This window comes from Bifidobacterium eulemuris, assembly GCF_014898155.1.
Classification (GTDB): Bacteria; Actinomycetota; Actinomycetes; order Actinomycetales; family Bifidobacteriaceae; genus Bifidobacterium; species Bifidobacterium eulemuris.
This window is the reverse complement of record NZ_CP062938.1, coordinates 2,825,905-2,883,575: the sequence shown is the minus strand read 5'-3', so window position 1 is coordinate 2,883,575 and position 57,671 is coordinate 2,825,905. Positions and strand designations below refer to the sequence as shown.

49 protein-coding genes and 2 pseudogenes (2 of these 51 only partly in view) are annotated in these 57,671 nt (G+C 64.3%); 9 read left to right on the top strand and 42 right to left on the bottom strand.

Annotated elements, in window-relative coordinates; all coding sequences use genetic code 11:
• From BE0216_RS11730 to BE0216_RS11715, 4 genes are all read right to left on the bottom strand, one after another.
• On the bottom strand, positions 1-43 hold the beginning of the coding sequence (locus BE0216_RS11730; RefSeq protein WP_094637104.1) for a helix-turn-helix domain-containing protein. 467 nt of this gene lie to the left of the window's left edge; 43 of the gene's 510 nt are visible here — the first part of the coding sequence; it begins with the start codon at positions 41-43; the stop codon falls past the left edge of the window.
• A gap of 63 nt (positions 44-106) precedes the next feature.
• Complete coding sequence (locus BE0216_RS11725; RefSeq protein ID WP_094637201.1) at positions 107-703, bottom strand: CinA family protein; 597 nt, start codon at positions 701-703, stop codon at positions 107-109.
• A 64-nt stretch (positions 704-767) separates the two neighbouring features.
• The gene (gene pgsA, locus BE0216_RS11720; RefSeq protein WP_169714275.1) at positions 768-1,427 is read right to left on the bottom strand and encodes a CDP-diacylglycerol--glycerol-3-phosphate 3-phosphatidyltransferase; all 660 of its coding nucleotides are present in this window, start codon (positions 1,425-1,427) and stop codon (positions 768-770) included.
• A gap of 66 nt (positions 1,428-1,493) precedes the next feature.
• Positions 1,494-4,298: an FtsK/SpoIIIE family DNA translocase gene (locus BE0216_RS11715; RefSeq protein WP_094637102.1), complete on the bottom strand. Its 2,805-nt coding sequence runs from the start codon at positions 4,296-4,298 to the stop codon at positions 1,494-1,496.
• A gap of 220 nt (positions 4,299-4,518) precedes the next feature.
• Between BE0216_RS11715 and BE0216_RS11710 the strand changes: the two genes are divergently transcribed.
• Positions 4,519-5,313 (top strand): Fic family protein, encoded by a 795-nt coding sequence (locus BE0216_RS11710; protein WP_094637101.1) that lies wholly within the window; start codon positions 4,519-4,521, stop codon positions 5,311-5,313.
• A gap of 12 nt (positions 5,314-5,325) precedes the next feature.
• On the opposite strand, the gene miaA is transcribed toward BE0216_RS11710, so the two are convergent.
• Together miaA and miaB are read right to left on the bottom strand one after the other, a co-directional pair.
• Positions 5,326-6,324 carry a tRNA (adenosine(37)-N6)-dimethylallyltransferase MiaA gene (gene miaA, locus BE0216_RS11705; protein WP_094637100.1) on the bottom strand — a complete coding sequence of 333 codons (999 nt, stop codon included), beginning with the start codon at positions 6,322-6,324 and terminating at the stop codon, positions 5,326-5,328.
• Entirely contained in the window at positions 6,311-7,765 is a 1,455-nt protein-coding gene (miaB, locus tag BE0216_RS11700) for a tRNA (N6-isopentenyl adenosine(37)-C2)-methylthiotransferase MiaB (protein ID WP_169714274.1), read from the bottom strand. The genes miaA and miaB overlap by 14 nt, the downstream gene beginning before the upstream one ends.
• Positions 7,766-7,904: 139 nt before the next feature.
• Between miaB and BE0216_RS11695 the strand changes: the two genes are divergently transcribed.
• Positions 7,905-8,642: a GTP pyrophosphokinase gene (locus BE0216_RS11695; protein ID WP_094637099.1), complete on the top strand. Its 738-nt coding sequence runs from the start codon at positions 7,905-7,907 to the stop codon at positions 8,640-8,642.
• Here BE0216_RS11695 and BE0216_RS11690 read toward each other — a convergent pair whose 3' ends face one another.
• The 3 genes from BE0216_RS11690 to BE0216_RS11680 form a co-directional block, all read right to left on the bottom strand.
• On the bottom strand, positions 8,643-9,608 hold the full coding sequence (locus BE0216_RS11690) for a DMT family transporter (RefSeq protein ID WP_094637098.1): 966 nt from the start codon (positions 9,606-9,608) through the stop codon (positions 8,643-8,645). It lies immediately after the preceding gene.
• A gap of 180 nt (positions 9,609-9,788) precedes the next feature.
• Positions 9,789-10,655, bottom strand: coding sequence for a Bax inhibitor-1/YccA family protein (locus BE0216_RS11685; RefSeq protein WP_094637097.1), 867 nt, complete (start codon positions 10,653-10,655; stop codon positions 9,789-9,791).
• A gap of 204 nt (positions 10,656-10,859) precedes the next feature.
• The gene (locus BE0216_RS11680) at positions 10,860-11,654 is read right to left on the bottom strand and encodes a DUF5067 domain-containing protein (protein WP_169714280.1); all 795 of its coding nucleotides are present in this window, start codon (positions 11,652-11,654) and stop codon (positions 10,860-10,862) included.
• Between the two features lie 379 nt (positions 11,655-12,033).
• Between BE0216_RS11680 and BE0216_RS11675 the strand changes: the two genes are divergently transcribed.
• Together BE0216_RS11675 and BE0216_RS11670 are read left to right on the top strand one after the other, a co-directional pair.
• Positions 12,034-13,401 (top strand): sensor histidine kinase, encoded by a 1,368-nt coding sequence (locus BE0216_RS11675; protein WP_094637199.1) that lies wholly within the window; start codon positions 12,034-12,036, stop codon positions 13,399-13,401.
• A gap of 11 nt (positions 13,402-13,412) precedes the next feature.
• Positions 13,413-14,099 carry a response regulator transcription factor gene (locus tag BE0216_RS11670; RefSeq protein ID WP_169714273.1) on the top strand — a complete coding sequence of 229 codons (687 nt, stop codon included), beginning with the start codon at positions 13,413-13,415 and terminating at the stop codon, positions 14,097-14,099.
• A 44-nt stretch (positions 14,100-14,143) separates the two neighbouring features.
• Here the strand turns inward: BE0216_RS11670 and BE0216_RS11665 are convergent, their stop codons facing one another.
• From BE0216_RS11665 to BE0216_RS11655, 3 genes are all read right to left on the bottom strand, one after another.
• The gene (locus BE0216_RS11665) at positions 14,144-14,491 is read right to left on the bottom strand and encodes a nucleotidyltransferase family protein (RefSeq protein ID WP_158217222.1); all 348 of its coding nucleotides are present in this window, start codon (positions 14,489-14,491) and stop codon (positions 14,144-14,146) included.
• Positions 14,466-15,080 carry an isochorismatase family protein gene (locus BE0216_RS11660; RefSeq protein WP_094637094.1) on the bottom strand — a complete coding sequence of 205 codons (615 nt, stop codon included), beginning with the start codon at positions 15,078-15,080 and terminating at the stop codon, positions 14,466-14,468. Before BE0216_RS11660 ends, BE0216_RS11665 begins: the two co-directional genes overlap by 26 nt.
• Positions 15,081-15,143: 63 nt before the next feature.
• Positions 15,144-15,326, bottom strand: a complete 183-nt coding sequence (locus tag BE0216_RS11655; RefSeq protein WP_094637093.1) for a hypothetical protein — start codon at positions 15,324-15,326, stop codon at positions 15,144-15,146.
• A gap of 83 nt (positions 15,327-15,409) precedes the next feature.
• On the opposite strand from BE0216_RS11655, the gene BE0216_RS11650 reads away from it, so the two are divergent.
• Positions 15,410-16,432, top strand: a complete 1,023-nt coding sequence (locus BE0216_RS11650) for a formate/nitrite transporter family protein (RefSeq protein ID WP_226805795.1) — start codon at positions 15,410-15,412, stop codon at positions 16,430-16,432.
• Between the two features lie 132 nt (positions 16,433-16,564).
• Here the strand turns inward: BE0216_RS11650 and BE0216_RS11645 are convergent, their stop codons facing one another.
• Positions 16,565-17,815 carry an MFS transporter gene (locus BE0216_RS11645; RefSeq protein ID WP_094637092.1) on the bottom strand — a complete coding sequence of 417 codons (1,251 nt, stop codon included), beginning with the start codon at positions 17,813-17,815 and terminating at the stop codon, positions 16,565-16,567.
• Between the two features lie 589 nt (positions 17,816-18,404).
• On the opposite strand from BE0216_RS11645, the gene BE0216_RS11640 reads away from it, so the two are divergent.
• Positions 18,405-19,061: a hypothetical protein gene (locus BE0216_RS11640; RefSeq protein WP_143249314.1), complete on the top strand. Its 657-nt coding sequence runs from the start codon at positions 18,405-18,407 to the stop codon at positions 19,059-19,061.
• A 50-nt stretch (positions 19,062-19,111) separates the two neighbouring features.
• On the opposite strand, the gene BE0216_RS11635 is transcribed toward BE0216_RS11640, so the two are convergent.
• The gene (locus BE0216_RS11635) at positions 19,112-20,479 is read right to left on the bottom strand and encodes an MATE family efflux transporter (RefSeq protein ID WP_094637196.1); all 1,368 of its coding nucleotides are present in this window, start codon (positions 20,477-20,479) and stop codon (positions 19,112-19,114) included.
• 137 nt (positions 20,480-20,616) lie between these two features.
• Here BE0216_RS11635 and BE0216_RS11630 point away from each other — a divergent pair, with 137 nt between their 5' ends.
• The gene (locus BE0216_RS11630) at positions 20,617-21,639 is read left to right on the top strand and encodes an AraC family transcriptional regulator (RefSeq protein ID WP_226805794.1); all 1,023 of its coding nucleotides are present in this window, start codon (positions 20,617-20,619) and stop codon (positions 21,637-21,639) included.
• On the opposite strand, the gene BE0216_RS11625 is transcribed toward BE0216_RS11630, so the two are convergent.
• From BE0216_RS11625 to BE0216_RS11570, 12 genes and pseudogenes are all read right to left on the bottom strand, one after another.
• The gene (locus BE0216_RS11625) at positions 21,591-22,259 is read right to left on the bottom strand and encodes a sugar O-acetyltransferase (protein ID WP_094637090.1); all 669 of its coding nucleotides are present in this window, start codon (positions 22,257-22,259) and stop codon (positions 21,591-21,593) included. The two genes, BE0216_RS11630 and BE0216_RS11625, sit on opposite strands and share 49 nt — an antisense overlap.
• A gap of 224 nt (positions 22,260-22,483) precedes the next feature.
• Positions 22,484-25,192, bottom strand: coding sequence for an aconitate hydratase AcnA (acnA, locus tag BE0216_RS11620; protein ID WP_094637089.1), 2,709 nt, complete (start codon positions 25,190-25,192; stop codon positions 22,484-22,486).
• A gap of 94 nt (positions 25,193-25,286) precedes the next feature.
• Positions 25,287-27,845, bottom strand: coding sequence for an HAD-IC family P-type ATPase (locus BE0216_RS11615; protein WP_094637088.1), 2,559 nt, complete (start codon positions 27,843-27,845; stop codon positions 25,287-25,289).
• A 67-nt stretch (positions 27,846-27,912) separates the two neighbouring features.
• Positions 27,913-28,500 carry a hypothetical protein gene (locus tag BE0216_RS11610; protein WP_094637087.1) on the bottom strand — a complete coding sequence of 196 codons (588 nt, stop codon included), beginning with the start codon at positions 28,498-28,500 and terminating at the stop codon, positions 27,913-27,915.
• Between the two features lie 2 nt (positions 28,501-28,502).
• Positions 28,503-29,762 carry a class I SAM-dependent RNA methyltransferase gene (locus BE0216_RS11605; protein WP_094637086.1) on the bottom strand — a complete coding sequence of 420 codons (1,260 nt, stop codon included), beginning with the start codon at positions 29,760-29,762 and terminating at the stop codon, positions 28,503-28,505.
• A gap of 63 nt (positions 29,763-29,825) precedes the next feature.
• A complete protein-coding gene (locus BE0216_RS11600) occupies positions 29,826-30,554 on the bottom strand; it encodes a DUF3159 domain-containing protein (protein ID WP_094637194.1) in 729 nt (242 codons plus the stop codon).
• Between the two features lie 165 nt (positions 30,555-30,719).
• On the bottom strand, positions 30,720-31,577 hold the full coding sequence (locus BE0216_RS11595) for a DUF3710 domain-containing protein (RefSeq protein ID WP_094637085.1): 858 nt from the start codon (positions 31,575-31,577) through the stop codon (positions 30,720-30,722).
• Positions 31,578-31,755: 178 nt separating this feature from the next.
• On the bottom strand, positions 31,756-32,613 hold the full coding sequence (locus BE0216_RS11590) for an exodeoxyribonuclease III (protein ID WP_094637084.1): 858 nt from the start codon (positions 32,611-32,613) through the stop codon (positions 31,756-31,758).
• Between the two features lie 108 nt (positions 32,614-32,721).
• A complete protein-coding gene (locus BE0216_RS11585; RefSeq protein WP_094637083.1) occupies positions 32,722-34,746 on the bottom strand; it encodes a dipeptide ABC transporter ATP-binding protein in 2,025 nt (674 codons plus the stop codon).
• Between the two features lie 12 nt (positions 34,747-34,758).
• Complete coding sequence (locus tag BE0216_RS11580; protein WP_094637082.1) at positions 34,759-35,691, bottom strand: ABC transporter permease; 933 nt, start codon at positions 35,689-35,691, stop codon at positions 34,759-34,761.
• A gap of 67 nt (positions 35,692-35,758) precedes the next feature.
• Positions 35,759-36,685: an ABC transporter permease gene (locus BE0216_RS11575; protein ID WP_094637081.1), complete on the bottom strand. Its 927-nt coding sequence runs from the start codon at positions 36,683-36,685 to the stop codon at positions 35,759-35,761.
• Positions 36,686-36,937: 252 nt separating this feature from the next.
• Positions 36,938-38,532 (bottom strand): annotated as a pseudogene (locus tag BE0216_RS11570) (peptide ABC transporter substrate-binding protein).
• 374 nt (positions 38,533-38,906) lie between these two features.
• Here BE0216_RS11570 and BE0216_RS11565 point away from each other — a divergent pair.
• Positions 38,907-41,519 carry a transglutaminase-like domain-containing protein gene (locus BE0216_RS11565; RefSeq protein WP_094637080.1) on the top strand — a complete coding sequence of 871 codons (2,613 nt, stop codon included), beginning with the start codon at positions 38,907-38,909 and terminating at the stop codon, positions 41,517-41,519.
• Positions 41,520-41,583: 64 nt separating this feature from the next.
• On the opposite strand, the gene BE0216_RS11560 is transcribed toward BE0216_RS11565, so the two are convergent.
• Positions 41,584-42,555: a tyrosine recombinase XerC gene (locus BE0216_RS11560; protein WP_094637079.1), complete on the bottom strand. Its 972-nt coding sequence runs from the start codon at positions 42,553-42,555 to the stop codon at positions 41,584-41,586.
• A 97-nt stretch (positions 42,556-42,652) separates the two neighbouring features.
• On the opposite strand from BE0216_RS11560, the gene BE0216_RS11555 reads away from it, so the two are divergent.
• Positions 42,653-42,904, top strand: a complete 252-nt coding sequence (locus BE0216_RS11555; RefSeq protein WP_094637078.1) for a DUF6725 family protein — start codon at positions 42,653-42,655, stop codon at positions 42,902-42,904.
• A gap of 25 nt (positions 42,905-42,929) precedes the next feature.
• Here the strand turns inward: BE0216_RS11555 and BE0216_RS11550 are convergent.
• The 15 genes and pseudogenes from BE0216_RS11550 to BE0216_RS11480 form a co-directional block, all read right to left on the bottom strand.
• Positions 42,930-44,006: pseudogene (locus tag BE0216_RS11550) on the bottom strand (prephenate dehydrogenase); the annotation flags it as partial.
• Complete coding sequence (locus BE0216_RS11545; RefSeq protein WP_094637077.1) at positions 44,000-45,094, bottom strand: prephenate dehydratase; 1,095 nt, start codon at positions 45,092-45,094, stop codon at positions 44,000-44,002. The pseudogene BE0216_RS11550 and the gene BE0216_RS11545, both read right to left, overlap by 7 nt.
• 144 nt (positions 45,095-45,238) lie before the next feature.
• Entirely contained in the window at positions 45,239-45,739 is a 501-nt protein-coding gene (locus BE0216_RS11540; RefSeq protein ID WP_094637076.1) for an alcohol dehydrogenase, read from the bottom strand.
• A 188-nt stretch (positions 45,740-45,927) separates the two neighbouring features.
• The gene (gene typA / locus BE0216_RS11535; RefSeq protein WP_072725241.1) at positions 45,928-47,853 is read right to left on the bottom strand and encodes a translational GTPase TypA; all 1,926 of its coding nucleotides are present in this window, start codon (positions 47,851-47,853) and stop codon (positions 45,928-45,930) included.
• A gap of 198 nt (positions 47,854-48,051) precedes the next feature.
• The gene (locus BE0216_RS11530; protein ID WP_226805793.1) at positions 48,052-49,428 is read right to left on the bottom strand and encodes an MFS transporter; all 1,377 of its coding nucleotides are present in this window, start codon (positions 49,426-49,428) and stop codon (positions 48,052-48,054) included.
• Between the two features lie 70 nt (positions 49,429-49,498).
• The gene (locus BE0216_RS11525) at positions 49,499-50,317 is read right to left on the bottom strand and encodes an NUDIX hydrolase (RefSeq protein ID WP_143249312.1); all 819 of its coding nucleotides are present in this window, start codon (positions 50,315-50,317) and stop codon (positions 49,499-49,501) included.
• 97 nt (positions 50,318-50,414) lie between these two features.
• Positions 50,415-51,026, bottom strand: a complete 612-nt coding sequence (gene scpB, locus BE0216_RS11520) for an SMC-Scp complex subunit ScpB (RefSeq protein ID WP_094637075.1) — start codon at positions 51,024-51,026, stop codon at positions 50,415-50,417.
• 1 nt (position 51,027) lies between these two features.
• Positions 51,028-51,876 (bottom strand): segregation and condensation protein A, encoded by an 849-nt coding sequence (locus BE0216_RS11515; RefSeq protein WP_094637074.1) that lies wholly within the window; start codon positions 51,874-51,876, stop codon positions 51,028-51,030.
• A 106-nt stretch (positions 51,877-51,982) separates the two neighbouring features.
• Positions 51,983-52,822 (bottom strand): ParA family protein, encoded by an 840-nt coding sequence (locus BE0216_RS11510; protein WP_094637073.1) that lies wholly within the window; start codon positions 52,820-52,822, stop codon positions 51,983-51,985.
• Between the two features lie 343 nt (positions 52,823-53,165).
• The gene (gene xerD, locus BE0216_RS11505) at positions 53,166-54,110 is read right to left on the bottom strand and encodes a site-specific tyrosine recombinase XerD (protein WP_094637072.1); all 945 of its coding nucleotides are present in this window, start codon (positions 54,108-54,110) and stop codon (positions 53,166-53,168) included.
• A gap of 101 nt (positions 54,111-54,211) precedes the next feature.
• A complete protein-coding gene (rplT, locus tag BE0216_RS11500; RefSeq protein WP_094637071.1) occupies positions 54,212-54,595 on the bottom strand; it encodes a 50S ribosomal protein L20 in 384 nt (127 codons plus the stop codon).
• Between the two features lie 45 nt (positions 54,596-54,640).
• Positions 54,641-54,835 (bottom strand): 50S ribosomal protein L35, encoded by a 195-nt coding sequence (rpmI, locus tag BE0216_RS11495; protein WP_072725224.1) that lies wholly within the window; start codon positions 54,833-54,835, stop codon positions 54,641-54,643.
• Positions 54,816-55,544 (bottom strand): translation initiation factor IF-3, encoded by a 729-nt coding sequence (infC, locus tag BE0216_RS11490; RefSeq protein WP_094637070.1) that lies wholly within the window; start codon positions 55,542-55,544, stop codon positions 54,816-54,818. The genes rpmI and infC overlap by 20 nt, the downstream gene beginning before the upstream one ends.
• A gap of 307 nt (positions 55,545-55,851) precedes the next feature.
• The gene (locus BE0216_RS11485) at positions 55,852-56,820 is read right to left on the bottom strand and encodes an ABC transporter substrate-binding protein (protein ID WP_094637069.1); all 969 of its coding nucleotides are present in this window, start codon (positions 56,818-56,820) and stop codon (positions 55,852-55,854) included.
• Positions 56,821-56,892: 72 nt separating this feature from the next.
• A protein-coding gene (locus BE0216_RS11480) for a phosphotransferase enzyme family protein (protein WP_094637068.1) crosses the window boundary here: on the bottom strand, positions 56,893-57,671 show its 3' portion. It continues 376 nt past the right edge of the window; only the last 779 of its 1,155 coding nucleotides appear in the window; the start codon falls outside the window, past its right edge; the stop codon is at positions 56,893-56,895.

The following is a 57,671-nucleotide window of genomic DNA, read 5'->3' as shown; positions in this document are numbered from 1 at the left end:
CGTGAATTTCCATTTGCTGTTCGTTGCGGGTCAGCGTCTCCATAATTCCATCCCTTGCGTCGTGTATCGGAACATCTACTCTTGTCAACACGACATCACCGGGGTTTTATTCCTGAAAAATTGCTAAGAGTTGGCTCAAGTTTTCCAAAACGCATGCGACAGTAAGGCGTCGAACCTCACTTCGAGTGCCATGCAACCGCAATTCGACGGACTCGGTTCGGCGCATGGCGCGACCGGCGGCCACGCAAGGCGGCAGCGAAACGCCGACATACACCAGTCCGGCCGGCTTGTCACCGTCCGGACCGGGACCCGCGACGCCGGTGGTGGACAGGCCGATCACTTTGTCGCCGTATTGCGGCTGCTCATACAGCCGCGCCGCGCCCTCGGCCATCTGCTCCGCCACTTCGGGATGGACGGCGCCCTCACGCCCGAGCAAGGCACCATCCACACCGAGTATGGAGGCTTTGGCGTTGATGTCGTAGGTGACCGCCGATCCCAGCAGCACATTCGAAGCCCCGGGAATCCGCACGAACGCGTCGGCCAGCAATCCTCCGGTAAGTGATTCGGCGCAGGCGATTTTCAGTCCGCGCGCCTCGCAATACGCCAGCACACGGGCCGCAAGCGCGTCGCATCGCTCCTGCGTCGCATTCGCCGCATTCGAGGACGAACGGCCCTCCTCACCGGCGCACGCCGATTCGGCCATGGCCTGACCGGCCCCGCCATCGGATGAGGGGGCCGCGCACGCGTCGTTCCGTTGCGTCATCGCGTCAGGCTTCGGCGTCGCCGGCGGACTGCTGCTTCTTGCCGCCGGCAAAGGTGTTGTACAGGTAGATGCCGCCCGAGTACAGGCACAGCACCAACGCCACATAAATCATCGCGTAGGTGAGGAAGTAGTAGACGCTCATCCACATCGGAGTCGTCTGCCCGGCGTCCAGCGACCACATCGGCAGCAGCAGCATCGACAGGCCGACGCACTGGAACACGGTTTTCAACTTGCCGGGCCATTCGGCGGCGATCACCTTGCCGCCGGTGTCGATGACGAAGAAACGCATCACGGTGATGCCGATCTCGCGTATGAGGAACAGGATGGTCACCCACCAGCCGAGTTCGCCGAATATGGAGGCGAGAATCAGAGCGCCGCAGGTGAGCAGTTTGTCGGCGATCGGATCCATCAGTTTGCCCAGCTCGGTGACCATATGGTATTTGCGGGCCATCCAGCCGTCGATCTTATCGGTGGAGGCGGCGATGATGAACAGCACGGCGGCGACCCAACGCATCGTCAGATTGTCCGCGCCCCACGGGCCGGCGAGCGCCGCCAGCACAAGAAACACCACCACCAGCACGATGCGCGAGTAGGTGACCAGATTCGGAGGGGCGTTCCATCCGTCCAGCAACGACGATTTCTTGGATGTTTGGGTCTCAGTCATACAGCACACGTTACCGCACATGCTCTACCGAAGAGGTGGACGCCGGCTGGAGGAACGCTGGCAATGTCATGATTCAAGCGTGCCCTGCTGGGCCGCGGACGATTCCAAGGAGTCGGTTTCGCCGCGGATGAAGGCGAGCACGGCCGGCAGGTCATTGGGCTGAACCAGCACCTGGCGGGCTTTGGACCCTTCGGAGGGGCCGACCACGCCGCGTGATTCCAACAGGTCCATCAGACGCCCGGCTTTGGCGAATCCGACGCGCAGCTTACGCTGCAGCATCGAGGTGGAACCGAACTGCGTGGTGACGACCAGTTCGGCCGCCTGCAGCAGCACGTCCATATCGTCGCCGATCTCCTCGTCGGGTTCGACGGCCTTCTTCTCGGCCTCCTGCGCCATCTGTTCGATGTCGTCGCGATAGCGCGGCTTGCGTTGGGTGCGCACGAATTCCACGGCCTTGCGGATCTCCGATTCGGACACCCATGAGCCCTGCACGCGGATCGGCTTGGCCGAGCCCATCGGCAGGAACAACGCGTCGCCCTGGCCGATCAGCGCCTCGGCGCCGACCGTGTCGAGGATGACTCGCGAATCGGTGGCCGAGGAGGTGGCGAAGGCCAGTCGCGAGGGGATGTTCGCCTTGATCAGGCCGGTGACCACGTCCACGGACGGGCGTTGGGTGGCGAGCACGAGGTGCACGCCGGCGGCGCGCGCCAACTGGGTGATGCGCTGGATGGAGCTTTCCACATCGTTTTTCGCGACCATCATCAAGTCGGCCATCTCGTCGACGACCACGAGGATGTACGGGTATGGGGCCACCTTGCGCTGGGATCCGAGGGGGGCGTGCACTTTGCCGGCGCGCACGGCTTCGTTGAAATCCTTGATGTGGCGGAAGCCGAAGAACTCCAGGTCGGAGTAGCGCGCGTCCATCTCCTTGACCACCCATTCCAAGGCCTGCGCGGCCTTTTTGGGATCGGTGATGATCGGCGTGAGCAGATGCGGGATGCCCGCGTAGGCGGAGAGCTCCACGCGTTTGGGGTCCACCATGATCAGCCGCACCTGCTCGGGCGTGGCGCGCATGATGATCGAGGTGAGCATGGAGTTGATGAAGCTCGACTTACCGGATCCGGTGGCGCCGGCCACCAGCAGATGCGGCATTTTGGCGAGGTCGGCGGTCACGAAGTGGCCCTCCACGTCCTTACCGACGCCGGTGACCATCGGATTGGGGTCGTTCATGGCCTTGTCGGAACGCAGCACGTCGCCCAGATGCACGATCTCGCGGTCGACGTTGGGGATTTCGATGCCGATGGCGGATTTGCCGGGGATCGGCGAGAGGATGCGCACGTCGGAGCTGGCCACCGCGTAGGCGATGTTGCGCTGCAGGTTGGTGACCTTCTCGACTTTGACGCCCGCACCGAGCTCCACCTCGTATTGGGTGACCGATGGGCCGCGCAGGAAGCCGATCACCTTCGCGTCCACATTGAACTGCTGGAAGGTGGAGGTCAACGCTGCGATCACCTTGTCGTTGGCCGGGGTGCGCATCGCATGCGGCTGGCCTTTGGACAGGATGTTGAGATTGGGCAGCTGGTAGGGCTTCAGCGCATCGTCGGAGTCGTCCTGTTCGCCGTCCGCATCGTCGCCATCGAGCTCGCCCGAAAGGGCGGAATCGGATGCGCCGAGGGCCACGGTGGAGCCTGCGCCGTCGGCGGAGACGGCCGGAATGACGCCGGTGGCGATGGGCGCCCACGGGTCGTGTTCGGGATCGGCGAGCGCGGGCATCGTCACCGTGCCGCCGTCCAGGTCGTCGCTCGGACCGGGCATCGCCGTGGTGGGAGCGTCGGTCGAGGGGAATTCCATTCCCATGACCTGCGTCGCGGAATCCACCGCCGGCATGCCGGCCGGCTCGATAAGCGAGGTTTCGGCGGCATCGCCATGCCGGGACGCCGCGGTGGCGAAGGGATCGTCGGCTTCGTAACGCTCCAGGCCACCGCCATCCACGTTTTTGGCGCGACGGAACAGGCGCGCGAACAAACCGGGTTTGCGCTCGGATTGTTCCTCGGCCGTCTCATCGCCGTCGTGCGAGGGAACGCCGTCGGCGAACGCGAGCGTGCCGTCGCCGACGCGTACCTCGTTGGGGAACTGGTCGCCCGTCTCTTCTTCCTCGCCTTCCGGTCGGTACGGCTTGTTGCGCAGTTTGGCCCATGAACGCGCCAGCACTTCGGGCAGGTCGGTCACATGCGTGCCGGTGATCATCAGCAGGGAGAACAGGCCCACCACCACAAAGATGGCGATCGCGAACGCGTTGGATAGGCCCCAGGCCAACGGCGATCCGAGGAAGAAGCCGAACAGGCCGCCGGCCTTCTGCAGCACGGCGATGTCGAATTGCGTGGATTCGGCGGCGAGCGCCACATCGATCACCGAGCAGATGGACCACAGCAGCAGCACCCAGCCGGTCACCACGCGCGGATTGTTCGACTCCCTACCGGAGTTGCGCATCAGACGCACGGCCACATAGAACAGCAATACCGGCAGCACCACGCTCATCACGCCCAACACGCCCGAGGCCACGGCGTGCAGGAACTGCCCGAAAGGGCCGTCCACACGCACCCATTCGGAGGCGCAGAACAGCACCGCCAACACCATCAGCAGGAAGCACAGGCCGTCGCGGCGGTAGGCGGGATCGTACTCCCCCACGCCGGTGATCGAACGCACGGCGGTGCCGAGGGCCCGCGGAATCGCGAGCAGGATTTTCTTCCACATCGGCTCCGCGACATCCCCGAATTCGGGCTGGATCGCGGTTTTGCCGTCGCGGGCGCCTGACCCGCCGGTGGTTTTACGGGACTTCGCTGAACTCTTCGAGGATGATGATCGTGCCATAACGGTTCCTGATTCTACGCCACGGCAGACCTAGGGGCGGCAGCGACGCCGGTTTTGCCGCGCAACGACACCCGACCCTCACACCTCGGGGTCCGAAGGGCGTCCGCCGCACGCGATATCGCGCCATACCACGCGGATTCGCGCCGCGGCGGTCGACACCGGCATTCGAAATATCGCAAGGATGCGCCTTTGCGCAAGTCAAGCCGGCTATTATCGTGATATGACTCCAGCAGAGCGTGCGAGCGCAGTCGCATTTGCATTGAAGAACTGCGCGTTGGAAGCGATGACGCCGGGCGACGCGACGATGCGTGCCGCGGCGGACTACGAGCGGGGCGACATCGACGTCGCCCGGCTGATCGAGATCGCCGACGAATCCACCGCCCGAAAGATCCAAAGCAACGGACGCCTGTCCGACGGCAGTCTGGACGACCATGCCACGGACCATGCGGATAGCGTGTTCGCCCGCACGGTGCTGCTTGCCGAACGTCGATGGCCCGCCTCCGGGGATCTGGCCGAATTGACCGCCATCCATAGGGGATTGTTCGAGGGCGTGTTCGCGGACGCGGGCGCGCTGCGCACCAGCGACACGACGCGCGAGGCGACGGACGACAAAGCCCGCGCCAGGAATCCCGAAGCGTTCTTCCCCGCCGCGCTGATCGAGACGGGCGCGTTGAACATCGCCACCGAACTGGCGGACAAACGCAATCTGCAGGTGTTGGACCGCGACGTGTTCGTGCGCGAGTTCACGAGGATCTACGACGAGTTGGGATATCTGCATCCGTTCAAGGGCGGCAACGCGATGGTGCTACGCATGTTCGGCTCGCGGCTCGCGCATGACGCCGGCTGGGACCTCGACTGGGGTTCGGTGACCCGTGAAGGATACAAATCCGCCAAACACGCGGCCTATCGGGGCGACACCGACGCGCTGGAACGCATGTTCGCGGGCATCGTCCGCCCGGCGAATCCGACCCGCGTGTTCCTGATCGCCGGCTGGGACCAGGGTCCGGCGCACTGACGGCCCACGGCTCTAGCCGATGTCGCCCAGATGATGCTGGACGTACTCGTCGGCGCGCGCGTCGATGGGATCGTAGTCGCCGGCGTCGGCGTGGGCGATAATCGCCATCGCGTTGTCCACCAGACGCGGGTTCAGCGCCTCAAGCCAGTGGATTCTGGGGTCGCGGCCGAACCAGCCCATCTGTTTGCGGGCGAGCCGCTTGGTTTTCTGCGCGATGTCGGCGAAAAGCTCCTCCTCGTCGATCAGCCCGTCCTCGAAGTCGATGACCTGCTGGTAGCCGAGCGCGCGGCCTGCGGTAGCCCCCAGCCGCGAACGCAGCCGCCGCACCTCGTCGACGAATCCCTCATCCAGCATCCGCTTGGTGCGGATGTCGATGCGGCGGTCGAGCTCCCCACGGTCCAGATCAAGGCCGATCTGCACGGAAGGAATCACATACCGGTAGCGCGGCAGCGTGGCCGAGAACGGGCGGCCCGTCAGTTCGATGACCTCCAGCGCGCGGATGGTGCGCCGGGCGTTGCGCGCGTCCATATTCGCCGCGGCGACGGGATCCTTGTCGCGCAGCTCGGCGAACAGCGCGCCCGCGCCTTCGGTCCGTTCGCGTTCCTCAAGCTTCGCGCGGATCTCCGGGTCCGTGCCGGGAAAGGAGATGTCATCGATGGCGGCGCGCGCGTACAGGCCGGAGCCTCCCACAAGAATCGGCCGGATGCCGCGCGATTTGAGATCGGCGATGGTTTCGCGGGCGAGCGTCTGGAAACGGGCCACGGTCATCGTGTCGTCGGGGTCGATGACGTCGATGAGATGGTGCGGCACGGCGGCCTGCTCCTCGGCGCTGGGCTTGGCGGTGCCGATATCCATGCCGCGGTACATCTGGTAGGCGTCCGCGTTCACGATTTCGGCCCGCTCGCCCCGCTCGGCGAGCCGGCGCGCGATGGCGATGCCCAGCCCCGTCTTGCCCGAGGCGGTGGGACCGACGATGGAGACGACGCGCAGCGTGGAGTCAGTGGCGCACATGATAGGTCTGCCCGGCCTTCGGGTCGGGGTCGGCGATGAGGTTGTGGCGGCCGGCGTGGGTGACGGTGGCGGTGACGAAATCGCCGATTCCGGGCATCGGCTCGCCTTCGGGCACGCCGATATGCACCAGGGTGCCGGTGCGCTCGCGGCCGGTCACGCGATGCGTGGCGGCGTCCTTCTTGCCCTGTGTGCCGGTGATCATCACCTCGACGTCCGTGCCTTCGAACTTCTTAAGCTCCTCCTCGGTGATGCGCTCCTGCAGGGCGACCAGACGTTCGAAACGCTCCTGCGACACGTCATGCGGCACCTGCTCCATTTCGGCGGCCGGCGTGCCAGGTCGCGGCGAATAGATGAAGGTGAACGCGGACGAGAAGCGCGCCTCCTCGACGATGCGCAGCGTGTCCTGGAAATCCTCCTCGGTCTCGCCGGGGAAGCCGACGATGATGTCGGTGGAGATCTGCGCGTCCGGCATCGCCTCACGCACCTTGCGCAGGATGTCCATGAACTTGGCCGTGCGGTAGGAGCGGCGCATGGCGCGCAGGATTTTGTCGGAACCGGACTGCAGGGGCATGTGCAGCTGGTGCATCACATTCGGGGTCTCGGCCATGGCGGCGATCACATCGTCGGTGAAGGCGGCCGGATGCGGCGAGGTGAAGCGCACGCGCTCCAGTCCTTCGATCTCGCCGCAGGCGCGCAGCAGTTTAGAGAAGGCGTAGCGGTCGCCGATGCCGTAGCCGAAGGAGTTCACGTTCTGTCCCAGCAGCGTGACCTCCTTGGCGCCCGACTGGACGCAATCGCGCACCTCGGCGAGGATGTCGCCGGGACGGCGGTCCTTCTCCTTGCCGCGCGTGGTGGGCACGATGCAGAAGGTGCAGGTGTTGTTGCAGCCCACGGAGATCGACACCCACGAGCTGACCTTCGAGGCGCGCGCCGTGGGAAGGTCGCTGGGGAAATACTCGAGCTGGTCGGCCACCTCGACCTGCGGCAGGTCGGTCACGCGGTTCTGTTCGAGCAGACGCGGCAGCGAGCCGATGTTCTTCGTGCCGAACACGGCCGCGATCCACGGCGCCTTGTCGGCGATCCGCTGGCGGTCGAGCTGGGCCATGCAGCCGCCGACCGCGATCTGCAGATTGGGCCGCTGGCGCTTCATCTCCGCCCACAGGCCCACCGTGCCGTACATGCGCTCGGCGGCGTTCTCGCGCACCGCGCAGGTGTTGAGCACGATGAGATCCACATCATGCCCGTCGATCTGCTCCTCGGTGGCCGGCACGTAGCCGTCCGCCTCGAGCACGCCGGCGATGCGCTCGGAATCATGCACGTTCATCTGGCAGCCGAGCGTGTGGATCTGGAACAATCCCTTGCCCCGCTCCCCCATGCGCGCGGTCGGCGCGTCCTGTGCGGTGGCGTTGCGTTCGGTTTCGGTCATCATGTCTTCGTTCATGACACACCATCCTATCGGCGGGGCTTGTCAGCCCTATCGGTGGGGCTTGTCAGCGCGGCCTCTTCAGCGACCGCACGGCTCATTTACAGGAAGGCGGGTATATTGGGAACGAGCGTGTTCACTCGGACGACAATCGGAGATGATCGTGATACTTGACCGCCACAACCGCATGAGCTCATCCGAACTGCAGGCCCGTCTCAGAGCCGTGGATTTGGGCGGAAGCCAGTTCGGGCTCGATGACATCACCAATTTCATCGACCAGATGCAGGTCTACGAAGGTGCGATGTACGAGATCAGCACCAAGCTGGAGATCCTCGACGGCGAATTCCAGGTGCGGTTCAGCCACGATCCGATCCACCATATGGAACGCAGACTCAAATCCATCAACTCCATCGTCGGCAAGCTGGAGCGCAAGGGACTGCCGGTGAGCGTGAACTCCATCCGCGACAACCTGTTCGATGTGGCCGGCATCCGCGTCATCTGCAACTACCGCGACGACGTGTATTCCGTGTCGAACTATCTGTCCTCGCAGTCGGACATCCAGGTGCTGCGCGTCAAGGACTACATCAAGAACCCCAAGCAGAACGGCTACCGTTCGCTGCATGTGATCTACGCGGTGCCGGTGTTCCTTTCCTCAGGCGCGCACTACACGCCGGTCGAGGTGCAGTTCCGCACCATCGCCATGGATTACTGGGCGAGCCTGGAGCACGCGCTGCGATACAAGACCGACCTGCCGGACGACAAACTCGCCGAGCATTCGCAGACGCTGCTCGACTGCGCCCGCTCCCTGCAGAACATCGAAGTGCAGATGCAGAACATCCACCGCGACATCAACGGCGCCCCGCAGGTCGAGGAGACCCCGAAAACCACCGAGTGATTAATCGCTTGCGTCCTTGCGCAGGAACGCGGGCAGGCGCGCCGGCATCTGCGCCAGCATGGTGCCGAGAAAGATCAACGCACAGCCAAGATATCCCCGCGGCGACATCACCTCACCGAGCAGCAGCGCGCCTCCCAACGCCGAGAAGAACGATTCCAGACTCATAATGAGGCTGGCGCGGGTCGGGGGCACCCACTGCTGCCCCACCACCTGCAGGGTGTAGGCCACGCCCACGGAAGCGATGCCCGCATACAGTAATGAGCCAAGGGAACCGGCCGCACCCGGCCAGTAGATGCTCCCCTCCGCCAAAGCGCCGATCCAACTCAACGCCGCGGTGGCGCAGAACTGCACGAAGGAAAGAGCGACCGCGTCAAGTGTCGATCCCAACGTGTCGATCGCCAGGATATGAACGGCGAACGACACCGCGCTCAACAGCAGCAACACGTCGGCACCCGCCAACGGGCCGAAACCATCCGTAACGCACAGCAGGTGGAAACCTGCCAGCGACAAGACGACGGCGACCACCACCGGCAGTCCCACCCTGCGGCGCATGAACAGCCATGCCAACAGCGGCACCATCACGATATACAGGGCGGTGAGGAATCCCGCGCGTCCAGCCGAGCGGTCGAGGAGAATACCGTACTGCTGCAGCGTGCTGGCCGCGAAGAGAATAGTGCCACAGAGCGTTCCCACACCAATGTGACGGCGTATGGCCGCGGCGTCGCGTCCGCCATGCGCCTCGTCCCCCGTCTTGAGCATGACGCTTGGGTCCGTGCCTTCGGAACCGCGTGTGACACGCTTCGCCCTTGCGTGCAGGCGCATGACCGCCAGCACCGGAAGCAGCGATAACGCGCCAAGCGTGAAGCGGCAGGCGTTGAAGAACATTGGGGACATCGAGTCCATGCCCCGCACCTGCGCAACGAAGGACGAGCCCCAAATCAATGCCGTCAGCAGCAGGCACATCATGCCGACGAGCTCTTGTTTTCTCATGGCCTCCCACGCTAACCCGTCTCACTGACAGAATCCCAATGCCGGTTCGGCCATGTCCACTCGCCGGTTGCTCCGAAACATGCCCTATACGCGCAAATCGGCCCGCCGGAAAGGACCGACGGGCCGATAACATTGTGGCATGGCGGCTGCCGCGAACTAGTCGCGGTTGCCCAGCAGCTGCAGAATGTAGAGGAACATGTTCACGAAGTCGAGATAGAGGTTCAACGCGCAGAGGATCGAGATCTTCTTGATCATCTCCGGACCTTGCGACTCATAGGCCGCGAACAGCGCGCGCGTCTTCTGCGCGTCGTAGATGGTCATGCCGGCGAACAGCACCAGGCCGAGCGCGCACACGATCTGGGTCATACCGTCGACCTGCAGGAACATGAGCACCACCTGCGAGATGATGAGCACGATCAGACCGACCATCAGGATCGGTCCGGCCTTGAGCATGTCGAACTTGGTGGTCATGCCGAACATCGTCAGCGCGAAGAAGAACGCGGCGGTGATGCCGAGCGCGATGCCGATCGAACCGAGGTCGTACACCATGAAGATGGAGGTCAGGGTGAAACCCATCAAAGCGGCGTACACATAGAACATGACGCGGGCCGTGCTCGACTTCATCTTCATGATGCGCGCGCCGAGAACCACCGCCAGGGCGATCTGCGCGACGCACAGGCCGATGATGCCGATCAGACCGGTGGCCATGACGAAGGAATAGTACGCGCCGGTCATCTGGCCGAGCACCGCGACCACCGCGGTGACGATCAGGCCGATGGTCATCTCTCCGTAGGCCTTGGTGACGGAGACGCGGCGGGCCTCCTCATAGGAGTAGGCCATCTGCGCGTCCATAGTGGCTGTGCCGCCCATGCCGTTCGCTGCGTAGGCGTACTGGCCCTGGTTTTGCGCGTATTGCGGCGCCTGCTGGTAATACTGCTGCCCGTATTGGGGCTGGCCATACTGCTGGCCGTTGAACTGCTGCGGCTGGTTGCCGTTGCGCTGGGGCTGCTGACCGAATGTCATAATCGCTCCTTTTGTCGACTTAGCCTCAATCGTAGTGGACGCCGCCTTACAATTCCATGAAAACTCTCGGCTCGGGGCGAACACGCACGGTTTCATCACGCGCCCGGATCTCCCTCGTCGCGCGCAAGGCGCGTCCCGGGCCGATGGATCCGAGTCCTCTGCCGGGAACGCGCCTCAACGGTCAGACTGCCGTCTAACTTACGTCTAACTTAGGGAGAAGGTGCGGGTCACCTTGGAATCGTCGGTGATGGAGAAAAGCGCGGTGACGTCGACGGTGACCGGCGAATCGTCCTGCAGCACGTATCCGAGCGTGACCCTCGCGGTGGCGTTCGGCTGCGCTTCGGCCAGATAGGAGTCGGAATCGTAGCCTTCCGGATTGTCCATGTAGATGGCGGTGCTCAATTCGGTGCCGTTCTGGAACACCTTCGGATTGGCCAACGCCGCGAAGGAGTTGTTCTTCTCGGTGGTGTTGGTCCACTCGTAGGTGACCAGTACGGTGGCGTTGCCTTCATAGTCGTTGCCGCTTCGCGCGGCGGAGACGATGCTCACATGGGCGCCTTCGATATCGCCTTCCCCGTCCTGTTCGTCGTTGGCCGCCGCGGAATCGTCGGCTCCATCATCGGAGGACGTGGCGGCACCGTCGTCGGTACCATTGTCGGCGTCGGATCCGGCGTCCTGCGAGGTGTCGATGCCTTTGGCCTCCTTGGCGGCGTCGTCGATGGCGCTGACGGTCGCCGACTGGATGGCCAGCGTCACCACCACGGACAGCACGCACACCACCGCGGCCGCGATGGCCAGACCCTTGCCGTGTCTCTTGCCGCGGAAGGTGCCCACGAGGGCCACGATGGCGAACACCGCGCCGATCACACCCAGGATGGCGGCCAGATTGTTGATGATGGGGATGAAGCTCAGTATCAGCGCGATGACGCCCAATACCAGTGCGACGATGCCGGCCGCGGTGGTGCGGCGCGGTTGGACGGGCGCGGGGTCGTCGGGCATGCCCGCGGCGGGTTGGACGGGCGCGGTGGGAGAGGTCATCTTATCCTTCTTTCTCGTGTCGAACGAGGCGAATCTCGTACGATACCGACGCTATCGACCCGCGCGTGTGCGCGTCAGTGTACGAACGGCCATTTGCGATTGCCTGTTCGGGCAACGACGGTCCGCCGATTTTGACCGCATGTCCAATGGCGTCGAGGGTGCGCATGGCAATACAGTGGACCTCATGACCCCATCAGCACCACTCCCCCGCCCGCCGGCAGCGCCGACGCGGACTTCGCCGAACCGCCGCCTGTGGCATTCCATGCCGTGGATCTCCGGCCTGTCGCAAGACGCGGACGACGAGGTACCGGTGCGCACGCGACTGTGGTGCACCGTCGTGATGATTCCCGCCGCCGCGTTCTGCTGCCTGATGCAATGCGCGTTCGCCGCCCAGCAATACATGGACGAACCCCAAAACGGTATGTACGTGTGGATGATCGTCAGCACGCTGTTGGCGTTCGTATTCCCCTTTCTGCTGACCGCCCGATCGCGCTATCCGGAGCTGGTGTTTTGGCTGTGCTGCGCCGTCGTGCTGATATTCCCCTATGATCCGATGCTGCTGTTGATGGCGTTGACCGCGCTGATCGCCCGTCGCAGCTCCATGAAACGCACGGTGCGGGTGGTTGGAGTGGCGACCGTCATCGTCGTTGGGGCGCATCTGCGCGACGCCCTCAACACGCCGGAGTCCTCGCTCTGGCACATGATCTTTGCCAAACCGCACACCGGTCAAAACGGCGTGCCGCTGGAGATGCTCACCGGAGAGACACCGGTGGTCGTCACCGCGGTGAGCGTGGCGCTGATCGAAGTGGTGATCGCCACGTTGATCGGGCTGCATATCCGATCGAGAGCCAATCTGCAAACCGTCAAAGCGCGCGCCGACGCGGCCACGAGCCATGCGGCCACGCTGCAAAGCGATCTGAACAACCAGCAGCTGGCCGACGCCATCGCCGCGGAGGCGCACGACACGCTGGCCCATTCGCTGTCGTTGTTGGCGTTGAACGCGAGCGCGCTGCAGGCGGAAGCCGGCAAGTTGGAGCCGTCCGCGCAGGCGCAGGCGCTGGTGCGCCAGTGCGAGGATATCCGTAGGCAGGCCGCCGGCGCGTTGGATGAGGCGCATGCGATCATCGATATGCTGAGGCATCCGCAGCAGGCTTGGGAGCAGCTGATTCCCTCCGACGAGACGGCATTGACGCGTGAGTCCTTGGACTCGCTGGTCGGCGACGCCCGCAACGCAGGCATGCGGCTCAACACTTGGATCGACATCCAACAGCTCAGCGCGTTGGATGAGGGCATCGGCAAAATCGCCTATCGCGCCATCCAGGAGGGGTTGACCAACGCGCGCCGTCATGCGCCGGACGCTCCGGTCTCATTGGAGGTGACCGCGAACCCCACACATGGCGTGCATGTGCATGTCAGCAATCCCGCACCGCCGACGACCACCGCGAAAATCGACGCGACGGATTCCCCTACACGGGCGACCTCGCCTTCGGCATCGCAGGCGACGCCCGCCCAATCTCCCGTCATTCAGGGCTCCGCCCGGCCGGCTCCCACTATCACCCCGCATGACGGATCGCATTCGCATAACGGGCTCGCCGGACTGACGGCCCGCATCGCCTCAGCGCATGGCGCATGTCGGTATGGGTTCGACGAACGGCTCGTGTTCCATCTCGATGTACGCCTGCCGTGGATTGCGTCGGCACGCCGCTAGACTGGATGCTTGTGAGCGAAGTGCAGCAAGGCGATCCCATACGCGTCAGTGTCATCGACGACGATCCGATGATCTGCCAGGCGATGAGTCTGATTCTTACCGACTATTCCTCAGGGCGCATCCATGTGGTGTCCACGTCCACCGACGGGACGGCCGCGGTGGAGCGGGCTCGCGACGAACATCCCGACGTGGTGCTGATGGACATCGCCATGCCCGGTATGGACGGCATCGATGCGACCCGCATGCTGCGATCTCTCTCCCCCGCGCCGCATGTGCTGATTCTGACGTCGCTCAGCCCATCCAACACGGTCGAACGGGCGATCGAGGCGGGCGCGGAGGGATTCGTGTCGAAAACCGACGCTCCGGAGGAGATCATCCGACGTGTGTTGGGCGTATGCGAGGGAACGCCCCAGTTCAACATCGCCAGCCAACGGCAGCTGATCGGCGATCTGACGGCGCAGCGGCCGCAGTCGCGCCGCGATGAGGCACGTGCCCTGTTGGATACGCTGCCCGCACGCGAGCGCGAGGCTGTGGTGCTTGCCGCGGAGGGCTACACCAACGCCGAAATCGCCTCCCGCATGTTCATCTCCGAGCGCACCGCCAAAGCCCACCTCTCGTCGGCCTCCGACAAGTTGAGCATGGGCCGCGTGCAGATGGCGCGTCTGGTCGAACGCGCCGACATCCCCGCCCGTCTATGAGTGAATGCCCCTCGCTATAGCAGTTTTCCGACCAACACGCCTCCTCACGCCAGCCTAATCATGTCGGTTTTGGCACCTTCATAGAACCGTCTGCTCGCACGACTGGTCAAAGCGTGTTTTTCGAGCGAATCCAGGGACAGCAGCGACACTTCGCGTCCCAACATACGCTCCAGCGTCTCCTTCATCGTCATAATGTTCGGCAGTTGTCTTTGTCTATCCTTCTTGTAACGGTACATCAGGTCGATATCGGAGTCAGAATCGGCATCGCCTCGAGCCATGGAGCCGTAGAGATACATCTCGGCAAGCCCATACTGTCGAGCGATCTGAGAGACGATTGTCCGAATCGTCTCCAGCTCATCATCACGGCTATGAATGTACGAGTTCGATGTCATTGCTGGACATCTCCTCGCGGGCGGCCTGGCCGAGTTCGGCGCTGACAGGCACGGTGAGGTCGGTGAAGACGCGCACATCGTAGCCGAGGCGTTGCGCGTCGAGCGCGGTCTCCTTGACGCAATGCGATTCGGCGATGCCGACCACGTCCACCTGGGTCACGTCGGCATCGGCGAGCGCGGTGGCGAGCGTCCTGCCCGCCTCGGCTTCGGCGGCGACCTCGTCACGCGTCTGGATGCGGTCGGTGTTGTCTTCGATGCCTTCGAAACCTGAATAGGCCGCGGAATACTGGCCTTTCTTGAAGTGGTGTTCGATATCCAGCGCCTTGACGGCCGGATGCAGTTCGGCATTCGGCGTGCCCGCTTTGCCGTGGACCGGCCAGGTGTCCACGAAGTCCGGCTGGTCGGACCAATGCTCCCCCGGTTCGATATGCCAATCCTGCGTGGTGGCGATATACGCGTATTCGTCGCGATGCGCCGTCATGTACGCGGCGATGCGCTCGGCCACCGCGTCGCCGCCTTCCACGCCAAGCTCGCCGCCCTCGCAAAAGGTCGGCTGCACATCCACCACGATCAATGCCTTGCGTACCATATCGGCCTCCTTCATTCACGCCCAATCATACTCACGGGCGCATATGCGAGCATCGTCAGCCGGTCACAAGGTAACACGGTCCCAAAGTTCCGGCTTGGGGATGCCGCGGATCGGTGAACACACCGCGATCGCAAGACCGACGATCGCGCAGGCCAACGCAAGCGCCGCCACCTGGATGAGGGTTCCCGCGCCTGTCATATCCATGGCGACCGGATTCAAGCTCGTTTGCATGGCATATTCACCCATATTCGGCACCATAACCGCGTTATGTGAGCAAACTCATAGCATTCCGCATCGTATAGGGTCGCACGGCATGACACACTGAACGTATGGAAGATCACCCCACCCCACAGCATCCAGCGGACATCGGCGGCATGCCGAACGATTACGCGACCACGTTGGGCGACACGCCTTCGCCGCCATCCAACGGCACGCCCTTCGCCGCCCCGCAGCCTATGGATCCGTTGTTCCCGGGCCGCACGTTCGTCAGCACCGTGCTGGACGCCTTGGATTCCAAGAAGACCATGACCGGCAAGATGGCCGGCAAATACATGCAGCGCGCCATCATGGCCGGCCTGTTCGTCGGCATCTTCTTCACCACCTATTTCGCCATCGTCGCCGCATTCCGCGTCGAGGGCGCGCCGGCGGGATTCCCCATACTCGGCAAGGTGCTGGCATCCCTCACCTTCGGATGGGCGCTGGTGTTGATCTTCTACACCAATTCGGAACTGCTGACATCGAATATGATGATCGTGTCCATCGGTGCCTACCATCACCGCATCAACTGGGCGCACTCGCTGCGCATTCTGGCCTTATGTCTCACGGGCAATCTCATCGGCGGATTGGTCATCGCCATATTGCTGCGGTTCTCAACCATCATAGATGGTGCCGTATTCGATCAGATGGTCGCCGCGGTTCAACTGAAAACCGGCTATCTGCACGACGGCGCGTTCGGGGTGGCCGATCTGTTCGTGCGGGCGATCCTTTGCAACTTCTGCATCAACATCGGCATGCTGATGGTGTACAACGGCAAACTCACCAATGATTTCACCAAATGCGTGATCATGGTGGTGGCGGTGTTCGTGTTCGCATTCCTCGGATTCGAACATTCCATCGCGGATTCCGTGCTGTTTCTCATCACGGGGGTGCAGGGCGTCGGCGATCCGTTGATGGAAGTGCTGACCGTCACAGTGATCCTGCTCGGCAATTTTGTAGGCGGAGGCCTGCTGATCGGATTGAATTTCGCGGTGATGAACGACCATCCGCATACGTCCGCCGGAGTTCCCGCCGCATATCACCGTTCCGCCCTGCATGGCATCGACGCCCACCAGCCGACCTCCGGCAAAGCCTGAGATCGAAGATGCCGTCGTCTGAACAACGGTCTAGGCAAGCGACGGTCGAAGCGCACAAATTCAACGTTGACCGGCATGGTGAGGTCGGCGGACGCACTCACATCGTAGCCGAAGCGACGCACCACCATCCAGTCACAACATGATGTTGCCCCAGAGTTCCGGCTTGGGGATGCCGCGAATCGGCGAACACACCGCAATCGCAAGACCGACGATCGCGCAGGCCAACGCAAGCGCCGCCACCGAGAAGAATCCGCCCCTCGTCTGCAGCAGATATCCGGCCAGAGCAGGGGTCAACGCGCCCAACAGACCGACCGTGGTCTCGAACACCGCCGAAGCGCGACCCTGCAGATCTTCAGGCGTCTTGCCGTAGATGAATCCCAACAGGGCGGCGTTCAACGCGGGGAACGCAAGTCCGGCCATCCCTTGGCTGACCAGCACCACGGGATAGGCCGTCGACACCAGCAATAGAACGAGACTGATCGTGAACAGCGATAACGCGCCGATAATGAGCTTTCCGGTCGGCACGCCGTCCACCAGACGTCCAGACAGCGCGGAACCGATCAGGGCACCCACGCCGCTCACCGTGCTCACCACTCCGATCAGCACGGGATCGACGCCCTGATCGGCAAGCGTGATCTGCAATCCCACAACGACGCCGACGCAGGCGACGTTGACCGCAGCTCCCATAACCATCGCGGCCAAGAACACACGTTGCGACATGGCCCAAACCCAACCTTCGGCGAACTGTTTCAGAAAAGAGGCCTCATTCGTCGCGGTATCGGCATGCCTATGCCGCGTCCCCGTAGATTGCGGAAGGGCCAGCGCAGTGACGGCACTGGTCAGATACAACACCGCCGAAACCAGAAAAGGGCACCATTGCGTCAGCTTGTAGAGGAATCCCGCGACGGCTCCGCCGGAAAGCTCCACGCATGCCTCACGTCCTTCGCGAATGGCCTGGGCTTTGGCGAAGTTCTCCATGGGAACGATGGACTTCAAAATCGCATCATTCGACGTTCCCAACAATCCGTTGACCACGGCGAACAATGCGATGATCAAGGCAAACGACCATGTGTTCAGCCGTTCAGCCACAAGGCATACCGTCGCCGCGATGGATAGGCCCGCGCCCAAAACTCCCAATGCGATCATCATATGCCGCCGATTCCAACGATCGGCCAAAGTGCCTCCGAACGGGAGCAGCACCATCATGATCGTGGATTCGATCGCGACGATCACTCCGGCCACGAACTGGGAGCCGGACAGTTGCAACGCCAACAGAGGAACCACGAGAGTCCGCAGACTGACCGCGCACACGTCGGACGTATCGGACACGAACCACAACCGGTATGCCGCGCTTCCCCAGAGCAAGTTTCCCTTCGTAACCATACGGGTCACGTTACCTCGTTTTTTTTTAAACGCTTTCGGCATCTCGATAGGCGGCCCAAACGGATGCATGGGATATCGCAACCTCCCATTTCAACGGCGCGGATGGGCGAAATAGCATATCCGGGCGGCACGGAACATCCCATCAACGAGGATGATCCGGCGCTTACTGCCCATTCGTCCACGCGGAGGACCTTGCCAGCGTGGACAATCTGTCAGTTGCCGCCCATCCGCCCACGTTGAGGACCTTGCCAGCGTGGACATTTCGACATAAACCGGCAATCCATCCACGCTGATGGCCATCAGCGTGGACGATCCGTCAGCTACTACCCATCCATCCACACTCAGCACCCCGTCAACGTGGACGATCCGACATACACCGACAATCCATCCACGCTACCAATCGTCATCGTGGACGATCCGTCAGCAACCAACCATCCGCCCACACTGAGAACCCCGTCAGTGTGGACAGTCCGTCAGCAGCCAACCGTTCGTTCACGCTCAGCACCTTGCCAGCGTGGATGAATGGGCACCTTCTGTTCAATCGTCCACGCCGTCACCCATCGTCGCCCTCACGGCTATGATGAACCGCATGGAACATCATGCGGACCATGCAGATCATACGGACCATACGCATAAGAGGCGAGAACTGGGCGATACGGTATGCCGGTGGCTGGTGGCCTTGCAGATCATCGTCACAGTGGCCGGCACCGCATTCGTGCTGATCGAAGGGCTCAGCGAGGACGGCGACCACACGCTGGTGCTGAACTTCTGCACCTTCTCTTCGACGGTGATCATCACCTTAATCTCCATCGTGATTCTATGGACGGAGCTGATGCGCGGCTTTTGGACCGTGCTGGCGATGCTTGTCCTGCCCAGCATCGAGTTCGTGCTCGGATGCGCCGGCGCGACCCTGATGCTGGTGCAGATGGGTATGCACGGACTGACGATGGTCGGACAGTTCGGCCTGATTCTCGCGCCGTTCCTCGGATTCCTGAACAATGCGATCCCCACCACGCATCAGGCGATGAAAGACAAGGAGCTCGCCGATCTGCGCGGCGTGCATCGGGCGAACAAGGACCGGGAGCAGCAGATCCAACAACTGGCGAAGCACGCGCCGGAACACGAGCTTTCGCCACGTCCTCAGGCACAGAGCTTCGAAGAGCCGTTCCGATGGCGGGAGATCATCAAATCCATCGCACTGGCGCTGGCCGCCTTGGCCTACATCCTCGGCTTCCTATGGCGCTGAACGGCGCAGACGGTCGCATCCCGGCATCCTCCATCGCCCACCGCCATACCCTATTCCACGGCATCCGACGAGCGCGGGGCCGAGCGTGTGACGTTGCGCAGCCAGCGATGGCGACGGTAGTGCAGTAGGGCGGGGATCATCTTGATGCATTCGTCGGTGCTGAGCAGCACATACACCCATATCACCGGCAGATGCCAGACGAACGCGGCCAGCAGGCCGATGGGCACGACGATCACCCACATCACGATGGAGTCGCAGGCCAGACCGAAGCGCACATCCCCGCCTGCGGGAAAGATGCCGCCGATGGTCAGTCCCGTCATCGACTTGCAGGCCGCGTAGTACGCGCACACCAGCAGCATCACCGATAGGTAGTCGTGGGCCTGTGGAGTCAGCGAAGCCAGTTCCAGCACCAGCGGACGGATGGCGAGGATCGCCAGCCCCGTCAGCACGCCGACGATCGCGGACAGCAGGCAAAAGCGCCGGCCGGCGAGCCTCGCTCCGGCGAAATCGTTGCGTCCGAGCATATTGCCGACCATGATGCTGCCGGCGTTGCCCATACCACTGCACATGCACACCAGCAGGTCCTTGACGATGTTGGCGATCGCGTTCGCGGCCACGGCGTCGGCACCCAAATGACCCATGATCACGGTGTACATGGTGAAGCCGCAGCCCCATACGAGCTCATTGCCCAACAGCACGATGGTGTACCGCCAGAAATCCTTGCGCAACGCCGCGTCCGGCCGTGCGATATGCCGCCAACGCAACCGGACCACGCCGATCCGCCGGATCAGCAGCAGCGACCATGCCAATTCGATGCCTCGGGAGATGACCGTGCTGACCGCGGCGCCTTCGACGCCCAGCGCGGGACATCCACCCATACCGTAGATCAGCGGCAGATTGAGCGCCACATGGATGATGACGCCCACGGTGCTAATCATCATGCTGGCCGCGGCCGCGCCGATGTTCTTCAGCAGACAGATGGCCATCTGCGATATGCCGATGAACAGGTAGGAGACCGAGGAGACGCGCAGGTACCGCGCTCCGAGCGCGACCAGTGTGGCGTCGTTGGTCATCAGCGACATCAGGAGTTCCGGCGCGAGCAGCGTCGCCGCGGCGAACAGTGCGGCCACCAGTCCCGCATACCGCACCACGAAACCGAACACGCGTTCCACCGCTCCCCTGTCCCGCGCGCCCCAATACTGCGCCACCAGCATGCTCATGCCGAGGATCAACGCGGCGAGGATGAGATTGAAGATGAATTGGAACTGGGTGGCGAGCGAGACGGCGGATAGTTCGTTCTGTCCGACGCCGCCGAGCATGAGTCCGTCCGCGCATGACGACAGCGCCAGCATGAACTGTTGAAAAGCGATGGGCAGCGCCAACGTGAACACGTGCGTGAGAAACTCCCGTCGCGGCATCGCCACCGTCGCGCCGGCGGCGGATTGCGGATCAGACATCACACAGACCCCTCCCAATAGAAGAAACGTACGTAGTGCTTCGGATACGATAGGAAAGCACTGTTGAAGAATTGGATTATCTACCGAAGGCAAATCTGATGGACCACCCGACCGACAGTTCGCCGCAGAACAAGGAATCCGCGACCCAAACCGATGGAGGAGACGTCGCCGCTGCATTGCCGTTGATTCCGGTCGCGCCCGCCGGCCGTCTGCCCACCGGTGCCGAGGTGGTGCGGTATGACGGTCCGATGTTCTTCTCGTTCACCGAACATTCGCTGCTCAGCCAGTATCCGCATATGCGCGCCGAATGTCATTGGCATGTCGATTTCGAATTCCTGCATGTGATCCGGGGAAGCATGCGGTTCTTCGTCAACGGCGACGTCGTGCGTCTCGATGAGGGGCAGGGCATCTTCGTCAATTCACGCCAGCTGCATTACGGATTCGATTTGGACGGCCGGGACTGCGAGTTCGCCTGCACGTTGCTCAATCCGCTGCGTTTCGGCGTTCTGCCGCAACTCACGCAACGGTATATCGCACCGTTGATGGAGAACCGACGACTACCGTATCTGGTGATCGAGGAGGGGCGCGAGGAGGGACGACGGATTTTGGCGACGTTGGATCAGCTGCTGAAAAGCCGCGTGTACGCCGACGAACTGTCGCCGCTGACCGTGGCCAGCGGTTTCTACGCGCTGGTCAGGGACGTGTTGGCTCTATCCCAGACGGCACGGCCGATGGACGGCGCGCACCCGCATCTGGCCGCGTTGAGCGCCATGGTCGAATTCGTGCATGGCCACTACGACCAACCCATCACCTTGGCCCAGATCGCCGAGGCTGGCTCGCTTGGTCGCACCGCCTGCACGACGGTATTCCGCCGTTATCTGGATCTCACGCCGATCGAATTCGTCACCGACGTGCGGGTCCGGGCCGCCGCGCGCCTGCTGACGACCACCGCGCTGCCGGTGAACGTCATCGCGTCGCGGACGGGATTCGCCTCAGTCAGTTTCTTCACACGCACGTTCCGCACCGTTATGGATGCCACGCCGTCGCAATACCGTCGGCAATCCCTTGACGATCAGGCCGCCGACGCGTCGGAAGGCGTGATGGTGGCCTTCCATGCGTGATATTCGGCGGCCTTGCGCTCCCAATACTCGCGGTCCGCGTCGCCGATCTCGCGCACGACCCGGCAGGGGTTGCCCACGGCCACACTGTGCGAGGGGATGTCCTTGACGACCACCGAACCGGCTCCGACCACCACGTCGTTGCCGATGGTGACGCCCGGGCAGACGGTCACGTTGCCGCCGAACCACACGTCGTCGCCGATGGTGATGGGCAGCGCGCCTTCGGGTCCGGACGAGCGCACGGCGGCGTCGATTGGATGGTACGGGGTGAGCAGGTTGACGCGCGGGCCGAAGAACACGCGGTCTCCGATGGTGATCGGGGCCACGTCGAGGAAGATGCAGTCCATATTGGCGTAGAAGTTCCTGCCGACGCTGATGTTGCAACCATAGTCGCAGTTGAACGGCGGTTCGATGAACGCGCCTTCGCCGTATGAGCCGAACAGCTCCGTGAACAGGGCTTTGCGCTCGTCGAAAGCGTCATAACCGCTCGTGTTGATGGCGTGCACCAGACGACGCTTGCGCATGTTCAACTCCTGCAGCTGCGGATCGTCGGCGACATAGAGTTCGCCGGCGAGCATGCGTTCGCGTTGGCTGGCGTATCCGGGGGTCGATTGCGTGGTCATGGCTTGTTGTACGCTCCTTTGCCGGTTGAATGTCAATCGTTTTACGTATGTCGACTCACACAACTCTACCTAGCACAATCCCCCGCCGCAACGGTCAACAGTTGCACTATCCGCCTCATTACTTGCATTATCTACCGCGTTCACTGTCATAACAACAGGCGTGGGGCCGTGGCTCCTGAAGAAGCCACGGCCCCACGTCTATCCGCCGTATGCCCGCGCGTCGCTTACTGACGCATGAGGTTGCGCAGCACGTACTGCAGGATGCCGCCGTTGCGGTAGTAGTCGGCCTCGCCGGGTGTGTCGATGCGCACCACGGCGTCGAATTCGACCACGGAGCCGTCCGTACGTGTGGCGGTGACATGAACCGTCTTCGGGGTCACGCCGCTGTTGAGCTCCTCCACGCCGGCGATGTCATAGGTTTCCGTGCCGTCCAGGCCGAGGGAGGCGTAGCTCTCCCCGGCGGGGAACTGCAGCGGCAGCACGCCCATGCCGATCAGGTTGGAGCGGTGGATGCGCTCGAAGCTTTCGGTGATCACGGCCTTGACGCCGAGCATCACCGTGCCCTTAGCGGCCCAGTCGCGCGAGGAGCCGGTGCCATACTCCTTGCCGGCGAGCACGACCAGCGGAACCTCGTTGGCGATGTAGTGCTGCGCGGCCTCGAAGATCGTGGTCGGCTTGCCGTCGAGGAAGTCGTAGGTGAAGCCGCCGGGCGTGACCTCCTCGCCCACCGAGGCGAGCAATTGGTTCCTCAGGCGGATGTTGCCGAAGGTGCCGCGCACCATGATCTCATGGTTGCCGCGACGGGAACCGTAGGAGTTGAAGTTCTTCTGCTCCACGCCACGCTCGGTCAGGTAGCGTCCGGCGGGGCTTTCCGCCTTGAACGCGCCGGCCGGGGAGATGTGGTCGGTGGTGACGGAGTCGCCGAGCAGGGCGAGCACGCGCGCGCCGTGGATGTCGGCCACCGGCTCGGGCTGGGCGCTCATGCCGTCGAAGAAGGTCTGCTTGCGCACGTAGGTGGAGGCGTCGTCCCAGGCGAAGAGCTCGCCTTCGGGCACGTCGAGGCCGCGCCAACGCTCGTCACCGTCGAATACGGAGGCGTAGTCCGCGACGAACATCTCACGGCTGACCGTGTCGGCCACGACCTGCTCGACCTCGGCGTTGGAGGGCCAGATGTCCTTGAGGAACACGTCGTTGCCGTCCTTGTCCTGGCCCAACGGCTGGGTTTCGAAGTCGAAATCCATCGTGCCGGCGAGCGCGTAGGCGATGACCAGCGGCGGGGATGCCAGATAGTTCATCTTGACGTCCGGGCTGATGCGGCCTTCGAAGTTGCGGTTGCCGGAGAGCACGGCGGTGACGGTCAGGTCGTTCTCGTTGATGGCCTTGGAGATTTCGGGCAGCAGCGGGCCGGAGTTGCCGATGCAGGTGGCGCAGCCGAAGCCGACGAGCTGGTAGCCGAGCGTGTCGAGATCGTCCTGCAGGCCGGCCTGCTTCAGATAGTCGGCCACGACCTGGGAGCCGGGGGCCAGCGAGGTTTTGACCCAAGGCTTGGGCTCAAGTCCCTTGGCGACCGCGTTGCGGGCGATCAGACCGGCGGCGATCATCACGGAGGGATTGGAGGTGTTGGTGCAGGAGGTGATGGAGGCGATGGCCACGTCGCCGTTCTTCACGTCGAAGTCGCCGCGGAAGTCGGTGGAGACGGCGACCGGATCGTTCACTGTGCGTTCGGTGGTGTAGGCGGGCAGGGTCTCTTCGAACTTGGCTTTGGATTCGGCGAGCACGATGCGGTCCTGCGGACGCTTGGGTCCGGCGATGGACGGCACCACGTCGCCCAGATCGAGCTCCAGGTATTCGGAATACCGAGGCTCCACATATCCTTCCGCCGTGGTGTCGCCCCACAGCTTGTTGGCCTTGGCGTAGGCCTCGACGAGCGCGACCTGCTCTTCGGAGCGGCCGGTCAAGCGCAGGTAGTCGAGCGTGACGTCGTCGATCGGGAAGATGCCGCAGGTGGAGCCGAATTCGGGGCCCATGTTGCCGATGGTTGCGCGGTTGGCCAGAGGCACGGAGGCGATGCCCTCGCCGTAGAACTCCACGAACTTGCCGACCACACCGTGCTGGCGCAGCATGTCGGTGATGGTGAGCACCACGTCGGTGGCGGTGACGCCCTCGGGAATGGATCCGGTGAGTTTGAATCCCACGACGCGCGGCACGAGCATGGAGATCGGCTGGCCGAGCATGGCGGCCTCGGCTTCGATGCCGCCCACACCCCAGCCGAGCACGCCCAGGCCGTTGACGGTGGTGGTGTGCGAGTCGGTGCCCACGCAGGAGTCGAGGTAGGCGAGCTTGCGGCCGTCGTTCAGGCCGGAGTCCTTGGACATGACCACGGAGGCCAGGTATTCGATGTTGACCTGGTGGATGATGCCGGTTCCCGGCGGCACGACGCGGAAGTTCTTGAACGCCTGCTGACCCCAGCGCAGGAACTGGTAGCGTTCGCCGTTGCGCTGGTATTCGATGTCCATGTTCTGTTCGAGCGCGTCGGCCACGCCGTACTTGTCGATCTGCACGGAGTGGTCGATGACCATGTCGGCCTGCACCTGCGGGTTGATCACGTCCGGGTCGCCGCCGAGGGCGGACACGGCGTCGCGCATGGTGGCCAGATCCACGACGCAGGGCACGCCGGTGAAGTCCTGCATCACCACGCGAGAGGGGGTGAACTGGATCTCGTGGCTCGGCTCGGCGCCCGGATCCCAATCGAGCAGCGCCTTGACATGCTCGTCGGTGATGTTGGCCCCGTCGATGTTGCGCACGAGGTTCTCGACGAGCACCTTCAGCGAGTAGGGCAGGTGGTCGACGCCAGGCAGGTCGTCGATGCGGTAGTAGTCGAATTCCTTGCCTGCGACCTTCAAAGTCGACAGCTGGTCGTCGCGAACGGACATGCTTCCTCCGAGCTTCAAATAACGGCTGTGATGCTGTTGATTATCCGCTTCGGATGGTACAAGAACGTTACCGACCCTCTGGCGTGTCGGCTTGTTATGTGAGATACTGCCTCGGCACCAGTCTGGCCACATGCGGGGCGACGAACAGGCAGAGGAAGAAGATGATGGCCGCGCCCACCATCGCGAGCAGCGTGGCGACCAACGTGCTGCCGGTGGGCAGATGCAGGGCGAAGAAGCTCGCCACGAAGGGGATGAACATGCCGATCACGCCGGCCGCGGCGAAGAACGCGACCAGAATCCCTCGCCAACTGTTGAGCGGCTGCGCCACCCGGGCGAGCACGAACACGCCCATCAAGAACAGGATGATCGCGCTGGTGGATCGCAGGGCCGCCAGATCGGCGTCGGAGTTGACGATGTCCCATCCCATGATGGGAGGCAGGAACCACGCCGCGCACAGCACCGACAGGCCGGTGGCCACGCCTCCCGGCAGGGCGAAATGCACGACGCGTTTGAGGAAGCCGGGAATGTAGCGGCGCGTGTTCGGCGCGAGCGCGAGGATGAACGCGGGCATGCCGATGGTCAGCGCCCCCACATAGGTGACATGCCGGGGCAGATAGGGATATGGAATCGCCGTGAGCACCACGCCGAGCGAGATCAGCGCGGAGTACACGGTTTTGACGAGGAACAGTCCGGCGACGCGTTCCATATTGGCCATCACCTGACGGCCGCGCGCCACCACGTCGGGCAGATGGGAGAATTTGGAGTCGACGAGCACCACTTGGGCCACGGCTTTGGTGGCGGGGGCGGCGTTGCCCATGGCGATGCCGAGATCGGCCTCTTTGAGCGCCAGCGAATCGTTAACGCCGTCACCGGTCATCGCCACGACGTGGTTCTGCAGGTGCAGCGCCTCGACGATGGCTTTCTTCTGGTCGGGCAGCACGCGGCCGAGCACGTCGACGTTCTCGAGCACGCGGGCGAGTTCGGCGGTGTCGGAGGGCAGTTCGCGCGCGTCCATGGCGACCGGTTCGCGTTCTCCGGTAAGGCGCACCTTGCGGGCGATCGCGCCGACCGTGACCGGATTGTCGCCGGAGATCACCCGGCATCGCACGCCCTGCTCGCGGAACCATGCAAGCGTTTCGGCGGCATCGGGGCGGACGCGTTCGGAGCACAGCACCAGCGCGACGGGCACGCCGGCGGGGTCGAGGCGCGGATCCTCCCCGAAGTCGGCGGGGACGGCCGAATCGGAGCGTACGATAAGCAGCACGCGGTTGCCGTCGTCGGCATACCCGTTGACTTGGGCGAGGATGTCGCCGTGGTCGCCGTCCAACGCGGAGAGCAGCACCTCGGGCGCGCCCATGGTCCAGGTGAGATCTTTCGACTCCGGGCTGCGCCCTCCGCTCAAGATGACGGAGGAGGCGGAGGCTGCGCCGCCCCGCGCGTCATCCTGAGCGGAGCCGGAGGCGGAGTCGAAGGATCTGACGATGGCGCTCCATTTGCGCTCCGAGGAGAACGGGATGCGTTCGGCGACCTCGCCGGCCGTGTAGCCCCGCTCCCCCAGCCCGGCCAGCACGGCCTGTCCGGTGCCGTTCGGGTTTTGCTCGTTGGCCAGATCGTAGAGCGCCTGCATGGCCGCCCGCTTATCCGTTTCGGCGCGATCGCCCAGCATGACGAGTTCGGAGAAGGCGATGCCGCCGTCGGTGATGGTGCCGGTTTTGTCGAGGTTCAGGCAGTCGACGCGCGCGAGCGTCTCCACCGACTCCAACTCCTGCACCAGCGTGTTCTTGTAGGCCAGGCGCATGGCGGCCACCGCGAAGTTCAGCGAGGTGAGCAGCACCAATCCCTCGGGGATCATGCCGACCACACCGGCCACCGCGGAGACGACGGCCTGACGCCATTCTCCGGTGGCGAGCGCCGTCTGCCAACCGCCGACGGTGCCGATCTGCGACCAGACCAGCAGCACGCACAGCGGCACCACCAGGAAGGTCATGAATTTCAGGATGGTGTTGATGCCCTTGTTGAGGTCGGAGACGGTTTTCTTGTACACCTTCGCCTGCGCGGTGAGCGTGGCCGCGTAGGAGTGTTCGCCGACCGCGTTCACGCGCGCGAGCGCCAGGCCGGAGACCGCGGTGGAGCCGGAATAGACCTGCTCGCCTTCCGATTTGCGTACGGTGCGCGATTCGCCGGTGAGCATCGATTCGTCGAGTTCGAGCCCCCAGGTCCGTATGATTTCGGCGTCGGCCGGCACCTGTTCGCCCGAGCGGATCCACATGAGGTCGTCGAGCACGATCTCATCGTGCGGCACTTCGACGTCCCGCCCGTCGCGGCGGACCAGAAAATCGGAGGCCACCAGAATCGAAAGCCTGTCGAGGGTGCGTTTGGCCTTGAGCTCGGTGACGATGCCGATGCCCGTGTTGACGATGATGACGAAGCCGAACACCGCGTCCCTCCACGATCCGGTGATCAGCACCAGCACCATCGCGGTGAGGATGATGCCGTTGAACAGCGTGAACACGTTGGCCCGCACGATGTCGAGCACCGACCGTGAGGTGGAGGTCTTCACCTTGTTCGACTGTCCCGATTCGACGCGGGAGGCGACTTCGGCCGCGCTCAGGCCGCTCTGGTCCGTCTGGGGCATGGAAAGACTTGCGCTCATGACTCCAGCCTAGCGTGTGTCAGGCGTCTCAGCTATCAGCCTATGGGCGGATTCGCATGATAGGGCATCACTGTTCGAGATTGGTGGTGACCATCAGTTCGCGTTCGTGCGGATCGTCGCGCACGATGGTCATCAGCGCCTCGTCGATGGGCGTGGCGTCCGCGGCGCGGTCGTTGACCTTCCACGAGACCGCGTACAGGGTTTCGTCGGCGGGCGGCTGCTGGGGGTTGAGCAGGGCCACGGGGATGCCGGCCTCGCGGGCCTGGCCCAAGACCTCGTCCCATGATTGCGCCGTCTCGTCGGTGACGGCCAGACCGCTGACCACCACCACGTCGACCGCACGGGCGACCATATCGAGCACGGCGCTCTGCGCGGTCTGGGTGGTGTCGTTCACGGATTCCACGGAGGCGTACGCGGTGGCGATGCCGCCCGTATCCAACGCGTCCAGCACCAGCCGGTCCGTGGCGATGTCGCCGCTGCCGACCAGTCCGGCTTTGGTGTCGGCCCGCCGGTTCGCGTCATGCTCCACTCGAGGCTGAATTTCCTTGGCGTCGCCGACCGCGGCGTTCGGAGGCACGCAGGCGGCCAACGACAGCGCCGCGGCCACGCACGCCGACGTTCCGAGGATTCGTCTGATTGCTGCTATGGCACGCATACTCACCTGCGGAACAGGGCGACGGTTTCGACATGGTGCGTCATCGGATAGATGTCGTAGGCGCGGATATCCACCAGACGGTAGCCCTGCTCGATCAGGGTCGCGGTGTCGCGGGCGAGGCTGGCCGGATCGCAGGCCACGTAGACGATGGCCCGCGGGTTGGCCGCGGCGATCTGCCGGCAGACTTTGGCGCGCGCGCCGGCACGCGGCGGGTCGAGCACCACCACATCCGGATGTTCCAGATGCGCGGGGACCCGGTTCAAAGTAGCCATCACGTCGCCGCATCGCGCGTCGACATCGGAAAGATCCATACGCCGCAGATTGCGCTGCGCGTGCTTCACCGCGGTTTTCGAGCCTTCGACGCTGAGCACGCGCGTGCGTTCGGCGACGCGCGTGGCCAGCGGAAGGGTGAACAGGCCGGAACCGGAGTACAGATCCCACAGGCAGGCGGCGGCCGCGCCATCCAACTCCCGCTTGACCAGATCGATCACATGATTGGCGAGCGCCACCGGCGCTTGGCGGTGCACCTGCCAGAAGCCGTTGGCATCGACCTCGTAGGCGAAGTCATGCCCGTCGATGCGGGCGATTTCGGTGAGCGTGCGCGAGCCGGCCACCGGTTCGCCGTCGACGAGCACGGCGTAGTTCGAGCCAACCACGGCGTTCTCCATACGCGGCTCGGGCACCGAAATACGAATCTGTGCGCCCGGCTCGTAGCCGCCGTTCCACACATGCTCTGATTCGGCCACGTCGAGCAGCGTTTTAGTGGCCAACGGCATGGTGTCCAGCGGCACGCGCACATGCGTGCCCCGCCGGCGCATCGAGGGCATGCCGTTCTCGTCGGAGATCATTTCGATGCGGGTGCGCCAATGCAGTCCGCCCAGCTCCTCGTCGCCTTCCGCGCGTTCGATGGGCACCGCCACCTCCACATGCCCAAGACGGCTCATCTGCTCGGACACGGTGACGGCCTTCCACGTGAGCTGCCCTTCCAGACCCACATGCACCAGATCCGCGCCGCCGCAGCCGCCGCCCATCGCCAACGGTCCAGCCAAAGGCCAGACCGGATCGACGCGGTCCTTGCTGGCTTCGATCACGTCGACGACCTCGCCGGTCCAGAACCGCTCGTCACGGTCGCAGGGCTCGTCGAGTTTCACCCGCACCAGTTCGCCGGGCAGGGCGAAGCGCACGAAGACCACGCGTCCGTCGATATGGCCGACGCAACGGCCTTGGTCGGCGTATCGTTCGATTCGGATTTCGGCTTCCATAGGGTTTCCCTCTCAGCGCTCCGCCGCAGATGCGTATGCGACGGAAACGTCTTGTCGTGGTGGTCAGTCGGAGGTCTCGGGCTCATCGGCGGCGGGTGGGGACGCCGAGGCCTTGGCGTTGTGCCGATGCAAGGGTGTGGCGATGATGAGATAGGACACCCAGATGGCCAACGCCCAGAAGGGAATGCCCATCAGCAGTCGGGCGGTGCCCAGCAGCGCCACGTTATTCGTCAGATACAACGGCACCTGCACCGCCAGCCGCGCGACGAACAGTCCCATCCACAGGGCGGTGACGATCATATACGCGCGTTTGAGCGCGGCATCATCCATCCAGTCGTGGAACCATGCGCGGAAATGCTCGGTGGGCAGCTGGCGGATGAATTCGACCACAAGCCCCAGTCCCGGCACCCGGGCGATCAGCGACGCCGCCAACAGCACGGCGTACACCGCATTGGTGAGAAAGCCGAACATATAGTAGTCGCGCGCCTCATGCGTGCGCCACGCCCAAATCAGGCAGATGCCCACCGCGACCATGCCGCTGACCGCGCCCATCACGGACTGGCGTTGGATCAGACGGACGATCACCTGCACCACGGCCAGAGCCGCGGAGACGCCGATCGTGAGGTTCAGGTCGGAGGTCGCCACGAAGAGCACGACGAACACGAATCCCGGCAGCATCGACTCCACGACGCCGCGGGGACCGCCGATCGCGTCGAGAACGGAGAAATCCTCGTCGGCGTCGGCGCTCGCCAACGCGCCCAAGCCGGTGCGTTTCTTAGGTTCAGAATTCATGGTTGTCATAAGGATGGCTCCGTCACGTGACAGCCCACTGGGCTGTCACGCTCCTCGCGTGCGGCGTTCGGTTCGATATAAGGATGGCTCCGTCACATGACAGCCCACTGGGCTGTCACGCTCCTCGCGTGCGCTGACCTTGTGTCTTTCCTTTGGAAAGACGGGTCAGCGCACCTCAGAGAACATCGGGCCGCGGGACAGGGTGGTTTTCACTTCGGTCTGCTGGTCCTGGTCGAACGGGCCCTTGGGCTGGTCGGGGATGTTCTTGAGATGCTTGCCGTCCGCGTTCTCGCCTTCCTCGCCTTCGGCCTTGGCTTTGGCGGCCTTGCGTTCGGCCGGAGAGACGGGCGGATGCATGGGGATGAGATCGCGCGGGGCGAGCGGCTCCTCGCCGCGTTCCACCACGATGTCGGCGAAGAAACGGTTCAGGGCCTCGGTTTCGTCGGCGTCAGCGTCGACGGCGGCCTTGCCGGAGAAGATGCCGCGAAGCATCCAACGCGGGCCGTCCACGCCGACGATGCGGGTGGTGACGGTGCGTCCGCCCTTGACGTGGACGGGAAGCTTCAGTTCGGTGCCGAACACGCCCTCCGCCTCGCTGGCGGTGGAGTTGGCCTCCAGAAGGTCGGCACGAACCTCGTCCCACAATCCCATGCTCTTGGGCGCGGCGAAGGCTTCGATCTCCAAGCTGGAGGAGCCGTAGGTGATGGTGGCGCCGAGGATCTGCTTCGAGGAGCGGTTGGCCTTGATGCGCAGTTCGATGCCCTTGAGGAACGGCAGATAGTAGGCGCCCAGATCGAGGTAGTCGTCGTAGTCGGGCACGTCCTCGTCGTTCACGTCCCACGGGCCTTGGGTCTCGCCGCGGCCCTCGTAGGACGCGGAGGGCTCGGGCAGCACGACGATGCCGTCGACCGATTCGCCGTCGTCGGGTTCGGTGTTCTCGGCCAGTTCGTCGTCGGCCTTCACCTCATCGTCGACGACCGCGTCATCCTTGGCCTTCTTCTTGCCGAATCCAAACAGTCCCATTGGTTATCCTTGTTTCAGTAGGGCGGTGTGGTGCAACCGTGACAAGCCTAGCACTTACGCTTGGAAACACCTGAATATTCATCCATGGTTGCAACGCTTTAACCATTTGGGCATTGCCGTCGACGGGATTCCAACGTTTTGAAGGTCCATGTGGTTACAGCGTTGTCGAGAACGGTTCTCACACGTCGTAGGTGACGCTTAACGGCGCGTGGTCGGACCATCGGGCCTCGTAGGTGGGCGCTTTGTCGATCACGAAGCCGCGCGCGGTCTGCGCGAGCTCCGGCGTGGCGAACTGGTAGTCGAGACGCCAGCCCACATTGTTGTCGAAGGCGCGTCCGCGCTGGCTCCACCACGTGTACGGGCCTTGGATCTCGCCGGCGAGGTCGCGCATCACATCCACGAACTCGTACTCCCCCAGCCAGCGGTCCACATAGGCGCGCTCTTCGGGCAGGAATCCGGCGTGCTTCTCGTTGGCTTTCGCGTTTTTGATGTCGAGCGGCGTGTGGGCGATGTTGAAATCGCCGCACAGCACGGCCTGCCTGCCGCCGCCGGCAGCCTCGTCGCGCAGTTCGCCCAACCTCGCGAGCATCGCGTCGAGGAAGCGGTATTTCTGCTCCATTTTGACCGGATCGTCCGTGTTGCCGGCGTGCACGTACACGCATGCGACGGTCAGCCCATAGCCCTGCGGCGTGGTCACGTCCGTCTCGATCCATCGTCCGGAGTCCACATCCTCGTTCAGTCCGGCGAGTCCGTATCGGGTGGCGGTGACGGGCAGGGCGCTCAGCAGGCCGACTCCGGCGCGGCCTTTGACGCGGCACACCTCGTTGACGCGCGTGAGTTCGCCGGGAGCGGCTATGCGTCCGGCCGCCATGTAGCCGAAGGCGAAGGCGTCGTAGATCGGATCGATCTCCTCCTGCGGCGCACGCACCTCCTGCATGCACCACACGTCGGGCGTGTTGCGCTCCGCCCATTCCTCGATGCCTTTGCGCCGGGCCGCGCGGATGCCGTTCACATTCGAAGTGGTGATGGTGATCATGGCACACGACCTTAGCAGCGAGACGCGATACCGCCCGCAGATACGAGCGGACCCCGGCTCCTCCAATCGGGGAACCGGGGTCCGTCAGAAGACGCCTGACCGGGCGGATCAGTCCAGACCGAGCTGGAGCTTGCCGCCGGGGATGGCGTCGAGCAGATCCTGCGTGTACTGCATCTTCGGATGCTCGAAGACCTCGTCGGTGGTGGCGTGCTCGACGAGCCTGCCATGCTGCATCACCACGACCTCGTCGGCGATCTGGCGCACCACGGCCAGATCGTGGGTGATGAACAGGTAGCTCAGGCCCTTTTCGGCCTGCAGGTCGTTGAGCAGACGCAGCACCTGGTCCTGCACGAGCACGTCGAGGGCAGAGACAGCCTCGTCGCACACGATCACATCCGGGTCGAGCGCCATGGCGCGCGCGATGGCGATGCGCTGGCGCTGGCCGCCGGACAGCTCGTTGGGGTAACGTCCCATCACGGACTCGGGCATCTCCACCATCTCGAGCAGTTCGCGCACACGGTCGCGGCGGCTCTTCTTGTCGCCGATGCCGTGGATGCGCAACGGCTCCTCGATGGAGCGGTAGATCGAATACATCGGGTCGAGCGAGCCGTAGGGGTTCTGGAACACCGGCTGCACGTGGCGGCGGAAGTCCAGCAGCTCCTTGCCTTTGAATCCGGCGATGTCGCGTCCCTCGTAGGTCACGGTGCCGGCCGTGGGCTCGAGCAGCTTCAACACCATGTTCGCCACGGTGGACTTGCCCGAGCCGGACTCGCCCACGATGGCCATGGTGGTGCCGCGCTTAACGGAGAACGACACGTCGTCCACCGCCTTGAACAGCTCCTTCTTGCGCGGGAGCTTGAACTCCTTGGTCAGATGGTCGACGACGATGATGTTCTCGCTCTTCTCGAGCTGGGCCTCGTCGGTGACGTGGTGCTCCATCAGCTTCGACGCGTCCTCGCCGCGTTCCTTCGCGGAGATGATGCGCTGCGAGGCGAGCGAGGGCGCCGCCGCGACCAGACGCTTGGTGTAGGGGTGCTGCGGATGCTGCAGCACCTCGAGGGAGGGGCCGGATTCGACGACCTGGCCCTTGTACATCACGACGATGTGCTGGGCGCGTTCGGCCGCGAGTCCCAGATCGTGGGTGATGAACAGCACGGCGGTGCCGAGCGAGTCGGTCAGGTCGTGCAGGTGGTCGAGGATGCGCTTCTGCACGGTCACGTCGAGCGCGGAGGTCGGCTCGTCGGCGATCAGCAGATCGGGGCGGCAGGCCAGGCCGATGGCGATCAGCGCGCGCTGGCGCATGCCACCGGAGAACTCGTGCGGGAACTGGCGCGCGCGGGTGGCCGCGTCAGGCAGGCCGGCCTCGGAGAGCAGGCCGGCGATGCGGTCCTCCATGGTGGAGCCGGTCACATACTGCTTGGCGATGGCCCAAGCCTTCTCATCGGCCACGCCGGCCTTGATGAGGTCGTCGGCCACGCGCCAGCGGGTTTCGGAGCCCGGAACCCATTCCTCGGCGAAGTACTTCATCGAGTTCTCGGCGCGTTCGCCGGCCAGGCCCACTTCGACGATGGCGGCCTTGGCGGCCTCCATCAGCGCGGGCAGCTCCTTGGATCCGATGAAGGTCTCGTCGTCGTTGCCTTGGATCTCGACCTCGTCGCCGGCAAGCGCCTGGGCCAGGGCGGCGCGCTTCTCGTGGGCCACGTCCATGCCGTTGGCCGTGAGCGCCTCCTTGACCTGGGTGCCGATGCGCCACACCGGGTTGAGGTTGCTCATCGGATCCTGGGGCACCAGACCCATTTTGGAGCCGCGCAGCTTGTCGAATTCCTTCTGTTTGAAGCCGGAGATCTCCTGGCCGTCGAGCTTGATGGAACCGCCGACCACCTTGCCGGTGCCGGGCAGCAGGCCCAGCACGGCCATGGCCGAGGTGGACTTGCCCGAGCCGGACTCGCCCACGATGGCCACCCACTGGCCGGGATAGACGCTGAAGGAGGCGTTGCGCACGGCGTGCACGGAGCGCTTGTCGTCGGTGGTGAAGTCGACCTGAAGGTCCTTGACCTCGAGCAGGGGCCCCTGCTGGCGCTGCAGCTCCTCGATGGTGATGGCGTTCTTGGTGTTGTGCGTTGTTTCGCTCATCGTTTCCTCCGATCAGGCCGTACGGCTCTTGGGATCCAGCGCGTCCTTGACGGCGTCGCCCATCATGATGAAGGCGAGCACGGTGATGGCCAGCGCGGCGGACGGGTAGAACAGCACGGCGGGGTTGGTGCGCAGCAGACTGCGGGCGCTGGAGATGTCGGCGCCCCAGCTGACCACGGTGGTGGGCAGGCCCAGACCGAGGAAGCTCAGCGTGGCTTCGGAGACGATGTAGGAGCCGAGCGAGGTGGTGGCGATCACGATGACCGGCGCCAACGCGTTGGGCACCACATGGCGTGCGAGATTGCGCAGCGGCGTGGAACCGAGCGCCGTGGAGGCCGTGTTGAACTCGAGGTTCTTCGCCTCCATCACGGAGCCGCGGGCGATGCGGGCGAACGACACCCAGCCGAAAAGCGCCAGCACGAGCACGACCTTCCAGATCGAGTCGGAGGTGCGGAACATCTGCAGCACGACGATGGCGCCCAGCAGGAACGGGATCGCGTAGAAGATGTCGGTGATGCGGCTGAGCAGCGCGTCGACCCATCCGCCGAAGAAACCGGCGAGAGCGCCGATGACGCCGCCGACGATGGCGACGATGATTGTGGTCAGGATGCCGACGCTCACCGAGGTGCGCGCGCCGTAGATCACGCGGGCGTACACGTCGCAACCTTGCAGATCGTAGCCGAAGGGATGGCCGGCCGAGGCCGGATCCTGCGAGAAGTTCAGATCGCAATAGGTCGGATCCTGCTTGGTGAACAGCTGCGGGAACAGCGCCACGATGAGGATGAAGATGATCAGGATGCCCGAGATGATGAACAGCGGATTCTTACGCAGCGTGCGCCACGCGTCGGCCCACATGCTGGTGGCCGGCGCGGACTCGTCCACGGAGTCGACCTGCTGCAGCGGGGTCTCTTCGATGGGCGCCACATAGCGCTCCTGTCCGGGCAACGCCTTGCCTGCGGGGGGGGGAAAGTCGAATTGTTCATGGTTTCGTCCGTCATTGTTCCTCCCCTTGTCACGCGTACCGGATGCGCGGGTCGAGCACCGCGTAGAGCATATCGACGATCAGGTTGCACACCACGAAGATGAGCACCAGCAGGGTCACCGTGGAGACCACGATGTTGCTTTCGCCTTTGAGGATGCTCTGATAGAGCAGATAGCCGACGCCGTGGATGTTGAAGATGGTCTCCGAGATCATCGCGCCGCCCATCAGCGCGCCGAGGTCGGCGCCCAGGTAGGTGACGACGGGGATCAGCGAGTTGCGCAGGATATGGCGGGCGATCACGCTTTTGTTGCTCATGCCCTTGGCGCGGGCGGTGCGCACGTAGTCCTCGGCGATGTTGGAGGAGACCTCGGTGCGGGTCAGTCGGATGATGTAGGCCATCGACACGGAGCCGAGCACCATGGCCGGCATGAGCAGGTCGATGAAGCCCGGGTCACTGCCGGCTGTCACGGGCAACAGGCCCCACTTGACGCCGACGAAGTACTGCAGCACGAAGCCGGTGACGAAGGTCGGCACGGAGATGAGCAGCAGGGAGACGACGAGGATGACGGTGTCGTACCACTTGCCCTTCTTCAAGCCGGAGATGATGCCGAAGACCACACCGAAGATCGCCTCGAAAACGAAGGCCATAAGCGCGAGCTTGATGGTGACGGGGAACGCGCGCCCGATCTCGCCGATCACCGGCTGGCCGGAGAACGTCTTGCCGAAGTCGAGCGTCAGCGCGTTCTTGAGGAACAGCAGGTATTGGACGATGAACGGTTTGTCCAGATTGTATTCGGCTCGAATCTGCGCGGCGACCGCTTCGTTCACCGGCTTGCTGCCGAACATCGCGGCCACCGGATCGCCGGGAAGCGCGAAGACCAGCGCGTAGATCAGCAGCGTGGTGCCCAGCACAACCGGGATCATCTGCAGAATGCGCCGCAGGAGGTATCTGCCCATGGGCCCTCTCCTTTTCACATGATGTCGTAAGTGGATCGGATGACCGTCCCATGCATGCCGCGCGTTCCTCCATGGAACGCATGACCTGCATGACGACGGCCAGCCATTGACTGCATGAAAGTGTACCAGTTCATAGGACGTATGAAACTGTAAAAACCCAAAACGGGGAAACAAGGACTATCCTCATCTCCCCGTTTTGGATTTCTGATGGCTGTCGTCAGGCCTCGAATTCAAGACCTGGACGGGCCTGGCTCACTTGGTGAGCTGGTAGTAGACCGGCAGGTTCTTCCAGTTGAAGGTCAGACCGTTCACGCCGAGGGCGGCGACGCCGTTGGCGTTGCTGTAGTACAGCGGGACGGCGGGCATGTCCTCGAAGAGGATCTGCTCGGCCTGCTGGTACAGGGCGTTGGCGGACTCGGTGTCGGGAGCGGAGGCGGCCTGAGAGATCAGCGCGTCGAACTCGGGGTTCTTGTAGTCGCCATCGTTCGAGCCCAAGCCATCGGCAGCGGAGGACGCATACAGCGGCTTGAGGTAGTTCTCGGCGGACGGGTAGTCGGGCTGCCAACCGGTACGGAAGGCGGATTCCATGGTGCGGTTGGAGATGGACTCACGGAACTCGGAGAAGGTGGCGATCGGGTTGGTCTCGCAGGTGATGCCCAGAGTGTTGGTGATGGAGTTCACGATCGCGTCGTAGATCGGCTTGGCGCCACCATCGGCGTTGTAGGCGATGGTGAGCTTGTCGTTGTCGTTGTCCCACGCGTTGATGGCGTTGGCCTGCTCCCACAGCTCCTTGGCGGCGTCGGCGTCGTAGGTGAGCACCTCGCTGCCTTCGAGGGAGTCGGAGTAGCCCGGCATCGCCGGAGCGGTGAAGTCGGTGGCGGGGGTGCCGACGCCATTGAGCACCTTGTCGACGATGTTCTGACGGTCGATGGCGCGGGAGATGGCCTGGCGACGCAGGTGGCCCTCCTCGTCGTCGGCGAAGTGCTCCAGATCGGACGGGAAGGTGAAGGTCTGGATCACGGAGCCGGCCTCGTTGTAGGCCTGGACGGTCTCATCGGTTTCGAAGGTGGCGGTGGCGGAGGACGGCACGGACTCCATCACGTCGAGGTTGCCGGCCTGCACGTCGGCGTAACCGGCCTCGACATCGGTGTAAACCTTGAAGGTCACGCCGTTGTTCTGCGCGGGAGCGACGCCCTTGTAGTCGTCGTTCTTGACGAGGGCGATCTCGGAATCATGCGTCCAGTGGTCCAGCTTGTACTGGCCATTGCCCATCGGGTTCTCGCCGAAGGCCTCCGGGTCGTCGTAGAAGGACTCGGGCAGCGGGGCGAAGGCGGTGTAGCCCACCTGGATCGGGAAGGTGGAGCTCGGCTCGATGAGCTTGACGGTGAAGGTGGTGTCGTCCACCACGGTCAGGCCGGAGAGCTGCTCGGTGCCGTCGAGGTTCTCGGTGTCCTGCAGGTCCTCATAGCCTTCGATGATGTTGAAGAAGCCGGAGTTGACCATGCCGTTGGCGGCGTTGGCCACGTAGCTCCAGGCCTTGGTGAAGGACTCGGCGGTGACGGGGGTGCCGTCGGTGAAGGTCCAGCCGTCCTCAAGGGTGACGGTGTATTCGGTGTTGTCCTCGTTCGGCTCGATGGACTCGGCGACCTCGTTCTCGGCGTTGCCTTCGGCGTCGAAGGCGACGAGCTTGGCGAACAGCAGATCGATCGGGTTGCCGCCGCAGGTCTCGTTGGTGTTGCCCGGGATCAGCGGGTTCTGCGGCTCGCAGCCGTAGGCAGTGATGATGCGCTCAGCAGCAGGCCGGTGGCGCAGACCGCGGCGGCGAAAGCGAGAGCTTTCTTCTTCATATGGTTTCTCCTATTCATTGGATTGCGGGGATTCGCACCCCGCTTCACGCAAAAATGGGGCTCCGCCGGTTGTGCCAGCGCCACCCCTTTGCTTGATTGATTGTCAATTGTGCCGCACAAGCGCGACAGGCACAATCGCCATCTCGAAATATGCCCGTTGCATGGCGATATTTCGTTTTTTCCGAAAGTCTCATAACGAATTCACGCGGAAAACCCACGAATCCCGCAGGTTGATATGGCACCTCTGCCGGAGACATCCGGCACCGCCAACGAAGCGAGCCGCCGTCAATGTTACTGTTATGTTAATTCTCCTTCCATAGAACGCCGCCTTTCGCGCTCCGCGTAGGCCAATCGCTCACGAAAGGTGCCACACGATGAACGTCAACGCCTCGAACAATCCCCTTACCGACATACGCGATGCCGACATGCTGATGCGCATGTTCGCCGACGCGCTGGGCCCCTTCGACCTGCGCGACGGACGCGCGGCCTTGGCGGAGTGCGCGCGCCACGCGGCGATGCTGCGCCGTGAGATGGACTGGACCCGCGCGTTGCCCGATGACGTGTTCGTGCATTATGTGGCATGGCCGCGGGTCAACAACGAGCGTCTCGTCCCCTGCCGCGAGCGGATCTGGATGGAGCTGCGAGACCGCGTCCAAGGCTTGGATATGGAGCGCGCCGCCATCGAGGCGAACTATTGGTGCGCCGAGCATGTGACCTACGCGCCCACCGACGGGCGGACCATCTCGCCGGCCGGCGCATTGAACCGCGGCGTCGGCCGGTGCGGCGAGGAGTCGACGCTGCTGGTCACCGCGTTGCGCTCGATCGGCATCCCCGCCCGGCAAATCTACACGCCGCGTTGGGCGCACTGCGACGACAACCACGCCTGGGTCGAGGCGCGCATCGACGGCGTATGGCGGTTCATGGGCGCCTGCGAGCCGGAGGAGCGGCTCGACCGCGGCTGGTTCGACCGCGCCGCCACCCGCGCGATGCTGGTGCATACGCGCGTGTTCAGCGACTATTCGTGCGGCAATGTGAACGTCTCGCGTTCGGCCGGCGGCGACGGGTACGAACTGTTGGAGAACGTGACCGACCATTACGCGCCCGTCACACGGCTTACGGTGCGCGTCATGCAGGCGGACAGCGTGACGCCGGCGCGAGGGGCGACGGTGTCGTTCCAACTGCTCAACATGGCCGAATACTCGACGATCGCCGCCCTCGACACGGACGATTCGGGGACGGTGTCGCTGACGTTGGGCAAAGGCTCCGTACGCGTGCACGCCGCATATGGCGACCGCTTCGCCGAAACGACGCTGGACACGGCACGGGTCTCCTCGGTGACGCTCACATTGGACGACGAGGCCTCCGCCCCGGACGGATGGCGGCTGACGGATCTGACCGCGCCGGTCTCGAACGCCTCGCGTGCCCAACGGTTGACCGCCGACGAACGCGCCCGCGGTGCGGCGCGGGCCGCGCGGGCGGAGGCCATGCGCGTGGCCCGATTGGAGGATTTCGCGCGGCTTTCGAACACCGGCGACGCCCGTATGGACGGGCTTCTGGCCGAGGCCGGCGGCAACTGGCCGACGGTCAGCGCCTTCCTGATCGCCGACGATGACGCCGACCGTCTCGAACTGGTGCGGGCATTGCGCGGCAAGGATCTGGCCGATGTGACCGGTATGCAGTTGCGTGATGCCTACGAATGCGCCAAGGTTGTGAGAACCGACACGTTCTCGCGTTGGCTGGCCGACATGGATGACGACGAGGCGCGCGGAATCTGGCGCGGGTACGTGCTCAACGCCCGGGTGGACGACGAGGAGCTGACCGAACACCGACTCATGCTGCACAACCGTCTCACGGCCGACGAGCGGAAGCGCCTGCGGACCGACCCGCAGGCGTTGTACCGGATGTTGGCCGATTTGGACGAATCGATGGCCGGATCTTCCACGGCACCGCCCGATCCGGACGCGGCCGCGCCAGCGCACAACGCGCTGACACTCGCGCTGCCGTTGGATATCCGGGACACGCCTTTGCGCCGCGCCATCGCCTTCGTACGCGCGTGCCGCGCGCTGGGCGTGCCCGCCAGACTCGACCCCCAGAACCGACTGCCGCAATACTTCGACGGATCGGATTGGCGAACCGTTCCACAGACCTCGCCTGACCGCAAGACTGGAGCCGCATCGCAGGCGATCCCATCCCCGACGGTCGCCCAGCCTGCGGTCCTGCGGCTGCGCGCCGGCGAGCGCACCGCGCCCCGCTACGCCGCGGATTGGACTCTGGGCAGGCTATGCCGGACCGACCACGGCTTGGATTACACGTCGCTGGATCTCACCGACCGTCCGTGGCGCGACGGATGTATGACGGTGACGTTGGACGCCGGACGGTATCGCCTCATCACCACCACCCGTCTGCCCAACGGCAACCAGCTGGCCGCCGAGCGCGTGTTCGACGTCGTCGAAGGCGACGTGGCGGATATCGAACTGCTGTGGCGCGAGCCGCGCGAGGACGAGCTGGTGAACCGCATCGAACTGGAGGAGGTTGCGCTCACCGCGGACGATGGCGCGAAACGCACCCTGCGCGGTCTTATGGACGAGCATGGGCGGGCCGGATCGCCGGCGGTGTTGTGCGTGCTCGACGCGAACGGCTCCGAGCCCAGCATCCATGTGCTCGACGAGCTGCGCGCGTATCAGGAGCGTGTCGGAGCGGCGGGCGAGACGGAAGGCCCTCAGCTGATCGTCGCGACCTGCCCGGGCGACACATCGCCGGCGAAGGCGATCGTCGACCAGCTGGACCGCCTACCCCTGCCGGTCACATGCTACGGCTGCGAGGCGGCGAGCGCCGAACGGCTGGCGCGCATCACCTTCGTCGATCCGGAGAAGCTGCCGCTGCTGGTCGTGGCGCATGTCGAGCGCGCGAAGACGGTCGCCACCTACGCGTGCAGCGGATACAGCGTGGGATCCGTGGAGCTGGCCGTCCGCTTGGCCTCGCGGTAAGCCGTGCGAACGACGCACGGGTGCGTTTGATTCACCCCCGTCGCTTCGACTGGTCGAATGCCCCCTACGCGCGGGGGAAGGCCTGTCCGTAGCGGGCTTTGAGCTGTTCGATGGACACATGCGTGTACCGCTGCGTGGTGCGCAGCGAGGAGTGGCCGAGCATCTCCTGCACCTCGCGCAGATCGGCGCCGCCGTCCAACAGATGGGTGGCGGCGCTATGGCGCAAGGCGTGCGGGCTGATGTCGGGCACGCCGGCCTCACGCGCGGCCCGATGCACCACCTCGCGCGCGACGCGTTGGTCAAGACGGGCGCCACGCTGGCCCACGAACAGCGCGTCGCCCGCGTTATCCGAGCCTCGTGTCTTATGCGAGGACTCACGCGCCGCCTGAACCATGGCGGGCCTCCCACGCTCCACCCAATCCTCCAAGGCGTGCGAGGCGGGCACGCCGAAGGGCACCACCCGCTGCTTGTTGCCTTTGCCCGTCACCTTCAACGTATGGCTGTCGAAATCCACATCATCGACGTTCAGCCCCACCAATTCGGCCACGCGGATGCCCGTGGCGTACAGCAGTTCGAGAATCGCCGCGTCACGCAGCGCGACCGGAGAGGATTCGTGGGGGTCGCGCCGTATTATGGCCGCGGCGGAACGCTCGGGATTCTCCGTAGGCGAGCCCAGGAGCCGTTCGGCCTGCGATTCGGTGAGCACCGTGGGCAGCGTGTCGGGGATTTTCGGGGTCATCAGCGTGGCGGCCGGGTCGGCGGTGGTGACGCCATGGTCGTGCGCCCATGCGAAGAACCCGCGGACCGCCACCGTTTTGCGCGCCATGCTGCTGCGCGCGTGCGAACGCGACGCGTGGGCCATCCAGCCACGCAGATCCTCCAGCGTGACTTCGGATAGGTTTTCGATACCTCGTGATTCCAGCAGTTGCAGGCATTCCCCCACATCGGTGCCATACGCTTTGCGCGTGTTCTCGCTCAATCCCCGATTCGCTTTGAGATAGGAGAGATATTCGCGCAGCTGCTCGTCGAAACGCATGGCCTCGTCTCCCCTCCCCTGGTGTTCACATCATCCGCCAGCTTACCCGAGTATTCTGATGAGTAATCGGACGTCGCCGTTGCGAAAGGGGACCATCATGGCGCTGCCACAGGAAATACCGTCGGGATCGCGCATCGTGGTGCGGGTGATCGACGGGGTCGACCCGACCGACCACCGCACCAAATTCCGTGATTTCGTGGGTCATGTGCGCTCTTGGGACGGCCACACGCTCGAACTGACGCGGGACGCGGCGGCCAACGGTTCCCGCCCCGCTCAGCGTGTGTCCATCGAAGCCGACACCATCGCCACCATCAAACCCGTTCCCGAACGTCCGAATCCCCGCCCGTGACGTCGGTGTCGGATTCATAACGTTCGAGGCGTGAGCGGATGGCCACGCGCGCCTCATACTCGCCGTCGATGGCGACGATATGCTCGCCGCGTGCGGCCGATGCCAGCAAAGCCTGTTGCCAACCGTCATGGGGAATCGACAGTCGCGTTGTGTCGGCGTCCGTATGATTCGCGGCGGCCTCACCCATCGTCGTCTGCGCGTTCACTGCCGCCTTGTAGTCCCTGAACGGCTGGCCCGCGGCGAAGAATTCCGTCAATGCGTCCGCGTCCCCGTCATGCAGCTGGTCGGCCACGGCGTTGAGACGCGCGGCCATATGGCGCAGCAGGGTTTCGACGTTGGCCGCGTCCTCTTCGATCATCGCTCGCGTGCGGAGCGGATCGGTAAGCGCCACGCGCGTCATATCGCGCCATGAGCCGGCTGCCAGCGCGGCGGCGATATTGCGGATGGGGTCGCCCACCAGTTCGTTGATCAGCGCGGTGGCGACCGCGTGCGGCATGTGGGAGATCAGCGCGGCGGCGCGGTCATGGGTGTCGTCGTCGAGGACGATCGCCTGGTCTCCCACCGCGTCGACGACGAACCGGGCCACGGTGAGGAAACGATCATACGCCGTGTTCGCGTCGACGGTGATCGCCCACAAGGCGTCATCGTAGAGATGCGGGTCGGCCGCGCTCCAGCCGGAACGCTCGTTGCCGGCCATCGGATGCGCGCCCACATACCGATTCCCCAAGCCGGCGGCCTCGACCTGTTCACGCACCATGCCTTTGACGCTGCCCACATCGGTGAGCGTGACGTTCGGGCATGCGTCCAGCAGCGGCTTGAGTTCGGCGAGGATGGCGGGCATGGCCTTAAGCGGATTGCACAGCACCACCACGTCGGGGTTCGCGCCCACAAGCCCGGCGAGCGAATCCTCGCAGATGATGCCGTCGTGGCGCGCCTGCTCGTACGGATGCGGGCGGTGGTTCCATGCCACCACCGTCCGTCCGCGGTCGACCAGCCTGCGGGCGAGCGATCCGCCGATCAGTCCGAGTCCGACCACGCCGATGACGGATGGGGTGTCTGCCGATGGCGCTCGATGTTCGATGGCGTTCGTCTCCTCTACCACAGCAGCTCCTTTCTCACCGCGTCGTCATGGTCGAATCCTTCGGGCAGACGCGCCTCGTCGAGATGCACGCCGCCTTGGGGCAGCATCCAATCGTCGACCGGCGGGTTCGGCCTCTCCCGGCGTGGATACACGGCGAGGGTTTTCACCCAGTCACCATGCTCGGCCACTTCGGTGAGCACGCTCTGGAAGCGCTGCTGCCATGGCGCGGCGTCGATGGTGACGATGAAGCTGTAGGTGCCGTCATGGCCTTTGATCGGGCGGGAGATGAAGCTGGTCATGTTCAGTCCGGCGTCGCGCAGCACGTCGAGCAGGTCGGCCAGCACGCCCGGACCGGTGCTTAGGGGAATGAAGGTGATGATGGTCTCGTATTCGGCCACCTCATCCTCGCGCGCGTGGGCGAGCAGTTCCATCACCGTCGTACGCGGGGCGAGCACCAGGAACTCGGTGTGGGCGCCCTGATAGTCCTGCACTCCTTTGGCGACGGTGCGCAGACCGTACAGCGGTCCGCAGATGCTTGGGCCGAACGCCATCTGTCCGGGTTTGAGGTCGCGGCAGGCGGCGGCGTTGGAGCTGGCCGGCTCGGGCACCAGACCGTATTCGGCGATGAAGCGTTTGCATTGGGCGAGGCCGTGCGAGTGGGCGCTGACGGTGGCGCCGCGCAGGGCGCGGAGAGTGGCGTCGTCGAGTGGTTCGGCGGGTGAGATTCCTCGACTGCGCTCGGAATGACGGGAGGGGGACTCATCGGAAAGACGGGAGGGGGACTCGTTGGAAAGACGGTCGGACTGGTCGCGTACGAAGGCGTCGAAGGCGATGTCGACGCCGACGCGGGCGAAGCCGGCGATGTCGCGCGCGTCGATCAGCGCGTCGAGATTCGGCACCACATAGCCCTCGACGTTGTTCTCCCACGCGATCACCCCCCAGGACTCCCCCGCTTCCACGGCCCGCATAATCGACGGCACATCGGGCGCGGCGATCAGTTCTGGGCGCGCGCCCTCAAACAGGTGCGCAAGCATATCGGCCGCGGTTATGGCCGCCTGATGCGTGAAGGTGCCCTCCGGACCCAAATAGGTCAGCGTTATTCCAGTCATAGGCCTCACTGTACCTGCTCGCGGGCGTGCCGCGCATCCAGACACCCGCATCCGCGGACATCACTTCACCTGAGTTTCCGCCTGCGGTTTGCTTATCCGGGCATACGCACTCGCGGATATCACCGCGGCAGCTTGTGGGTCGGACTATTGCTCGTCGATGGCTGGTTGGGCATCGTCATGGATTTCCGGCTCTTGGGCGATGACGGTTCTGGGAGGAACCGTAAACCAGCGTCGGGGCATCGCCACCATCACCACCTGCAGCGCGATCAGGCCGTACAGCCAGATATATCCCGCGTGTTCGCTGAAAAACGGCATTTCGGAGCTGAATCCGGCCACGATCAGCACGTTGGAGCTGGTGGCGCTCATCGCCACGCCCCACGCGGTGGCCGACGAGGCGATAAGATGCAATGCCAGTCCGCTGACGCCGAGCCTGGCCCGCGCGCACCATGCCGACAGTCCCATAATCACGAAGGCCAGCGCAAGACCATAGGGGATGTTGGACGAGGCGCCCATGCGATGGGCCAAGGTGCCGATCAGAGCCGCGCCGGCACCCGCAAGCAGGGTGACGGCGATGCGCACCGCGGCGTTCTGGCGGTGGCTCCATGGCAGCAGGGCGTTCTCGGAGGCGGTGTCGGATTGAGTCATATCCGTCAGTGTAGCGCCCCCATAACAAAAGCATCCTCCCTTTTCCAAGAGAGGATGCTGAATGTGAGGCCGCGACGGCAGGCTGAACGATCAGTTTTGCTGAGCGTTCTGCTGAACCGTTAAGCGGGCAGCCCAGTGGGCTGCCCGTAGGTGAAGGGAGCAACTTGTTGCGACGGTCGTCAGAATGCTCAGCCCTGCTGAGCATTCTGACGACGCTGCTTGGCGCGCCACTTGTACCAGTCCTCGCGGTTGAGGATGATCTTGCGCACGCGGATCGCCTCGGGGGTCACCTCGACGCATTCGTCCTCGTTGGCGAAGTCCAGCGACTCCTCGAGGCTCATGCGGATCGGCGGGGTGAGAGTTTCGAGCACGTCGGCGGTGGAGGAGCGCATGTTGGTCATATGCTTGGCCAGCGTGATGTTCACGTCGAGCTCGTCGGGCTTGTTGTTCACGCCCACGACCTGGCCCTCGTAGACCGGGGACTGCGGGTCGACGAAGAAGTTGCCGCGCGCCTGCAGACGCTGCATGGCGTACGGGGTGGCGATGCCCTTGCGGTCGCACACCATGGAGCCGTTCTGGCGGATGGTGATCTTGCCGGCCCACGGCGCGTATCCGGCGGAGATCGACGAGGCGATGCCGGTGCCGCGCGTGGATGAGAGCAGGGCGGTGCGGAAGCCGATCAGGCCGCGGCTCGGCACGGTGAACTGCAGACGCACCCAGCCGGAGCCGTGGTTGGTCATGGAGTCCATACGGCCCTTGCGATCGGCCATAAGCTGGGTGACGGTGCCCATGTATTCCTCGGGCACGTCGATGGTGGTGTTCTCCATCGGCTCGTTGATCACGCCGTCGATGGTTTTGGTGACCACCTGCGGGCGGCCGACGGTGAGCTCGTAGCCTTCGCGGCGCATCTGCTCGGCGAGCACGGCCAGCGCGAGTTCGCCGCGGCCCTGCACCTCCCAAGCGTCGGGACGGTCGGTGGGCAGCACCTTGATGGACACGTTGCCGATGAGCTCGCGGTCGAGGCGGTCCTTGATCATGCGGGCGGTGAGCTTGTGGTCCTTGCCTTCGGTGCCGGCCAGCGGGGAGTCGTTGATGCCAAAGGTCATGGAAATGGCCGGATCGTCCACGTGGATAAGCGGCAGGGGCTTCGGATCGGACGGATCGACGATGGTCTCGCCGATCATGATGTCGTTCACGCCGGCGACGGCGACGATGTCGCCGGGGCCCGCGGAGGTGACGGGGATGCGCTCCAGACCCTGCGTGCGCAGCAGCTCGGAGACGCGGAAGTTCGCGACGGATCCGTCCACACGGCTCAGACCGTAGGTTTTGCCCTTCTCCAACGTGCCGTTGTAGATGCGCACGAGGCCGAGTCGGCCGAGGAAGTCGGAGGAGTCGATGTTGGCGACGTGGGCCTGCAGCGGCTCGCCCTCCTCGTATTCGGGGGCGGGGATGTTGGAGATGATCGCCTCGAACAGCGGTTCGAGGTCCTCGTTGTCGGGCAGTCCGCCGTCGGCGGGCTGGTTCACGGAGGCGTAGCCGGCCTTGGCGGCGCAGTAGATCACCGGCAGTTCGAGCAGCGCGTCGAGGTCGAGGTCGACGCCTTCGTGCTGCACGTCGTCGGCCAGGCCGAGCAGCAGGTCGGAGGCCTCGCCCACCACCTCTTCGATGCGGGCGTCAGGGCGATCCACCTTGTTGACGCACAGGATCACCGGCAGTTTGGCCTCGAGGGCCTTGCGCAGCACGAAGCGGGTCTGCGGCAGCGGGCCTTCGGAGGCGTCGACGAGCAGCACCACGCCGTCGACCATGGAGATGCCGCGTTCCACCTCGCCGCCGAAGTCGGCGTGGCCGGGGGTGTCGATGATGTTGAGGGTGATGCCCTCGGGGTGGCCGTACTTCTCGGCCAGCGGGCCGGTGTACTGCACGGCCGTGTTCTTGGCGAGGATGGTGATGCCCTTCTCGCGTTCCAGATCGTTGGAGTCCATCACGCGGTCGGGGACCTCCTCACGCTCGGAGAAGACGTGGGACTGCTGGAGCATGGCATTGACCAGCGTGGTCTTGCCGTGGTCGACGTGAGCCACGATCGCCACATTACGGATATCACCGCGAACCGCCATGAAATACCTCTCTTAATTCCTGTTGATTCCTGGGTTCCAGATTGCGCCGGCGAATCGCCGGCCCCTTACACACAAACCGACATAATGCTACGCGCATTGCCCGACAGCCCTCGAAAACGAAAAACCGCGCACGCCGTGAGGGGCGGCCGTCGAACGGTCGGACCCCACGGCATGCGCGGGAGACGACGGGAGAACGGGTTAATCCTCCAGGTCGAGGCCCTTGCGTTCGGGCAGGCACAGGGCCGCGACGCAGGCCAACACGAACGCTGCGGCGAAGATGACGAAGGCGACCGTCTTGTCGCCACCTGACATGGTCAGGAACCACGGCACCAGCAGCGGCGCGATGATGGCGGCCACACGGCCGCAGGCGGCGGCCGCTCCGGCCGCGGCGCCGCGCAGGCGGGTCGGGTAGATCTCCGGCGTCACGGCGTAGAGCACACCCCACGCGCCAAGGTTCGAGGCGGACAACAGCATGCCGAACACCAGCACCAGAGCCACGGAACCGGCCTGCGAGAATAGGAAGGCGGCCACGGCGGAGACGGCGAGGAACACGCTCAGGGTTTTGCGCCGTCCCCAGACCTCCACCAGCCACGCGGCGAGGAAGTAGCCGGGAAGCTGGGCGATGGAGATCGCCAGGGTGTAGCCGAAGGATTTGGTCAAAGAGCCGAACTGGTCGGCCAACAGGCTCGGCATCCAGGTGAACGCGCCGTAGTAGGAGAAGTTCACGAAGAACCAGGTGGCCCAGATGGCCGCGGTGCGGGCGATGTACTTGGATCCGAACAGCTCGCGCGTCCTGATCTTCGGCAGCGGACGCCCCTTGGGGGATTCGACCGGAGCGACGCCCGAGGCCGCTTCGAAATACCGCACGGCCTTCTCGGCCTCGTCCTCGCGACCCTGCGCCTCGAGGAAGCGCACGGATTCGGGGATGTGCACGCGGGTGACGATGGCGTACAGCAACGGCAGCGCGCCGATGAGCAGCGCCCAGCGCCAGCCCCAGTCGCCGGTGTTCGGGATCACGAAGTAGCCGATCATCGCGGCGATGATCCAGCCGACGGCCCAGAAGGACTCCAACAGTACGGTCATGCGCCCGCGCTGCGCGGTCGGCGAGAATTCGGACACCAAGGTGGAGGCCACCGGCAGTTCGGCGCCCAATCCCAAACCGATGACGAAGCGGGCGATAAGCAGCGCGGCCAGAGTCCAGCTGAAGGCCATGCCCGCGTTGGCCAGGCCGAAGATCACCAGCGTGGCGGCGAACACGGTTTTGCGGCCCACCCGGTCGGCCACGAAACCGCCCAGAGCGGCGCCGATGGCCATGCCGACGAATCCGATGGAGAGCACCCACGATTTCTCCGTGGCGCTGAGGTTGAAGTGCGGGTCGGCGGCGATGGCGGCGACGACGAACGACACCAGGCCGACGTCCATGGCGTCGAACGCCCAGCCGATGCCGGAGGCGACCAGAAGTTTGCGATGCGCTTTGTTGAACGGCAGCCGGTCGAGACGCTCGTTGCGGGTGAGCATGCCGTCCGCGCGCGCCGCCGTGGGCTGCGCCGATGGCGATGTCTGTGCTGTGGTCATCATTCCTTCTCTCATGGTGGTGTGATATCGATGGGCGGCGTGCCGACGGCGCGCCACGAATGCGGGGCGTCTATCCGCGGTGCGGAACCAACGCCGAAAGCGGGTCGTCGAAGGCGCGCGCGTCCGATTCGCGCCTGAGCCGCAGTTCCTGGTTGATGCGATGGAGCTCGTCGCCGAACAGTCCGCGCGTCCAGGCGGCGGCGTCGCGTTCGGCGCGAGGCGCGTAGCGGTAGACGGCGGCGGGACGTTGGCGGCCTTCGCTGATCTTCTCCCCCGTATCCTCCAGTTCGCCCGAGGCGAGGATTCTGCGGCGGAAGTTGGCCAGATCGACCGATTGTCCGGCGATGGCCTCGACCACGCCGTGCAGCTGACGCAGGGTGAACGTGGGGCCGACGAGACGCGCGACGACGTCGGGATATTCGATGGTCGTGCGCAGGCGGCGTAGCGCGTAGTCGACGATCTGACGGTGGTCGAACGCCAGTTCGGGAAGCTCGTCTTCGGCGAACCACCGCACATTGTCGACGCGATCGGTTTCAAAGGTTCCCGACCGCCCCACCATCGCCCAGTAGACGACGGAGACCATGGGCAGGCCGCCTTGCGAACGCAGCGGGCCGCCGAAGGCGCGCAACTGCTCGAGATAGCGCGGCGCCAACGCGGTGGTGGATTCCAGCGCCTTGCAGGCGGCGTGTTCCAAGGTTTCGTCGGCACGCAAGTCCTCGCCCGGCAACGCCCACATGCCTTGATATGGCTGGCGTGTGCGGCGCACCAACGGCAGCCACAACCGATGATGCGATGCGGCGTCGGAGCCGGGCCCCAAGACCAAAATAACGACGGAGACGCCGACGCGCGGCGATTGCGTTCGTCGTTCCGTAACATTGCCGATGCCCATGCGTGGTCCCTCCTCTGTGGCCGCGCATGAGCATATCACTTATAGTCAGAATGACTATAAGTGGTCGGGCGTGTTGCGTTCCATTGTCTTATCGGCGTTATTCCTCGGATTGCACCTCACGCAGCGCGGATTCCGGACTCGGCATGAACGGCGCCAGCGATGGCAGCTGATCCAAGGAGTCCAGCCCCATCTTCTCCAGGAACAGTCCCGAGGTGACCAGCAGCGCCGCGCGGGAATCGGGATCCGTACCCTCCTCGCGCACCAGCCCGCGCACGGTGAGCGAACGGATCACGCCGTCGGAGTTCACGCCGCGGATGGCGGCGATCTGCGCGCGGGTCACCGGCTGCTTGTAGGCCACGATGGCCAGCGCCTCCAACGCGGCCTGGCTGAGGCGGGCGGTCTGCCCGTCGGTCACGAAAGCGGACACCACCGGTTCGAATTCAAGACGGTTGGCGAACTGCCAGCCGCGCGCGGTATGCCGCAGCTCGAATCCGCGGCGCTCGGCCTCATAGCCGTCACGCAGCGCCTCCAACGCCTGCTCGACCACATCCTCGTCCACGGCGAGCACGCGCGCGAGATCCCCCGTCTGCTGCGGTTGGTCGGCGACCATCAGAATCGCCTCCACGCAGGCGTTCAGACCTCCGGGAAAATCGTCCACGGTGAAATCCACGTATTCGGGGCGGCTTCCGTCGGTGTTCTCGCTGTTCATCTTACGCAAAATCCCTTTCGCTGATATTCACATCGGACATCTCGTCGTCCACGCCGGGCACCCATCTCAGGTGCAGCGGCGCATACGGCCCATCCTGCCTGAACTGGACGGCACCTTGTTTGAAGAAGGCGAGCACGGCCAGGAACCGGGCCACGATTTCGATGCGATGTTCCGCATCCTCGGTGAGCTGGGCGAAGGTAATCGACTCCCCCGCCGGCAACGCGCGCAGCCGGTCGCGCACCAAGGCGGACTGCGCGCGCAGGTCGACCAGCGGCACATGCAGTTGGTGGACGCTGACCTGCGAGACGGGCGCGTTGGCGAACACTTGAGCCGCCAGTCTGGCCAGATCCTCCACCCCTAAAGTCCAGGCGAGTTCGGGCAGCATGGACGCCACGGTGTCATCCACCACCCCGGGATGCGGGAACCTCCCGGAATTCGCGGCGAAACGGGCGCGGAAATCATTGGACGCCTGTTTGAACGCGCGGTACTGCAACAGCCTCGCGAACAGCAGATCGCGTTCGCGCAGGGCCTCGAGACTCTGCTCGTCGCGGCGCTCGTCCTCGCCGCCCGGCAGCAGCGCGACGCTTTTCGCCTCCACCAGAATCGAGGCGACGTCGAGGAACGCGCTGGCCTCGTCCATATCACGCGTGAAATCCAACGTGCGCGCGTAGGCGAGGAACTCCTCGGTGATGGTGGACAACGACACTTCGGTGAGCTCCAACCGATTGTTGGCGATCATGCCGAGCAGCGCGTCGAAGGGGCCGGAATACACCTCCAGATCCACATGGAATCCGGCGGTCGTCTCCGCTTCGGGCGCGACGTCCACATGGTCGGCGATCAGCCGGTTCATCTCATCCATGCCGCACCACGCTCCCACACATCATACGCGCCGTCCGCACGGGCGTCCGGAACGCGGGCGACGGGCCCGTCGGGTACCATGCATGCCGGTCGGCGCATCAGGCGATGATGCCCCGCGCCACCAGTTCGCGCGCCACCTCACGGTATTCCTTGCTGGTTTTATGCCCGGGCGCGAAGATGGTGATCGGAGCGGCGGCCACGGTGGAGTCCGGCAGTTTGATGGAACGCGAGATCACCGTATGGAACACCTTGTCGTTGAACGCCTCGTAGATGCGCTGCAACACCTCCTCGCAGTGCAGCGTCTTGGTGAACATCGTCACCAGCACGCCGTACACCTGCAGATCGGGATTGATGCGGCTACGCACCTTATCGATGGACTGCATCAGCAAAGCCACGCCACGCAGGGCGAAGAACTCGGCGGCCACGGGGATAATCACGCCGTCCGCCGCGGTGAGCGCGTTGACGGTGAGTAGGCCGAGCGAGGGCTGGCAGTCGACGATGATCACATCGTATTCGGGCTTGAGCCTACGCAGCACGCCGGCCAGCACCTGCTCGCGCCCGACCTCGGTGACCAGCTGCACCTCGGCCGCGGACAGGTCGATATTCGCGGGAATGATGTCAATATTCTCAAAGGCGGTGTGATGCACCACCTCATGCGGATCCATGGACGGATTGAACAACGCCGTGTAGATCGTGTTCTCCACCGTGTTCGCGTTGATGCCCAGACCCACCGTGGCCGCGCCCTGCGGGTCGAAATCGACGATCAGCACGCGGCGGCCGTACTGGCTGAGCGCGCCCGCGATATTGATGGAACTGGTGGTTTTGCCCACGCCGCCCTTCTGGTTGCACATGGCGATGACCCGCGCCGGTCCGTGCTGTTGCAGCGGTTCGGGGGCGGGAAAGGTCTCGTAGACGCGTCCAAGCAAATCCGTAGGCATAGTGTTCACCTTAGCAATATCCCTCGCCGCCACATCACCCAAATCGAGCGAGCCCTGAGCAAACGTTCCGTCTTCCACCCCACCAGACTATCGCGTCATCCGGTCCGGCGGCAGACTGCCACGCCGAAAACCCCCGACTCACGTCGGCATCGCCGCGGCGATGTCGCGCCGCGCGCAGTCGGGCGAAGTCGATTGCCGCCAAATCCGCGCGCCACCCGTATTCCGCCCGCATCGCCGCGGAAACGTCCAATTGTTGGGCGAGAGGGATGGCGCAGACTAGTTCCGCCCACACCATCACGGAAGCGTCATGCCGAGCGAAGTCGAGGCATCTCTGTCGGCGGTGTCACCTCGCGCGTGGATGGGCGGTCAGATACGCCTCGATAAGATTCTCCGGCGCCACATGCGTGTAGATCTGCGTGGTGGTGACGCTGGCGTGCCCCAATAGCTCCTGCACGGTGCGCACATCCGCGCCGCCCTGGATCAGATGCGTGGCGAAGGAATGCCGCAAGGTGTGCGGATGCAGCGGTTTGTCGATGTGCGCGCGCTCCCCCGCGCCGCGCACGATCTCCCACACCGACTGGCGGGACAGCCGACGGCCCCGCTTGTTGAGGAACAACGCACGCCGTTCGATATTCGAGGCCCTCGCCCGGCGTTCGAGTTCGGGACGCGACCGTTCGAGATATCGGCGCAACGCCACGCACGCGTAGCCGCCGACCGGCACCAGACGCTGTTTGGATCCTTTGCCCATCAGCCGGGCGATCCGCTCGTCGAGGTTGATGTCCTCCAGATTCGCGCCGGTGGCCTCGGAGACGCGGCATCCGGTAGCGTACATGAATTCGAGCAGCGCCTTGTCACGCAACGTCACCGAATCGACGGCACCCGCCTCGACGCCCGGAACGTCCGGGGCGACCGCGTCGAGCAACCGCGACACCTCGTCCACCGTCAGCACGTCCGGCAGCGTGGACGCCCCTTTGGGTGCCTTCACCGCGGCCGACACGTCATCGGATACGACATGCTGGTTCAGGGCGAATTTGTGGAACTCGTGCACGCTGGCGAGGCGGCGCGCCTTGCTGCGCGCGCTTTCGCCGGCATCGTCGAGCGAGGCGACATAACGTTCCACATCATGGCGGGTGATGCGGGAGAGGTCGTCGATGCCTTGGGATCCCAACCAGTCGAGATACTTGCCGAGATCGGATTCGTACGCCTTCACCGTGGACGGGGCCAGTCCGCGTTCCACATCGATATGGGCGAGGAACTGCTCGAGCAGCGACGCGAATCCGTAAGTCATAGGCTCCAGTGTATTACGGCGGGTTCGACCCGTGATGCCATCAGATACGACGAAACCCCGCCTTCCTTGAGGAGGACGGGGTTTCGTACCAGAAGAATCGATCAGGCCTCGACCGGGGCGTTGACGTCCTCGGGCAGAGCGGCCTTGGCGGCGTCCACGATGGCCTTGAAGGTCTCGGGATCGGACACGGCCAGCTCGGCGAGGGCGCGGCGGTCCAGCTCGATGCCGGCCAGCTTCAGGCCCTGGATGAAGCGGTTGTAGGTGATGCCTTCGGCGCGGACGGCGGCGTTGATGCGCTGGATCCACAGCTTGCGGAAGTCGCCCTTGCGGGCCTTGCGGTCGCGGAAGTTGTAGTTAAAGGAGTGAAGCAGCTGCTCCTTGGCCTTGCGGTACAGACGAGAGCGCTGGCCGCGGTAGCCGGAAGCCCTCTCGAGAACGACGCGACGCTTCTTGTGGGCGTTGACTGCGCGCTTGACACGTGCCATATTCTATTCCTCAGCTTTCTTAAAAGTCGTAAATTCCGGTGGGGCTCACTTGTTGAGCATGCGCTTGAGCTTCTTGGCCTGCGGGGCGGCGATCACGGTGTCGGTGGACAGCGCGCGACGCTTGCGGGACGACTTGTGCTCAAGGTTGTGGCGCATGGCGCTGCCGACCTGCATCAGCTTGCCCTTGCCGGTGACACGGACGCGCTTGGAAGCGGCGGAATTACTTTTCATCTTCGGCATTGCTGCCCTCCTTGGTGTTGTTCTTCTGTTCGGAAGTCTGGGGTGCGATCTTGGCGTTCGCCTCGGCCACCGCCTGGGCTTGGGCCTCCTGCTTGGCGGCAAGGCGCGCGGCCTGTCGAGCCTGGCGTTCGGCGCGGGACTGGTCGCCGCGACGACGCTGCTCGGACTGGGTGTGCACCTTCTTGCCCTTGGGCGCCAACGTCATGATGATGTTGCGGCCCTCCTGCTTCGGCTGGGATTCCACCGTGCCGAATTCCTCGACGTCGGCGGCCAGACGCTGCAGCAGCTCCACGCCACCGATCGGACGGGACTGTTCGCGGCCTCGCAGCATGATCGTGACCTTGACCTTGTCGCCGCCGTTGAGGAAGCGGGTCACATGGCCCTTCTTCACCTCGAAATCGTGGTCGTCGATCTTCAGGCGGAAACGGATCTCCTTGATCTCCGCCGTGCTTTGGTTGCGGCGAGCCTCACGAGCCTTGATCTTCTCGTTGTACTTGAACTTGCCGTAATCGATGAGCTTCGCAACCGGAGGCTTCGCGTTGGGCGCCACCTCGACGAGATCGAGGTTCGCTTCCTTCGCCAGGTTGAGGGCGACCGCGGTCGCGATGACTCCCACCTGCTCGCCCTTCGGGCCGATCAGGCGTACCTGCGGGACGCGAATCTCGTCGTTAATGCGTGGTTCGTCGCTGATGATGACTCCAATCCTCATGTTCCTTCAGCGGAGTTCCGGACTGGATCGTTTTCAAGCTTCGTGTTCATGGCAAGCCGCGACCCACGCGTATATCGCGCAATCGCATAGGGACACCTTCGAGTGGTGTCGCATACCGTTTCTCATTCGCGCGTCAAGCGCCCGGAACGGCGAGGCTATTGCCTTGAACCCGAAGCCCTGAAAGGCTTCCAGGTGGGGAATTCCCGCTTTCTTGATTTCTCAAGCCTTGTCGATAGTACCATATGCCCGGACAAAGCGGCCCCGCGCGTCGCGTGGAGCCACAGGACCGCTTGTCCTGCTCGGAAGATCAGCCGATATCCTCGAGTTTCAGGGGCGCGGGCATTGGATCGTCGCTATGCGGCAGCATCGCGTTGGTGACGCACCCGCCGTCGATGGCGGCGAGGGCGCGTTCCAGCGGCACGCTCAGGTGGCCGTTCTCCCCCATCCACTGCGTATAGCCGCGCACCATGGACAGGTCGGCGGTGCCCCAATCGCCCCGAGCGTCGAACCACGAAGGCGTCACCGCGCGCAGCGAGGCGGCGATGACCTCGGGATCGATATGGCACAGCGACGGCTGCAACGCACGCACGGCGGCGTCGGGATCCTCACGGGCCATCGCATAGCCCTGCGCGGTGGCGGCGGCGAAGTCGCGCACCAGACGCGGATTGCGGTCGAACAGATCGCGCCTGACCGACACATAGTAGGAATGGTGCGGCGCGACGTCGATGTCATCGAAGGGCAGCACCACCAGCTCGTCGAAGGAGCCCGAACCCTGGTAGGGCTCCCACCACGCCACATTGATGAACGCGTCGAATTTGCCACGCTCCACACTGCGGATATCCGGCTCCCATTCGCCGGGATCGATGGTGATGAGTTTGGAGAAGTCGCCGCCGTCCTTTTCGACGGCCTGGCGCAATTCGGTGTACAGACGCTTGACGCCCATCGGAATGCACACGCGCTTGCCCTCCAGGTCGCGGAAGCGGGTGATGCCCGTGGACGAGTTGGTGATCACGCCGCCGATCTGGCACTGGTTCATCACCGCGAACGAGATCAGCGAGGATTCGCCCTGCTGGTGGAACAGCAGCTGGTTCAGCCTCACCAGGGCGATGTCCACCTCGCCTCGAGCCAGCAGATACGCCGGATCGCCGCGGTAAAAGTCGCCGCTGGTGAATTCCACGTCAAGGCCGCGCTCGGCGTACAGTCCGCGCTCGCGCGCCAGGTACATGCCGGCGTGGTTGGTCCAGGGATGCACATATTCCAGTCGTACTCGCAACATCGGTGTTTGCTCCTTATCGGTTTGATCGTTGATGGATATCGGGTATCGGTTGTGGTCTGGGGCGCCGCCCGGCTAGTCCAGCGCGTCCAGCGAGCCCCGCAGGGCGTCGAGGAAACGGCGGCCGGCATCGCGATGGAACCATGCGGTGTGGCCGAGCAGCGACGTGTCGTAGCACCATGCGGCGTCCTCGACGCGTCCGGTGCCCTTCATGTAGTAGGCGATCCAATTCAGCGACGCCTCGGATTGGCTGACGGGCAGCATGTCGGTGATCAACGCCCGTTCGTCGTCGTCCAGCGGACGCACCCGATGATAGCCGCGCACGATGGCGTCGGCGATGTCGGGACGACAGGAGTCGTCATGGCCGTTGGCGATGTCGATGAATTGGATGGCGTGACGCTCCAACGTCTGGACCAGATCGAACAAGGCGGTGTTGCGGTCGGCCAGGCCGAAGTCGAACACCGAAACGGGAGCGTCGCCCTGCCACAGGAAGTTCGAGATATGCGGATCCCCGTGGGTCCAGCACGCGTCGAGACGCCCGTAGCGCGACGCCACGCGCTCCGCCCACACGCGGTGCCGTTCCAAATCACGGTGGATATCGCGTTCGGTCATGGCCAGATATTCCGCCACGGAGGGGCGTTCTTCCAGCCAGGCGTCCAACGCCTCGTCGAGGTCGGCGCTTGCGAACAGGCCGAACCGGTTCTGGAAGGGATCGGGAACCGCGCGACGCGGCTCGTCGAACCCCTCGGCCGCCAACGACATCCGCGCGACGAACGCGCCCAGCGCCTCGGCCTCGCCGACCGATCGCGGAGGCTCCCACGTCAACGCCGTGACATACCGGTCCTCGCCCCGCC

Coding starts and splice junctions, on each gene's coding strand:
- rpmI (WP_072725224.1), bottom strand. CDS start 54,835: ATGCCGAAGATGAAAAGTAATTCCGCCGCTTCCAAGCGCGTCCGTGTC.
- BE0216_RS11540 (WP_094637076.1), bottom strand. CDS start 45,739: ATGACTCAATCCGACACCGCCTCCGAGAACGCCCTGCTGCCATGGAGC.
- BE0216_RS11525 (WP_143249312.1), bottom strand. CDS start 50,317: ATGGGCATCGGCAATGTTACGGAACGACGAACGCAATCGCCGCGCGTC.
- rplT (WP_094637071.1), bottom strand. CDS start 54,595: ATGGCACGTGTCAAGCGCGCAGTCAACGCCCACAAGAAGCGTCGCGTC.
- scpB (WP_094637075.1), bottom strand. CDS start 51,026: ATGAACAGCGAGAACACCGACGGAAGCCGCCCCGAATACGTGGATTTC.
- xerD (WP_094637072.1), bottom strand. CDS start 54,110: ATGACTTACGGATTCGCGTCGCTGCTCGAGCAGTTCCTCGCCCATATC.
- BE0216_RS11555 (WP_094637078.1), top strand. CDS start 42,653: ATGGCGCTGCCACAGGAAATACCGTCGGGATCGCGCATCGTGGTGCGG.
- BE0216_RS11625 (WP_094637090.1), bottom strand. CDS start 22,259: ATGACCACGCAATCGACCCCCGGATACGCCAGCCAACGCGAACGCATG.
- BE0216_RS11485 (WP_094637069.1), bottom strand. CDS start 56,820: ATGTTGCGAGTACGACTGGAATATGTGCATCCCTGGACCAACCACGCC.
- BE0216_RS11605 (WP_094637086.1), bottom strand. CDS start 29,762: ATGGAAGCCGAAATCCGAATCGAACGATACGCCGACCAAGGCCGTTGC.
- BE0216_RS11615 (WP_094637088.1), bottom strand. CDS start 27,845: ATGAGCGCAAGTCTTTCCATGCCCCAGACGGACCAGAGCGGCCTGAGC.
- BE0216_RS11545 (WP_094637077.1), bottom strand. CDS start 45,094: ATGACTGGAATAACGCTGACCTATTTGGGTCCGGAGGGCACCTTCACG.
- BE0216_RS11630 (WP_226805794.1), top strand. CDS start 20,617: ATGGACCACCCGACCGACAGTTCGCCGCAGAACAAGGAATCCGCGACC.
- BE0216_RS11695 (WP_094637099.1), top strand. CDS start 7,905: ATGATCGTGATACTTGACCGCCACAACCGCATGAGCTCATCCGAACTG.
- BE0216_RS11515 (WP_094637074.1), bottom strand. CDS start 51,876: ATGAACCGGCTGATCGCCGACCATGTGGACGTCGCGCCCGAAGCGGAG.
- BE0216_RS11715 (WP_094637102.1), bottom strand. CDS start 4,298: ATGGCACGATCATCATCCTCGAAGAGTTCAGCGAAGTCCCGTAAAACC.
- BE0216_RS11650 (WP_226805795.1), top strand. CDS start 15,410: ATGGAAGATCACCCCACCCCACAGCATCCAGCGGACATCGGCGGCATG.
- miaA (WP_094637100.1), bottom strand. CDS start 6,324: ATGTGCGCCACTGACTCCACGCTGCGCGTCGTCTCCATCGTCGGTCCC.
- BE0216_RS11610 (WP_094637087.1), bottom strand. CDS start 28,500: ATGCGTGCCATAGCAGCAATCAGACGAATCCTCGGAACGTCGGCGTGC.
- BE0216_RS11640 (WP_143249314.1), top strand. CDS start 18,405: ATGGAACATCATGCGGACCATGCAGATCATACGGACCATACGCATAAG.
- BE0216_RS11560 (WP_094637079.1), bottom strand. CDS start 42,555: ATGCGTTTCGACGAGCAGCTGCGCGAATATCTCTCCTATCTCAAAGCG.
- BE0216_RS11575 (WP_094637081.1), bottom strand. CDS start 36,685: ATGGGCAGATACCTCCTGCGGCGCATTCTGCAGATGATCCCGGTTGTG.
- BE0216_RS11600 (WP_094637194.1), bottom strand. CDS start 30,554: ATGAATTCTGAACCTAAGAAACGCACCGGCTTGGGCGCGTTGGCGAGC.
- infC (WP_094637070.1), bottom strand. CDS start 55,544: ATGAGGATTGGAGTCATCATCAGCGACGAACCACGCATTAACGACGAG.
- acnA (WP_094637089.1), bottom strand. CDS start 25,192: ATGTCCGTTCGCGACGACCAGCTGTCGACTTTGAAGGTCGCAGGCAAG.
- BE0216_RS11660 (WP_094637094.1), bottom strand. CDS start 15,080: ATGGTACGCAAGGCATTGATCGTGGTGGATGTGCAGCCGACCTTTTGC.
- BE0216_RS11680 (WP_169714280.1), bottom strand. CDS start 11,654: ATGCCCGACGACCCCGCGCCCGTCCAACCGCGCCGCACCACCGCGGCC.
- BE0216_RS11595 (WP_094637085.1), bottom strand. CDS start 31,577: ATGGGACTGTTTGGATTCGGCAAGAAGAAGGCCAAGGATGACGCGGTC.
- BE0216_RS11710 (WP_094637101.1), top strand. CDS start 4,519: ATGACTCCAGCAGAGCGTGCGAGCGCAGTCGCATTTGCATTGAAGAAC.
- pgsA (WP_169714275.1), bottom strand. CDS start 1,427: ATGACTGAGACCCAAACATCCAAGAAATCGTCGTTGCTGGACGGATGG.
- BE0216_RS11685 (WP_094637097.1), bottom strand. CDS start 10,655: ATGACATTCGGTCAGCAGCCCCAGCGCAACGGCAACCAGCCGCAGCAG.
- BE0216_RS11635 (WP_094637196.1), bottom strand. CDS start 20,479: ATGCCGCGACGGGAGTTTCTCACGCACGTGTTCACGTTGGCGCTGCCC.
- BE0216_RS11565 (WP_094637080.1), top strand. CDS start 38,907: ATGAACGTCAACGCCTCGAACAATCCCCTTACCGACATACGCGATGCC.
- BE0216_RS11530 (WP_226805793.1), bottom strand. CDS start 49,428: ATGACCACAGCACAGACATCGCCATCGGCGCAGCCCACGGCGGCGCGC.
- BE0216_RS11590 (WP_094637084.1), bottom strand. CDS start 32,613: ATGATCACCATCACCACTTCGAATGTGAACGGCATCCGCGCGGCCCGG.
- miaB (WP_169714274.1), bottom strand. CDS start 7,765: ATGAACGAAGACATGATGACCGAAACCGAACGCAACGCCACCGCACAG.
- BE0216_RS11725 (WP_094637201.1), bottom strand. CDS start 703: ATGGCCGAATCGGCGTGCGCCGGTGAGGAGGGCCGTTCGTCCTCGAAT.
- BE0216_RS11690 (WP_094637098.1), bottom strand. CDS start 9,608: ATGATGTGCCTGCTGCTGACGGCATTGATTTGGGGCTCGTCCTTCGTT.
- BE0216_RS11585 (WP_094637083.1), bottom strand. CDS start 34,746: ATGAGCGAAACAACGCACAACACCAAGAACGCCATCACCATCGAGGAG.
- BE0216_RS11510 (WP_094637073.1), bottom strand. CDS start 52,822: ATGCCTACGGATTTGCTTGGACGCGTCTACGAGACCTTTCCCGCCCCC.
- BE0216_RS11665 (WP_158217222.1), bottom strand. CDS start 14,491: ATGACATCGAACTCGTACATTCATAGCCGTGATGATGAGCTGGAGACG.
- BE0216_RS11645 (WP_094637092.1), bottom strand. CDS start 17,815: ATGGTTACGAAGGGAAACTTGCTCTGGGGAAGCGCGGCATACCGGTTG.
- BE0216_RS11655 (WP_094637093.1), bottom strand. CDS start 15,326: ATGGGTGAATATGCCATGCAAACGAGCTTGAATCCGGTCGCCATGGAT.
- typA (WP_072725241.1), bottom strand. CDS start 47,853: ATGGCGGTTCGCGGTGATATCCGTAATGTGGCGATCGTGGCTCACGTC.
- BE0216_RS11675 (WP_094637199.1), top strand. CDS start 12,034: ATGATTCCCGCCGCCGCGTTCTGCTGCCTGATGCAATGCGCGTTCGCC.